51 protein-coding genes (1 of these 51 running past the window's edge) are annotated in these 57,671 nt (G+C 56.9%); 21 read left to right on the top strand and 30 right to left on the bottom strand.

Annotated elements, in window-relative coordinates; translation table 11 throughout:
* Positions 1-166: 166 nt before the first annotated feature.
* On the bottom strand, positions 167-1,642 hold the full coding sequence (locus B5F19_RS03195) for a carbon starvation CstA family protein (RefSeq protein ID WP_087287923.1): 1,476 nt from the start codon (positions 1,640-1,642) through the stop codon (positions 167-169).
* Positions 1,643-2,181: 539 nt separating this feature from the next.
* Here B5F19_RS03195 and B5F19_RS03200 point away from each other — a divergent pair.
* Complete coding sequence (locus B5F19_RS03200; protein WP_087287925.1) at positions 2,182-4,200, top strand: alkaline phosphatase family protein; 2,019 nt, start codon at positions 2,182-2,184, stop codon at positions 4,198-4,200.
* Positions 4,201-4,635: 435 nt separating this feature from the next.
* On the opposite strand, the gene B5F19_RS03205 is transcribed toward B5F19_RS03200, so the two are convergent.
* From B5F19_RS03205 to B5F19_RS03225, 5 genes are all read right to left on the bottom strand, one after another.
* Positions 4,636-5,757, bottom strand: coding sequence for an ABC transporter substrate-binding protein (locus B5F19_RS03205; protein WP_087287927.1), 1,122 nt, complete (start codon positions 5,755-5,757; stop codon positions 4,636-4,638).
* A gap of 85 nt (positions 5,758-5,842) precedes the next feature.
* Positions 5,843-6,703 (bottom strand): ABC transporter permease, encoded by an 861-nt coding sequence (locus B5F19_RS03210; RefSeq protein ID WP_087287930.1) that lies wholly within the window; start codon positions 6,701-6,703, stop codon positions 5,843-5,845.
* Positions 6,700-7,572 (bottom strand): ABC transporter permease, encoded by an 873-nt coding sequence (locus tag B5F19_RS03215; RefSeq protein WP_087287932.1) that lies wholly within the window; start codon positions 7,570-7,572, stop codon positions 6,700-6,702. Before B5F19_RS03215 ends, B5F19_RS03210 begins: the two co-directional genes overlap by 4 nt.
* Positions 7,562-8,737, bottom strand: coding sequence for an ABC transporter ATP-binding protein (locus B5F19_RS03220; protein ID WP_087287934.1), 1,176 nt, complete (start codon positions 8,735-8,737; stop codon positions 7,562-7,564). Before B5F19_RS03220 ends, B5F19_RS03215 begins: the two co-directional genes overlap by 11 nt.
* A 266-nt stretch (positions 8,738-9,003) precedes the next feature.
* Entirely contained in the window at positions 9,004-9,993 is a 990-nt protein-coding gene (locus B5F19_RS03225) for an RluA family pseudouridine synthase (RefSeq protein WP_087287936.1), read from the bottom strand.
* 166 nt (positions 9,994-10,159) lie between these two features.
* Here B5F19_RS03225 and B5F19_RS03230 point away from each other — a divergent pair, with 166 nt between their 5' ends.
* From B5F19_RS03230 to rplL, 4 genes are all read left to right on the top strand, one after another.
* Positions 10,160-10,663, top strand: a complete 504-nt coding sequence (locus B5F19_RS03230; RefSeq protein WP_087287937.1) for a DUF177 domain-containing protein — start codon at positions 10,160-10,162, stop codon at positions 10,661-10,663.
* Between the two features lie 57 nt (positions 10,664-10,720).
* Entirely contained in the window at positions 10,721-10,918 is a 198-nt protein-coding gene (rpmF, locus tag B5F19_RS03235; protein WP_087287942.1) for a 50S ribosomal protein L32, read from the top strand.
* 248 nt (positions 10,919-11,166) lie between these two features.
* The gene (rplJ, locus tag B5F19_RS03240; RefSeq protein WP_087287944.1) at positions 11,167-11,712 is read left to right on the top strand and encodes a 50S ribosomal protein L10; all 546 of its coding nucleotides are present in this window, start codon (positions 11,167-11,169) and stop codon (positions 11,710-11,712) included.
* Positions 11,713-11,767: 55 nt separating this feature from the next.
* Complete coding sequence (gene rplL, locus B5F19_RS03245; protein WP_087287946.1) at positions 11,768-12,145, top strand: 50S ribosomal protein L7/L12; 378 nt, start codon at positions 11,768-11,770, stop codon at positions 12,143-12,145.
* Positions 12,146-12,253: 108 nt separating this feature from the next.
* Here the strand turns inward: rplL and nrdR are convergent, their stop codons facing one another.
* A complete protein-coding gene (gene nrdR, locus B5F19_RS03250) occupies positions 12,254-12,709 on the bottom strand; it encodes a transcriptional regulator NrdR (RefSeq protein WP_087287948.1) in 456 nt (151 codons plus the stop codon).
* A 222-nt stretch (positions 12,710-12,931) separates the two neighbouring features.
* On the opposite strand from nrdR, the gene B5F19_RS03255 reads away from it, so the two are divergent.
* The gene (locus tag B5F19_RS03255) at positions 12,932-13,447 is read left to right on the top strand and encodes a nitroreductase family protein (RefSeq protein WP_087287950.1); all 516 of its coding nucleotides are present in this window, start codon (positions 12,932-12,934) and stop codon (positions 13,445-13,447) included.
* A 422-nt stretch (positions 13,448-13,869) separates the two neighbouring features.
* A complete protein-coding gene (locus B5F19_RS03260) occupies positions 13,870-14,853 on the top strand; it encodes an agmatinase family protein (RefSeq protein WP_087287952.1) in 984 nt (327 codons plus the stop codon).
* A gap of 75 nt (positions 14,854-14,928) precedes the next feature.
* Here the strand turns inward: B5F19_RS03260 and B5F19_RS03265 are convergent, their stop codons facing one another.
* A complete protein-coding gene (locus B5F19_RS03265; protein ID WP_087287954.1) occupies positions 14,929-15,699 on the bottom strand; it encodes an IclR family transcriptional regulator in 771 nt (256 codons plus the stop codon).
* 296 nt (positions 15,700-15,995) lie between these two features.
* Between B5F19_RS03265 and B5F19_RS03270 the strand changes: the two genes are divergently transcribed.
* Together B5F19_RS03270 and glsA are read left to right on the top strand one after the other, a co-directional pair.
* Positions 15,996-17,210, top strand: coding sequence for an Nramp family divalent metal transporter (locus tag B5F19_RS03270; protein ID WP_087287956.1), 1,215 nt, complete (start codon positions 15,996-15,998; stop codon positions 17,208-17,210).
* 84 nt (positions 17,211-17,294) lie between these two features.
* The gene (gene glsA / locus B5F19_RS03275) at positions 17,295-18,212 is read left to right on the top strand and encodes a glutaminase A (protein WP_087287958.1); all 918 of its coding nucleotides are present in this window, start codon (positions 17,295-17,297) and stop codon (positions 18,210-18,212) included.
* 849 nt (positions 18,213-19,061) lie between these two features.
* On the opposite strand, the gene B5F19_RS03285 is transcribed toward glsA, so the two are convergent.
* From B5F19_RS03285 to ylxM, 8 genes are all read right to left on the bottom strand, one after another.
* On the bottom strand, positions 19,062-20,267 hold the full coding sequence (locus B5F19_RS03285) for a sodium/glutamate symporter (protein WP_087287962.1): 1,206 nt from the start codon (positions 20,265-20,267) through the stop codon (positions 19,062-19,064).
* Positions 20,268-20,641: 374 nt separating this feature from the next.
* Positions 20,642-21,349, bottom strand: a complete 708-nt coding sequence (locus B5F19_RS03290; protein WP_087287964.1) for a response regulator — start codon at positions 21,347-21,349, stop codon at positions 20,642-20,644.
* Between the two features lie 2 nt (positions 21,350-21,351).
* Positions 21,352-22,962 carry an ATP-binding protein gene (locus B5F19_RS03295; protein ID WP_087287966.1) on the bottom strand — a complete coding sequence of 537 codons (1,611 nt, stop codon included), beginning with the start codon at positions 22,960-22,962 and terminating at the stop codon, positions 21,352-21,354.
* Between the two features lie 79 nt (positions 22,963-23,041).
* Positions 23,042-23,539 carry a ribosome maturation factor RimM gene (rimM, locus tag B5F19_RS03300; RefSeq protein WP_087287968.1) on the bottom strand — a complete coding sequence of 166 codons (498 nt, stop codon included), beginning with the start codon at positions 23,537-23,539 and terminating at the stop codon, positions 23,042-23,044.
* Between the two features lie 90 nt (positions 23,540-23,629).
* Complete coding sequence (locus tag B5F19_RS03305; protein ID WP_162612506.1) at positions 23,630-23,860, bottom strand: KH domain-containing protein; 231 nt, start codon at positions 23,858-23,860, stop codon at positions 23,630-23,632.
* A gap of 17 nt (positions 23,861-23,877) precedes the next feature.
* Entirely contained in the window at positions 23,878-24,117 is a 240-nt protein-coding gene (gene rpsP / locus B5F19_RS03310; protein ID WP_087287972.1) for a 30S ribosomal protein S16, read from the bottom strand.
* A gap of 66 nt (positions 24,118-24,183) precedes the next feature.
* Entirely contained in the window at positions 24,184-25,569 is a 1,386-nt protein-coding gene (gene ffh / locus B5F19_RS03315; RefSeq protein ID WP_087287974.1) for a signal recognition particle protein, read from the bottom strand.
* Between the two features lie 3 nt (positions 25,570-25,572).
* Positions 25,573-25,938 carry a YlxM family DNA-binding protein gene (ylxM, locus tag B5F19_RS03320; protein WP_087287976.1) on the bottom strand — a complete coding sequence of 122 codons (366 nt, stop codon included), beginning with the start codon at positions 25,936-25,938 and terminating at the stop codon, positions 25,573-25,575.
* 238 nt (positions 25,939-26,176) lie between these two features.
* On the opposite strand from ylxM, the gene B5F19_RS03325 reads away from it, so the two are divergent.
* From B5F19_RS03325 to folD, 4 genes are read left to right on the top strand one after another with little or no spacing between them, the layout of a single operon-like run.
* Positions 26,177-27,457 (top strand): insulinase family protein, encoded by a 1,281-nt coding sequence (locus B5F19_RS03325; protein ID WP_087287978.1) that lies wholly within the window; start codon positions 26,177-26,179, stop codon positions 27,455-27,457.
* Between the two features lie 6 nt (positions 27,458-27,463).
* On the top strand, positions 27,464-28,741 hold the full coding sequence (locus B5F19_RS03330) for a pitrilysin family protein (protein WP_087287980.1): 1,278 nt from the start codon (positions 27,464-27,466) through the stop codon (positions 28,739-28,741).
* 2 nt (positions 28,742-28,743) lie between these two features.
* Positions 28,744-29,706, top strand: a complete 963-nt coding sequence (gene lgt / locus B5F19_RS03335) for a prolipoprotein diacylglyceryl transferase (RefSeq protein ID WP_087287983.1) — start codon at positions 28,744-28,746, stop codon at positions 29,704-29,706.
* Positions 29,707-29,724: 18 nt separating this feature from the next.
* Complete coding sequence (gene folD / locus B5F19_RS03340) at positions 29,725-30,555, top strand: bifunctional methylenetetrahydrofolate dehydrogenase/methenyltetrahydrofolate cyclohydrolase FolD (RefSeq protein WP_087287985.1); 831 nt, start codon at positions 29,725-29,727, stop codon at positions 30,553-30,555.
* A 101-nt stretch (positions 30,556-30,656) separates the two neighbouring features.
* Here folD and B5F19_RS03345 read toward each other — a convergent pair whose 3' ends face one another.
* The 13 genes from B5F19_RS03345 to B5F19_RS03405 form a co-directional block, all read right to left on the bottom strand.
* Positions 30,657-31,370 carry a hypothetical protein gene (locus tag B5F19_RS03345; RefSeq protein ID WP_087287987.1) on the bottom strand — a complete coding sequence of 238 codons (714 nt, stop codon included), beginning with the start codon at positions 31,368-31,370 and terminating at the stop codon, positions 30,657-30,659.
* Entirely contained in the window at positions 31,363-33,552 is a 2,190-nt protein-coding gene (locus B5F19_RS03350) for a hypothetical protein (RefSeq protein ID WP_087287989.1), read from the bottom strand. The genes B5F19_RS03345 and B5F19_RS03350 overlap by 8 nt, the downstream gene beginning before the upstream one ends.
* The gene (locus tag B5F19_RS03355; RefSeq protein WP_087287991.1) at positions 33,549-34,409 is read right to left on the bottom strand and encodes an ATP-binding cassette domain-containing protein; all 861 of its coding nucleotides are present in this window, start codon (positions 34,407-34,409) and stop codon (positions 33,549-33,551) included. Before B5F19_RS03355 ends, B5F19_RS03350 begins: the two co-directional genes overlap by 4 nt.
* Before the next feature lie 175 nt (positions 34,410-34,584).
* Positions 34,585-35,214, bottom strand: a complete 630-nt coding sequence (locus B5F19_RS03360; protein ID WP_087287993.1) for an alpha/beta hydrolase — start codon at positions 35,212-35,214, stop codon at positions 34,585-34,587.
* Positions 35,215-35,254: 40 nt separating this feature from the next.
* Complete coding sequence (locus B5F19_RS03365) at positions 35,255-36,775, bottom strand: HAMP domain-containing sensor histidine kinase (RefSeq protein WP_087287995.1); 1,521 nt, start codon at positions 36,773-36,775, stop codon at positions 35,255-35,257.
* The gene (locus tag B5F19_RS03370; RefSeq protein WP_087287997.1) at positions 36,753-37,421 is read right to left on the bottom strand and encodes a response regulator transcription factor; all 669 of its coding nucleotides are present in this window, start codon (positions 37,419-37,421) and stop codon (positions 36,753-36,755) included. The genes B5F19_RS03365 and B5F19_RS03370 overlap by 23 nt, the downstream gene beginning before the upstream one ends.
* Positions 37,422-37,568: 147 nt before the next feature.
* Positions 37,569-39,251: a recombinase family protein gene (locus B5F19_RS03375; RefSeq protein WP_087287999.1), complete on the bottom strand. Its 1,683-nt coding sequence runs from the start codon at positions 39,249-39,251 to the stop codon at positions 37,569-37,571.
* A 48-nt stretch (positions 39,252-39,299) separates the two neighbouring features.
* Complete coding sequence (locus tag B5F19_RS03380) at positions 39,300-40,352, bottom strand: virulence RhuM family protein (RefSeq protein WP_087288001.1); 1,053 nt, start codon at positions 40,350-40,352, stop codon at positions 39,300-39,302.
* A 99-nt stretch (positions 40,353-40,451) separates the two neighbouring features.
* Positions 40,452-40,637, bottom strand: a complete 186-nt coding sequence (locus B5F19_RS03385; RefSeq protein ID WP_087288003.1) for a hypothetical protein — start codon at positions 40,635-40,637, stop codon at positions 40,452-40,454.
* A complete protein-coding gene (mobV, locus tag B5F19_RS03390) occupies positions 40,627-41,607 on the bottom strand; it encodes a MobV family relaxase (RefSeq protein WP_087288005.1) in 981 nt (326 codons plus the stop codon). Before mobV ends, B5F19_RS03385 begins: the two co-directional genes overlap by 11 nt.
* A 2-nt stretch (positions 41,608-41,609) precedes the next feature.
* Positions 41,610-41,828, bottom strand: a complete 219-nt coding sequence (locus B5F19_RS03395) for a phosphoribosylglycinamide formyltransferase (protein ID WP_087288008.1) — start codon at positions 41,826-41,828, stop codon at positions 41,610-41,612.
* 437 nt (positions 41,829-42,265) lie between these two features.
* A complete protein-coding gene (locus B5F19_RS03400; protein WP_242972683.1) occupies positions 42,266-43,639 on the bottom strand; it encodes a phage/plasmid primase, P4 family in 1,374 nt (457 codons plus the stop codon).
* Entirely contained in the window at positions 43,614-44,234 is a 621-nt protein-coding gene (locus tag B5F19_RS03405) for a CHC2 zinc finger domain-containing protein (protein ID WP_087288012.1), read from the bottom strand. Before B5F19_RS03405 ends, B5F19_RS03400 begins: the two co-directional genes overlap by 26 nt.
* Positions 44,235-44,466: 232 nt before the next feature.
* Between B5F19_RS03405 and B5F19_RS03410 the strand changes: the two genes are divergently transcribed.
* The 6 genes from B5F19_RS03410 (at position 44,467) to B5F19_RS03445 (ending at position 53,968) form a co-directional block, all read left to right on the top strand.
* A complete protein-coding gene (locus tag B5F19_RS03410) occupies positions 44,467-45,306 on the top strand; it encodes a helix-turn-helix transcriptional regulator (RefSeq protein WP_087288014.1) in 840 nt (279 codons plus the stop codon).
* Complete coding sequence (locus B5F19_RS03415) at positions 45,287-45,949, top strand: sigma-70 family RNA polymerase sigma factor (protein ID WP_087288015.1); 663 nt, start codon at positions 45,287-45,289, stop codon at positions 45,947-45,949. The genes B5F19_RS03410 and B5F19_RS03415 overlap by 20 nt, the downstream gene beginning before the upstream one ends.
* A gap of 744 nt (positions 45,950-46,693) precedes the next feature.
* Entirely contained in the window at positions 46,694-49,222 is a 2,529-nt protein-coding gene (locus B5F19_RS03425; protein WP_087288017.1) for a DEAD/DEAH box helicase family protein, read from the top strand.
* Between the two features lie 11 nt (positions 49,223-49,233).
* Positions 49,234-51,732, top strand: a complete 2,499-nt coding sequence (locus tag B5F19_RS03430; RefSeq protein WP_087288019.1) for an N-6 DNA methylase — start codon at positions 49,234-49,236, stop codon at positions 51,730-51,732.
* Between the two features lie 4 nt (positions 51,733-51,736).
* Positions 51,737-52,885 (top strand): hypothetical protein, encoded by a 1,149-nt coding sequence (locus B5F19_RS17020; protein ID WP_140394147.1) that lies wholly within the window; start codon positions 51,737-51,739, stop codon positions 52,883-52,885.
* Positions 52,886-52,921: 36 nt separating this feature from the next.
* The gene (locus tag B5F19_RS03445) at positions 52,922-53,968 is read left to right on the top strand and encodes a DUF2971 domain-containing protein (protein ID WP_140394148.1); all 1,047 of its coding nucleotides are present in this window, start codon (positions 52,922-52,924) and stop codon (positions 53,966-53,968) included.
* Positions 53,969-54,028: 60 nt separating this feature from the next.
* On the opposite strand, the gene rlmD is transcribed toward B5F19_RS03445, so the two are convergent.
* Positions 54,029-55,660: a 23S rRNA (uracil(1939)-C(5))-methyltransferase RlmD gene (gene rlmD, locus B5F19_RS03450; protein ID WP_087288026.1), complete on the bottom strand. Its 1,632-nt coding sequence runs from the start codon at positions 55,658-55,660 to the stop codon at positions 54,029-54,031.
* Between the two features lie 401 nt (positions 55,661-56,061).
* On the opposite strand from rlmD, the gene B5F19_RS03455 reads away from it, so the two are divergent.
* Together B5F19_RS03455 and B5F19_RS03460 are read left to right on the top strand one after the other, a co-directional pair.
* Entirely contained in the window at positions 56,062-56,739 is a 678-nt protein-coding gene (locus B5F19_RS03455) for a response regulator transcription factor (RefSeq protein WP_087288028.1), read from the top strand.
* A 29-nt stretch (positions 56,740-56,768) separates the two neighbouring features.
* A protein-coding gene (locus B5F19_RS03460) for an ATP-binding protein (protein ID WP_087288030.1) crosses the window boundary here: on the top strand, positions 56,769-57,671 show its 5' portion. It continues 363 nt past the right edge of the window; only the first 903 of its 1,266 coding nucleotides appear in the window; the start codon lies at positions 56,769-56,771; its stop codon lies off the right edge, out of view.

Raw genomic sequence — 57,671 nt, forward strand, 5'->3', positions numbered from 1 at the left:
AGGCGTTCAGCGAGCGCAGCGAGGACTTTTCCGCCGCGCAGCGGCGGGAAAGTAACGGCATTTTTTCAGGCTGTCGGAAAAGTCCTTAGACTTTTTCGACAGCCTGAAAAGCGGACCCGAGTGATTCGGGTCCGCTTTTGATAGCTGATGATAGCTGACTTTGCGCTTAGTTCTTCAGAGCGGCGCGGGCGGCGCGCTTCTTGCCGTAAGTTACGATGGCCACCACATAGACGACGGTCAGAACCGCGCCGATGGGGTAGGCGACAGCCCAGGGCAGGTTGAAGCCGATGGTGGCGTTGGCAATGAAGGTGGAGCAGATGAAGGTGTAGAAAGCGCCCGGAATCAGGGGCATCCACACGAACTTAGACTTGCCGCTCTCAAACAGCCACACAGAGATACAGATAAAGGCGAACAGAGACAGGGTCTGGTTGGACCAGGCGAAGTAGCGCCACAGGGTGTTGAAGCCGTTGCTGTCCATCTTGGCCCACACGATAATGGCGGCCACCAGCACGAACACCGGAGCGGCCAGGCCCAGGCGCTTGCCGTTGGTGGACTGGTCCAGGTGGAGAGACTCAGACAAAGTCAGGCGCAGAGCCCGCAGTGCGGTGTCGCCGGAGGTGATGGGCAGAACGATGACGCCCAACAGAGCGATCACGCCGCCCACGTTGCCCAGGATATCCCGGCAGACCACACCGATGGTATCGGTAGCCAGGGTGGCGTCAGCAGCCTGCAGGCCAAGGTTGTACACGCCCATGGCGCCGGCAGCCCATACCATGGCGATGAAGCCCTCCAGAACCATCATGTTGTAGAAGGTCATGCGGCCCTGCTTCTCACTCTTCACGGTGCGGCTGATGATGGCCGTCTGAGTGGAGTGGAAGCCGGACAGAATGCCGCAGGCCACGGTGACGAAAAACACGGGGATGAAGTGGCTGGCGTCGAAGTAAGCGCCGTAGTCAAAGAACTCGCTGGTCCAGGAATCCCACACGTTCAGCAGGGGATAGCCGTGGGCGAAGATGCCGATGAACACGCCGATGGCGGAGAACATCAGGATGGCGCCGAAGATGGGGTAAATGCGGCCGATGATGGCGTCAATGGGGAACACGGTGGCGATCAGGTAATACAGGAAGATCACGCCGTAGATGATCCAGGTCTTGGGATCGGTGGCAGCGCCGGAGAAGTCGAACACCTGCTTGGCGGCGATGTCGCCGGGGGTGTATACGAACACGGCGCCCACCAGCAGGAGCAGCACGCACACAAAGATGTTGTACACGGTGAAGATGCCCTTGTTGGTGTACTTACGGATCATTTCGGACATCTGGGTACCGCCGTCACGCAGGCAGATCATACCGCAGAAGTAGTCGTGCATCGCGCCACCGATGATGTTGCCGATGGGGATGGTGATGAACGCGATGGGGCCAAACAGGATGCCCTGAATGGGGCCCAGGATGGGGCCTGTACCTGCGATGTTCAGCAGGTTGATCAGGCTGTTCTTCCAGCAGCGCATGGGCACGTAGTCCACGCCGTCCTGCTTGGCATAGGCGGGGGTAGCCCGGTCGTCCGGCCCGAAGACCTTTTCGCACAGCGTGCCATAGAGGGCGGCGCCGCCGAAGAGGATGACAAGGCCGATGATGAAGGTTGCCATACACACACTCTCCTTTTACTCTCTTGAGCTCACCGGCCCGCTTGGACAGACGCCTGGCAAAACGCCCCCCTTCCGCGCCGGCTGGCTGGTTTGGGAGGCCATGTCGAAGGATATGTACAAAGGGGACGGCATAAGCCCTCCGCCCGCCCACACCGGCGGGCGCTCTCTTACCCGGGGACCGCCGGCACGCGTGACCTGCGGGCAGCCCCAAAGCGGTTTTTAGTATAGCACAGAATTTGTAAATGTAAAGGGGTATTTCTGACGAAATTTTCAAAAGGAGGAAGAAAAATTGAACAAGAACAGATTTAAGGTTCACTTAAATTTTAGAGAGGCTGCAAAAATGAGAGCAAGACATGGCTTACGATCCACAGACCAGCATGTAGGACGGGCGCTATCCCCGGAACCGGCATCCACAGTGAAATTAAGCGTGGAGAAAAGGAGCGCGCAGCCGACTGCCCGACAGCGATTGACAGAACAGGGGGTATCGGGTACAATGAGGCTTGCAAATTCCAAACGGACGGGAGAGGAGGTGCGGCGCGATGACCTTTCGACCGGTCCGAATCCATATCCCCAGCCGGGGAGAATTCTGGAACCGCTGGCGGCGTCTGGCCGGCCCATCCCTCTTTTTCCTGGCGGTGATCTACTACGAGGAGCTCTTCTTAAAGCTCTACTGTTTCCACGGGGCGTCGCTCCCCGGCCTCCTGCTCACCCTGCTGTTTTCCGCCCCTCCTGCTCTGGTGCTGGGGGCGCTGTGCGGTGGTGCGGGACGCCGGTGGGGACCGGGGCTCCTGGTAGGGCTTACCGCCCTGATCTCCCTGTGGATGGGGTCGCAGACCGTCTACTATCACCTGTTCAAAACCTTCCTGACGCTCTTTTCCCTGACCAAGATGGCCATGGTGGCCGGGGCCTTCGGCGACATGGCGGTGGGGGAGATCCTGCTCAACTGGTTCCCCATTCTGATGATGGCGGTTCCCGTGGTTCTGGCATTCCTGTTTCGGAACCGGATTTGTTCCGACCAGCTGCTGCAGCGGAGAATGCCGCTGAAATGGGTGGGGCTGGCCGCGGCGGTCCAGCTGATTGCCATGGGGATCGTGCTGTGCTGCGGCAGCGGGGTGCTCTCCCTTCGGTATATCTACTACCAGGCCGCCGCCCCCGTGCTGGAGGTGCAGAACTTCGGCATGCTCACCCAGACCCAGCTGGAAGTGCGGCGGGTCCTCTTCGGCATCCAGCCGGACGACCAGGTTCTCCCCAAGCAGGAGCTTCGGCGGACCGGGCGCATCCTGGAGAGCCAGACGGCCATGGAGGGGGCTGAGCCGGAGGTCCACGCCATGGACATCGACTTTGAGGCCCTGAAGGAGCGGGACGCGGACGTGCCGGAGCTGGTGGACATGCACGACTACTTCTCCAAGGTAAAGCCCACGGCGAAAAATGAGTGGACCGGCCGTTTCCAGGGAAAAAACCTCATCTGGATCGTGGCAGAGGCCTTTTCCGGCCAGATGCTGGACCCGGAGCGGACCCCCACCCTGTGGAAGCTGTCCCATGAGGGAATCATCTGCGACAACTTCTATACCCCGCTGTGGGGGGTGTCCACCTCCGACGGGGAGTATGTGACCACCACCGGCCTGATCCCCAAGCCCGGCGTGTGGAGCTACTCCGAGTCTTCGGACAACGATATGCCCTTCGGCTTCGGCAACCAGTTCCAGAAACTGGGGTACCGGACGCTGGCCTACCACGACTATCTCTACACCTACTACGACCGCAATCTCTCCCACCCCAACATGGGCTATGAGTATTACGGCATCGGGAACGGCCTGGAGCTGGAACAGGTCCAGCCCCCCTCCGACCGGGAGATGATGGAGAAGATCGTTCCCCAGTTTGTGAACGAGGACCAGTTCATGGTCTATATTCTCACCGTGAGCGGCCACCTCAATTATACCCGGGAGGAGAACGCCCAGGCGGACCGGCACTACGACGAGGTGGCCGACCTGCCATACAGCGAGCCGGTGAAGTGCTACCTGGCCAGCCAGCTGGAGCTGGAGCTGGCCATGGAGAGCCTGATGGATCAGCTGGCGGCGGCGGGCAAGCTGGACGACACGGTGATCGTCCTCTCCGCCGACCACTACCCCTACGGCCTCACGGACGAGGAGTACAGCGAACTCTTCGGACACCCGGTGGACCCGGTCTTTGAGATCTATGAAAATTCCCTGATTCTGTGGAGCGCTGATTTGGAGGAGCCCGTCCATGTGGACAAGTACTGCTCCAGCCTGGACGTGATGCCCACCCTGGCCAACCTGTTCGGCCTGGAGTACGACTCCCGGCTGATGGCGGGGCGGGATATCCTGTCCGACGAGCCGGGCCTGGTCATCTTCTCCAATTACAGCTTCCTCACCGACCAGGGGGCCTACGACTCCACCACCGACGCCTTCACCATGTTCGACGGCAGCGAGCCCGACCCGGACTATGTGGCCGAGCGGGTGGCCGAGGTGCAGAACCGGGTGGCCTACTCGGCGTCCATTCTGGACTGGGATTACTACCGGGTGGTGTTTGGATCGGAGTAGCTTCCGTCCCAAGCCCTCCGAAAGCAAAAAGCCCGCCTCCCTCAAGAGGGAGGCGGGTAATTTTTTATTGAAACCAGCCCAGGGGCCGGAGTATCTTTGGTCTGCCACCCGGAGCAGACCGTTGTCCGGGCCGGGTGGCAGTGAGGCGCTTTTGCGCCATAGGTTCAGGTGCCGGCCCGTCAAGGCGGGCGGGGAGCCTGGGGACCGCAGGCGTGCGGGACCTGTGGTCCAGGTGCGGCGCATTTGGAGGGATACGCCGCTGTCAAAGGGGGAAAACATGTGGATCCTTGATCCAAGAACAGGATACCACATCGGCCCAAAAAATTATCAAGAAATTGGGACAAAAGCGTGAATAAATTGTGAATCTTTCGGCACCTTTCACAAAGAGAAAAGGCCGCGCGGAGCGATGCTCCGCACGGCCTTGACTTTATGGAATCAGGTGCCCAGCTCGATCCACAGATCGTTGTACAGGGCCAGGGTGTCCGCCGGCAGGTTCTCGTACATGGAGCAGTTCTCCAGCACGGAGTCGGGGGCGGCCATGATCTCGTACAGATCCATGTCCAGGGGCTCGCCGTAGGTCTCCTCATAGTAGGCGGGGTACTGCTCCAGAGCCTCGGTGTTGGGGGAGGCATACCAGATGAAGTCCATGTTCTTCAGGTTGGACTCGGTGGAGGCGATGAAGTTGATCCACTCGTGGGCCTCGTCCACGTTCTTGGCGTCCTTCAGGATGCACATGGAGTCCACGAACCAGTTGGAGCCCTCCTCGGGAATGACGAAGGCCAGGTCGGGGTTGGCCTCGTACATGGTCAGGAAGTCGCCGGCGTAGTAGGTGGCGATGGCCAGGTTTCCGCCTTCCATGATCTGGAAGATCTCGTCCATGCCCTGGCCGGCGTACACGCCCCGGGCCTTGGCGTCGGCCACCAGCTCATAGGCCTCACGGATCTGGGCCTCATCGGTGGTGTTTACGTCGTAGCCCAGGTAGTACAGGGCCATGGCGAAAGCGTCCCGGGAGTTGTCGATGAGCAGGACGTTTCCGGCGTAGTCGTCGGAGAACATGGCCCCCCAGCTGGTGATGGGCTCATCCACCATGGTGGTGTTGTAGATAATGCCCAGGGTGCCCCAGGTGTAGGGGACGGAGTACTCGTTGTTGGGATCGAAGGACAGGTTCTTGTACTGCTCGCCGATCTTCTCATAGTTGGGGATCTTGCTGTAATCCAGCTTCTGGAGCCAGTCTTCCTCGATCAGCCGGGCGATCATATAGTCAGAGGGGACAATCACATCGTAGTTGACGCCGCCGGTCTGAAGCTGGGAGTAGAGCTCCTCATTGGAGGGAGCGGTATTGTAGTTTACCTTGATACCGGTTTCTTCCTCAAACTGTGTAATCAGGTCGGTGTCGATATACTCGCCCCAACTGCACACATTTACTTCCCGCTGGCCGGAGCTGGTATTGCTGCCGGTGCTGCCGGAAGTGCTGGAAGTTTCATTCATGGCACACCCGGACAGGAACAGGCCCGCCGCCACACTGGTGGCGAGGGTCAAAGCTACGATTTTTTTCAACTGATCATTCCTCCAATATGGTTGATTTGGTGTATCTCCAGGCCCGCGGGCCGTGAGAACAGGGGGGAAAGGGACGGGGATGGCGCTATTTCCGCGCCGTACTGCGGCGAAGGGCCTTTTCCTGACGGGCCTCCCGCACGTTGATGATCACAAGAAGGATCAGGACCACCACAAACAACAGGGTGGACACCGCGTTGAGCTCCGGGCTCACCCGGCGGCGCACCATGCCGTAGATCTCAATGGACAGGGTGGAGGCCGAACCGGCGGTGAAGTAGGAGATGACGAAGTCGTCGATGCTCATGGTGAAGGCGATGAGGGCGCCGGAGACGATGCCCGGCTTGATCTCCGGGACGATCACCTTCCAGAAAGCCCCCATCCAGGTGCAGCCCAGATCCTGGGCCGCGTCGATGAGGCTGCTGTCCATCTGCCGCAGCTTGGGCAGCACGTTCAGAATGACATAGGGGATGTCGAAGGACAGGTGGGCCAGCAGCAGGGTGCCGAAGCCCATCTCCAGCCGGGGGAGGGTGCGGCGGAAATTCTCCTCCAGGAAGGTGACGAAGTCGTTCCAGCCGCCGATGACCGCCACAAAGAAGATGCACAGGGCCACGCCGGTGACGATGTCCGCGTTCATGATGGGGATGTTGTTCACCGACAAAATGGGCTCCCGCCAGCGCTTTTTCATGCCGTACAGGCCCACCGAGGCGAAGGTGCCGGCCACGGTGGAAATAAGGGTGGCCAGAACCGACACCAACAGGGTAGTGTAGACCGCCTCCATCATCCGGCGGTCCTGAAAGAGCTCCTGATACCAGCGCAGGGAGAAGCCCTCCCACACCACGTTGCTCCCGCCGGCATTGAAGGAGAACACCACCAGCAGAAGAATAGGGGCGTACAGGAACAAAAAGACCAGGGCCATAAAAAGCCGGTTTCCAATGCGATGCTGTCTCATAGGATCACCGCCTGTTCCTCGCCCTCACCAAAGCGATTCATGATCCACATGCAGGCCACCACAATAATCATCATCACCAGGGCGATGGCGCTGCCCAGATGGGGGTTATAGGCTCCGCCCAGGAACTGCTGCTCGATGAGGTTGCCCAGCAGCATCTGGTTGTTGCCGCCCATCATCCGGGAGATGGCGAAGGTGGACACCGAGGGGACGAACACCATGGTCACCCCGGACAGCACCCCCGGCAGGGACAGGGGAAGGGTCACCCGGCGGAACACCCCCGCCGAGCTGGCGCCCAGATCCCGGGCGGCCTCCACCAGGGAGTGGTCCAGCTTGATGATGACCGAGTAGATGGGCAGCACCATGAAGGGCAGGTAGTTATACACCATGCCCAGCACCACCGCCCCCTGAGTGCGGATCATGGGGAAGAAGGAGATGTCGGTGCCGAACAGACCGTTGATGAGATCAAACAGGCCGATGGCCTCAAAGAAGTTGTTCAGGATTCCATTGTTTTCCAGAATAGCCATCCAGGCGTAGGTGCGCAGCAGGAAATTGACCCACATGGGCAGCATGATGATGACCATGGCCACCCGCTGAAAGCCGGGGCCCTCCTTGGCCATCACATAGGCCAGGGGGTAGCCGATGAGCAGGCACACCAGAGTGGCCACCAGGGCCAACTGGAAGGAGCGGGCAAAAATCACCGTGTAGGTGCCCATCCGGGAGAAGTTGTCCAGGGTAAAGCCGCCGATGTCCGCGGCGGTCTCCCCGGAGGCGGTGAAGGCGTAGACCACCACCAGCAGAATCGGGACGATGACCACCAGGGTCATCCAGAGCACATAGGGGCCCGCCAGCCAGGAGAGCTTATTCTTCATCCCGCTCCCCCTCTTCCTCCTCGGGCTCGAGGGTGGCGTCGCCGATCTCATCATACTCCTCGGAGTAGGAGGAATAATCGCCGAACATGCCGGAGTACTGGCTCTTTTTCATCACGTGGATGCCGTCGGGGTCGATCTTGATGCCGATGCGGCTGTCCACCGGGCAGAAGTCGGTGGTCTGAATCAGCCACTTGAAGCCGTAGAAGTCCACGATGGTGTCGTAGTGGACCCCCTTGAAGGTCACCGAGGTGACGGTGCCCTTCAACTGGCCCTGGTCCTCCGGGACGATGTCCACGTCCTCGGGCCGGATGACCACGTCCACCGGCTCGTCCGGGAGGAAACCTTTGTCCAGACACTGGAACTTCCGGTTGAAGATCTCCACCACCCCGTCGGCGCGCATGATGCCGTCCAGAATGTTGGACTCGCCGATGAAGTCGGCCACAAAGGCGTTTTTCGGCTCGTTGTAGATGTCCTCCGGGGTGCCGATCTGCTGGATCTTGCCCCCGTCCATCACCACCACTGTGTCGGACATGGCCAGGGCCTCCTCCTGGTCGTGGGTGACGTAGATAAAGGTGATGCCCAGGGACTGCTGGATGCGCTTCAATTCATTCTGCATGTCCTTGCGCAGCTTCAGGTCCAGGGCGCCCAAGGGCTCGTCCAGCAGCAGGACCTTGGGCCGGTTTACCAGGGCCCGGGCGATGGCCACCCGCTGCTGCTGCCCGCCGGAGAGCTGGGTGATCCGGCGCTTCTCAAAGCCCTTCAGGTTGACCACCTGAAGCATCTCCATGACCCGGTCGTGGATCTCCTGCTCGGGCAGCTTGACCTTCTGTTTGGTCTCCGGGTCCACCTTGGGGATGCGCAGGCCGAAGGCGATATTCTCAAACACGTTGAGGTGGGGGAACAGGGCGTACCGCTGAAACACGGTGTTTACCGCCCGTTTGTGGGGCGGAATAGAGTTAATCCTCACGCCGTCAAAAAAAACATCCCCGGAGGTGGGCTCTTGAAAACCGCCTATAATACGAAGCGTGGTGGTTTTGCCGCACCCACTGGGACCCAGCAGCGTGAGGAATTCCTTGTCGTTGATATATAGGTTGATGTTGTCCAGCACGACCTCGCCGTCAAACGCCATAGTGCAGTTGGCCAGGCGGATCAATTCTTTAGACATGTATCCTCCCCCATTTCCTCAATTACGAATCAAATGTCAGCTCCCTTGTTTTTGTCCCCGTCCGGCTGTCCTTCTGAGACGGACAAAAATGCGCCGGAGCGGGGCTTCACGGATAGCGAGATACACTATATCTGTTTGCTGCGGAATTGTCAATGGATTTTGTCGAAAATGTTGGTGAAATTTTGCACAGAAAAACTTGCGTTCAAGTCAAGCGTGCCAAGGGAAAGAACGGATTTTCCGAAATGGGGGGAGCGCGGAGCGGGGCGCTAGGTTTTCCGCGTCCCCGCCGCCTGAGAAAATTCCGGAAAATACTCCGTCACAAAGTCCACCGTGTCCACCTGCCAGGTGCGGCCATTGAGGCCGTTCAGGGGTCCGGCGTCGGTGGTGAAGCGGAATGCCAGTTTGTAGGAGTACAGGGCCTGGCCGTGGCGGCCGTAGGGCTTGTCCTGCTGCTGCCGGCCGTACTTGCCGTCCCCCAGAAGGGGGTGGCCGGCGGCGGCAAACTGGGCCCGGATCTGGTGGGTGCGGCCGGTGATCAGCTCGCACTCCACCAGGGAGAGCCCCTTCCCCACAGCCAGGGTCTTATATAAGGTGACCGCCGTCTTTCCACCGGGCACCGGCTTTTTGTGGACAGACACCTGCTTTTTCCCCTCGTCCTTCAAAAGAAAGCTCTCCAGCTTCCCCTCCCGGGGGGACATGGTCCCGTGGACCACGCACAGGTAGTATTTCTCCAGCTCCCGGTCCTTGATCTTCTGATTCATGATCCGCAGCCCCTCGGCGGTCTTGGCCGCAATGACGATCCCACCGGTGTTCCGGTCGATGCGGTTGCACAGGGCGGGGGCGAAGGAGTTCTCCCAGTAGGGGGACCACTCCTTTTTCTGGTACAGGTAGGCCTGGATGTGGGTGAGCAGGGTGTTCACCCGCTCGCTCTCGTCGGGGTGGACCACCATACCGGGGCGCTTGTCCACCAGCAGGATGTGCTCGTCCTCATATAAGATGTTCAGCTTGGGCTGATACAGGGAGAGAAAGGCGTTCTCCGGGGTGGGCTTTTCAAAAAACTCGTCGTTGATGTATAATTGCAGCACGTCCCCCACCGCCAGGCGCACATCCCGCTTGGAGCCCTTGCCGTTTACCTTCACCCGCTTGAGGCGGATGTACTTCTGGGCCAGGGGGGCCGGGAGGAGGGGGAGGGTTTTGGCCAGCCAGCGGTCCAGCCGCTGTCCGGCGTCGTTCTTGCCAATGGTAAATTCCTTCATCGTTCCCATCCTTTTGTGGATCATGTCGTATCTACTGCCATTCCAGCATAAAAAATTCCTTTTGTCAACACAAAAAAATGTTTGACAATTCCTCTCGGTATGGGTATAATATCCTCCGTACCATTACGCGAGTAAGGGGGCTGTATCCCCGAAGGAGGGGTCTCACATGCGGCTGGATCTGCGGAACATCATCCACGTACCGGACGCGGAGAAGACCTTCCAGTACCAGATGGACCTGTCCGATCTGGACTTTTGGGGGAGAAAGCCGATTACCCGGCCCGTCTCAGTCGAGGGCAGCGTGACCAACCACGCGGGCGCCTTAGTGCTGAGCGGCACGGCCCGCTCGGAGCTGGATCTGGTCTGTGACCGCTGTGGGAAGGAATTTTCCCGGGAGAAGGTCGTCCCGCTGGACAGTCTGCTGGCTGACAAGCTGGAGAATGAGGACAGCGAGGACGATATCATTCTGCTTGACGGAAACGAGCTGGATCTGGACGAGGTGGTCACCACGGCCTTCGTTCTCGCCATGGATACAAAGAACCTTTGCTCAGAAGACTGCAAAGGGCTGTGCGCCAAGTGCGGCGCCGATCTCAACCTCGGCCCGTGCGGGTGCAGACCTGACGTAGATCCACGATGGGCGGCGCTTGCGCAGCTCTTGGATGACGAAAGCTGAGTATTCCACTACAAAGAGCGTGCTCTCACGGCACACAGACTAAAGGAGGTGTCACCCATGGCGGTTCCTAAGAGAAAAGTATCCAAGGCCCGGCGCGATAAGCGGCGCAGCTCCCACTGGAAGCTGGAGACTCCCGGTATCGTGACCTGCCCCAAGTGCGGTGCCTACCGGCTGCCTCACCGGATGTGCAAAAATTGCCTGACCTACAATGGCCGTTCCTTCGGCCAGCAGCAGGCGGAGACCCAGCAGCAGTAAGCCTGGGTGAAAAGACCGCTTCAAGACGGGTGGTCTTTTCCTCCCCTGCCCGGCGGTGAGAAGCCGCCAAAAATGTGCTTGACTTTTGTCGAGCGCTCCTTTATAATGCTCTTTGCGTTCAAAGACAGCAGGCGGCGAAAGCGGAAGTCCTGCCGAGGATGCGGTGGAAACAGATATGGTTTGTTTACGCTGTTTTGTGTCTTTGCGCGCAGAACAGCGTTTTATTATTCTCTGGAGGTGAAACCCAAATGCCCAACGCAAAAGTTCTGGAAGCGAAGAAGGCCGTTGTGGCCGAGCTGACCGAGAAGCTGCAGAACGCCGCCTCCGGCGTCCTGGTCGACTATAAGGGCATCACTGTGGCGGAAGATACCGCTCTCCGCAACGAGCTGCGTAAGAACGAGGTTGAGTACGCCGTTGTGAAGAACACCCTGACCCGGTTTGCCGTGGAGGGCGCCGGCCTGAGCGAGCTGAGCGAGAGCCTGAACGGCACCACTTCTCTGGCCATCAGCCACAATGATCCCATCGCGCCCATGCGCGTCATCAACAAGTTTGCCAAGCAGTTCAACGGCGCTAAGTTTACCATCAAGGCCGGCTTTATGGACGGCAAGATCCTCCCCCTGGAGGAGATCATGGCCATCGCCGAGCTGCCTGCCAAGGAGGTCCTGCAGGCCCAGGTTCTGGGTACCATGCTGGCCCCCATCACCAGCCTGGCCATCGTGCTCAAGGCTATCGCCGAGGAGAAGGGCGGCTTCGTAGAGGCCGCTGCCGAGCCCGAGGCCGCTCCCGCCGAGTAATTGATCCGGCATATACTTTAATATTTGAATTTATCATTTTAGGAGGTATTTTACCATGGCTAGCGAGAAGATTACCGCTCTCATCGAGGAAGTGAAGGGCCTGACCGTTCTGGAGCTGTCCGAGCTGGTTCACGCTCTGGAGGAGGAGTTCGGCGTGTCCGCCGCCGCTATGGCCGCTCCCGCCGCTGGCGGCGCTGCCGCTGCTCCCGCTGAGGAGAAGACCGAGTTCGACGTGATCCTGGCCAGCTTCGACGCCGCCGCCAAGATCAAGGTCATCAAGGCCGTCCGCGAGATCACCGGCCAGGGCCTGGCCGAGGCCAAGGCTACCGTCGAGGGCGCTCCCAAGGCTCTGAAGGAGGGCGTGTCCAAGGACGAGGCCGAGGAGATGAAGAAGAAGCTGGAAGAGGCCGGCGCCAAGGTGGAGCTGAAGTAAGTTCTTCCCCTTCGAATTTGATTCAAAAGAGACGGGACCCGGAGAAATTCCTCCGGGTCCCGTTTTTATGTCAAGAGAAACGGCCTGGAAACCCAGGCCCTTTTCTTTTTACTTATCCGCCAGCAGCTTGTTCAGCTCCCGCATAAAGGTGTTGATGTCCTTGAACTGGCGGTACACCGAGGCGAAGCGCACATAGGCCACCTCATCCACCTTTTTCAGCCGCTCCATCACCAGCTCCCCGATCTCGGCGGAGCTCACCTCCCGCTCCATCTCGTTCTGGAGCACCTGCTCAATTTCGGTGACAATCTCCTCCAGGGTGTTGATGGACACCGGCCGCTTCTCACAGGCCCGGATCAGGCCGCTCATCACCTTGTTGCGGTCAAAGCTCTGGCGGCTGCCGTCCTTCTTTACCACCACCAGGGGCAGGCTCTCCATCATCTCATAGGTGGTAAACCTCTTGTGGCAGGACAGGCACTCCCGGCGGCGGCGGATGCTGGCCCCCTCGTCGGCGGGGCGGGAATCCACCACTTTACTCTCTAAATATCCGCAGTAGGGGCATTTCATAGCTGTATTCCTCCAAGATCTGATCACAATAGGTTTTATACTTGAGTGTATCATATTTTGTCCCAGGAGGGTAGCCCTAAATTGCAAATTCTTTCTTCCTGGAAACAGGAAACCGAAATCCGGCTGGGAGAGACAGGCGCATGTGTCTCTAACGCTTGCGCAGCCCGGCGATTCGCCTTATAATAGAGCCATCTTAAACAAATGGGAAAGGATGGTTTTGTTATGAATGAGACGTTAAAGACCCTGAGAGAGCGCCGGAGCGTTCGGCGCTACCGCCCGGAGCAGATCAAGACGGAGGAGCTGGAGGCGATTCTGGACGCCGGCACCTGGGCCCCCTCCGCCATGGGGAAGCAGTCAGCCGTCATGGTGGTGGTGCAGGACCGGGAGACCATCCAGGAGATGTCCAAACTCAACGCGGAGATCCAGGGTGCGCCGGGGACTGACCCCTTCTATGGAGCGCCCACCGTGGTGGTGGTGCTGGCCGAGGGGGCCAACGCCGTTCCGGACGGCTCTCTGGTGATGGGCAACCTGATGAACGCTGCCTGGTCCCTGGGGGTGGCCTCCTGCTGGATCAACCGGGCCCGGGAGCTCTTTGAACGGCCTGAGGGCAAGGCGCTGCTGCGCAAGTGGGGGCTGCCGGAGGACCTCCAGGGGATTGGAAACTGTATTCTGGGTTATGCGGACGGTGCGATTCCAGCGCCCAAGGCCAGAAAAGAGGGGTACATTGTCCGGGTATAAAAGACGGTTTGCTGTGTGGGAATAGGATGTCTCCACACCGAAAATGACAGAAGCAGAGAGAGGCGCGCCGCAGTTGCGGTGCGCCTCAGCTTTTGGAAAAGCCTGTGCAGGATAAAATCGCCTGCGTGCGTCCGGGCGGGGGAGCTCGAGGGGACAGGCGCCCGCCTCGAATGGAATCAAATGCCCCGGGAGCCTTGCTGTGTAAGGCTTCCGGTAATTGGAGCAGGAACTTTTGCACCGCTGTGCGCCTTTCCGCTTGTGGAGAATATCTGTGGGACAGAAAACGTTCTTATGGTCGGGAAAAGTCCGATGGACGAAAAGGTTCCCCTTGACAGCGCCGCCCCTCCGTGCCATAATAGGTATGTAATTATCGTTATTTAAACGATAATATCGTCATCCGATGAGAAAGGGTGTGCAAGAGCATGAAAACAGTACCAGTGATTTATCAACCCGGCGTTGTGCCCACCGAAATTTACAGCGGCGTGCCCTCCTTTATGGGAATGCCCGTGGCGAAAACGCCCGAGGATTTAAAGCAGTATGACTTCGCTGTGATGGGAGTGCCTTTTGAGGGAGGATGCACCTACGGTGGTTTCTCCTCCTGTGTGGTCTCCCCCAAGACCATCCGGTCCGTGTCCACTCGGTATGTAGGCTACCTGCCGGACTACGACTTTGACACCTTTGACTACATGACCTGCTGCGATTATGGCGATGTGCCCATCCAGAACGGTAGTTATGAGTTCAGCTTTGCCTCCATGCGCAAGGGAATTGGGGAGATACTGGACGCAGGCTGTGTGCCCATTACCTTCGGTGGAGACCACTCCATCTCCTATCCGCTTATCAGCGAACTGTGCAAGCGCCACAAGAAGCGGGTGGGTGTGCTTCATTTTGACGCGCATCTGGACACCATGCCCTCCTTCGGAGACGACTTATATTCCCGCTGCTCCCCCTTTAACCGTCTATATGGGGATGAGAATTTTGACTCCACCAAGATTGTCCACATTGGCATCCGCGGGCCGCGGAATCACCATCAGGAGCGCATCGAGGCCCGGAAGGCCGGGGCCACGGTGATTACCGCCCGGGAAATCAAACTCAATGGCTGGCAGGCGTCCATCCAGAAGGCCATTGATATTGCCAGTAAGGACACTGATGCGCTGTATGTCACCGTCTGTTCTGATGTGCTGGATGCCGCTGCCAATCCACAGGGGCCCTTCGACCCCTGCGGACCCACCTCTTTCGAGGTAGCTATGATGCTTCACGAGGCGGGCAAAGCGGGAGCTGCCGCCTTCGACTTCGTGGAGATCTACCCGGAGACCTGCGGCGCCCATCAGTCCGCACACACAGCCTGTTGGATGGCGCTCTATTTTATGAACGGCGTGGCCCAACATCGCTTCGGCGGACAGAAGTGAGGAGCCCGCTCGCTCGCATCATCAAATAAAACGCCCGCGGGGGCCTGCACAATGCAGTCCCCGCGGGTGTTTTTCTTATAAAAGCTCCTCCCGCACATAGTTGGCCAGAGCGCGCATGGGGACAAGAGCCTGCTCCCCCACGTCATGGACCACGGAGGAGGAGGCCACGATGCTTACGGTACCGTACAGTGTGCCGTTGCTGCGTAGTATAGGGACCGCAATGCAGCTGATGCCCACACCGAACTCATCAAACTCGGTGGAGTAGCCCTGCGCTCCAATCCGTTCCAGCTCCGCCTCAAGCTCATCCCGGGTGGTCAAGGTGTGCTTGGTATACTTGGTGGGAACGAAGGTGCGGTAAAAGGCCTCTCGCCGGGTCGCATCCATATAGTACAAAACCAGCTTTCCAGAAGCGGTGGCATTCAGGGTAAAGACTGCGTTCAGCCGCGTGAGGAAGATATAGTGAGATTCAATGGGATTGACGACTTCTACGGCAAAGATATTGTCGTTGCTGATGCGCTGCATGCGGGCGGATACCTGAAAGCGGTCGGCGATGAGTTCCAGTTTGGGCCGCACCCGGCTGCGCAGCCGGTCAATGTCGTTCATGGCGGCCAGATCCGCCTTAGGAAGAAACACCGGACCCAGCATATAAAAGTTCCCCTCCGGGATATGTTCCAAATACCCGTTGGCCAGCAGAGTATTTACCAGCCCCCGGGCCGTGTTGATATTCAGTCCCGTTCTTGCGCTGATCTGGGGCAGAGTCAGTTTCAGCTCATGTTCGCTGAAACAGTTGATGATATCAATGGCTCTCTGAACCGATTGGATGACCCGGATGTCTCGGTTTGGCATAGCTGCACGCTCCTTGCTCCGCCGGAGAATCCGGCGGATCGTTTCAGTCTATTTTACAATATTTTTATGGGTTTCTCAACCGCTATTTCCCAGCTGCCTGAAAGCAGGCGTTGCACAATCCGCACCCCACCCGTGAGGTTTTGCTTGACACGGGAGAGACTTTCCACTATAATGATATTATAGTTCTAAAAACGATATTATCGTTTTCAGACGCGTGAGTCAGAGAAGAGGGAAGGTGTGCAGGGCTGAGGGAGTGCCGCTCCCCGGTTAATCAAAACCAAAAGGTGGGGAAACGTATGGAACAAAAGTACACACTGAAAGACAAGATCAAAGCGATGGGACCCGGCATCCTCGTGGTTGGCTCCTTTATTGGACCGGGTACGGTGACCAGCGCCACCAGTGCCGGCGCGGGCTACGGATACGCCTTGCTGTGGACCGTGGTATTCTCGGTCATTGCCGTGGTGGTTATGCAGGAGATGGCCGCCCGCTTGGGGATCGTTACCCAGAACGGCCTGGCGGAGGAACTGGTGAAGGATCTGTCCGACCGGCCTCCTCTGAAGTGGTTTATGGTTGTCCTGGTGGCCGCGGCCATTACCCTGGGTGGTTTCGCGTATATGGGGGGTGACCTGACGGGAACTGCCATCGGCTTGTCCGCCATCACCGGAATTCCCTCCAACATCATCGCCCCCATTTGGGGCTGCTGTGTGCTGGTGCTGATCAATATCGGCGATGCGGTGAAATCTCTGGAAAAACTCCTGTCCATCTGTGTCACAATAATGGCTATCGTATTTGTGGTGACCATGATTGTGGTCAAGCCTGACCTGGGGGAGCTGCTCTCCGGCGCGATTCCCACGGTCCCGGAGGGCTCCATGCTCACCTGTGTCTCGCTGATCGGTACCACGGTGGTTCCCTACAATATGTTCATCCACGCCACTTCGGCCCGAAAGACCTGGCACGACCCCAAGGAGCTCCCTTTGGCCCGGTTTGACACGACCATCTCCATGATCATCGGCGGCATCATTACCGGGGCTGTTATGATTACGGCAGGTACGGTTATGCGGGGAATGGAGGTCAACTCTGCCATCGACATGGCGGTCCAGCTGGAGCCCACTCTGGGTGACTTCTCCGTTCCATTCCTGGGACTGGGCCTGATCGCCGCCGGCGTCTCCTCTGCGGTCATTACCCCGCTGGGCGTATCTTATGTGCTGGCCGGTCTGTTCGGCTGGGAGATGAGCAAGAAGGACAAGCGTTTCTTCTGGACCAATATCGCTGTGGTCGTGGCGGGCATTATCGTAGCGGCTACCGGTTTCAACCCCATTGCCATCATTATGACCGCTCAGGCCGTCAATGGTATTTTCCTTCCCATTATCGTATTCACCCTGGTCTATGTGACCAGCCGGGAGCGGGTTATGGGGAAGTATAAAAACAGTATGGTCCGCAATGTGCTGGGGATGGGCGTGTTCCTGATCTCCTTGGTCATTGGGATTAACAGCGTCATTTCTCTGTTCTAAGCCGACTGGGCGATATACCACAGCGGCCCGCCGGCATGTGCTGGCGGGCCGCTTTTCCGCTGTGGAAAGGAAAGGAAGAGGATTATGGAAGAATTGCTGGACAGCCTGCTGGCGGAGTGTCGCCCCTACACCCGGCAGGGCAAGGTGGCCACCTATATTCCGGAACTGGCCAAGGGAGATCCCTCCAATTTGGGCATCTATGTGCTCAACAGCGACGGTCGCCACTATCAGGCCGGGGACTGGCAGAAGCACTTCACCATTCAGAGTGTTGTAAAGCCCATCCTCCTGCTGCTGGCCCTGCTGGACAACGGGGAGGAGGTGGTGCGCTCCAAGGTGGGGGTGGAGGCCACAGGAAAGCCCTTCGATGCCATCAACGTCACCGATTCTCCCCTTCTCAGCGAACACCTGAACCCCATGGTCAACATGGGGGCCATTGCCATCTGCACGCTTCTCAAGGGAAAGGACTACACCGAGCGGTTTCAGCGGCTGCTGGAGTTCACCCGCCTGCTGGCGGGCAACCCGGAGATTGAGATGGATGAGGCGGTGTACCGCTCGGAGAAACGCACCGGCAGCAAAAACCGGGCGCTGGCATTTCTCTTAAAATCCTACGGCATGCTGGATGACGGGGTGGAGGAGGTGCTGGACTGCTACTTCCGGGCCTGCTCCATTCGGGTGAACAGCCGGGATCTGGCCCATATCAGCTTTGCCCTGGCCAACCACGGGAAGGCGCTCCAGTCGGACGAGCCTCTGTTCCCCGCCCGGTACGCCCGCTATGTGAACGCCATCATGCTCACCTGCGGCATGTACGATGGGTCGGGGGACTTCGCCATCCGGGTGGGCCTGCCCGCCAAGAGCGGGGTTGGAGGCGGTATTATGGCCGTGGTGCCCACCCGTATGGGCATTGGGATCTTCTCACCCGGCTTGGACGGAAAAGGGAACAGCCTGGCCGGCATTCAGATGCTGGAGCGCCTGTCCCGGCGGATGTATCTGAGTATTTTTTGACGGCGGAGTGCATAGAAGTGCTCTTGAAAGGCGGGAATGTGCGGTCTGAAGACGGCGCTTGCCCGGCATCTGATTCAATCAGCGCAAGGGAAAGCGGGAACGCGATGGGCGTTCCCGCTTAAATTCTGCCCGCCCTGTGCCGCGGAGGGGATTGGACTGGCACGCACAGCTCACAGCGATGGCGGTCCACCATACGCTTTTTATAGCGCTCCATCACAGGGCGGCTCTTATCCAGGGGGTATTCCAGGCGCTCCAGCTCAGAAAAACACAGGCTCCATGCGGTTTGTACAGCGCCTGCGGTGTGGGGAATTTGAAAAATCAGGAAACTGCCGCCTGGCGGTGTCCAGCATTGGATGGAGCCTCGTGCGGAGACCTGATATCCGGGAAGAGGAGTACAGACCTCGTAACGGCAACGGGCGGGCTCGGTTTTATCCGGGGCGCCCATGGGAATTCCATAGATTACCGTGTCCTGGTCAAAAAGACCGTTTTCGTTCAGCCACAGCTGAAACGCTTCCATCAAACGGTAGTTCTCGGCCCCGTATTTGCCGGTCCTTCCCATGGAGAGAACCGGAGCGGGGAAAATTGTTTCGGCTGTGGCGCAGATATAAAATTTCAAGATCATGACTCCAATTGGTAAAGTACATCGATGTCCATACAAATCGTAATCCCAATTAAAATGATTTTCAAGAAGTTTTTTAAATAGTTTCTTTAGTTTCTTTCTTTCTTTCTTTGGCGCGGCGACAAATCTTGAAGAAATGCCGGAGAAACGGGCTGCCGGGCCAGGATAAAAAACCCCCGCTCCTGGGGGAGCGAGGGAATGCGGGAGAGAAGATAGGAAATGGTCTCGGATTATGAGGGCATATACCCCAGGAATTTGGTGAGAGGCTCTGCAATCACCGAGCAGAAGATGGGGTTGAAAATGTCCAGCACCAGCAGGCCGAAGGGAGGGTATACGACCCAGCCGATGTGGGAGAAGCCGTGCTCGTCCATAACGGCCTTCTCATTGGCCATGGTGTTGGGACCGTTGCCCAGGCCCATGCCGATGTGGCCGGCCACAATGACGGCGGCATCGTAGTTGCGGCCGCAGCAGCGGAAGGTGACGATGTAGCAGTAGATACAGGTGGTGATGACCTGAGCGGCAAAGATGATTACGAAGGGACCGATGGCGTCCAGAATCTTGGTGATGTCAATGGTCATCATGGTCATGCCCAGGAAGATCTCCAGGCAGATGTCGCCGAAGGCGTCCAGCTCCTCGGCACGGACCTCCACATGGACCGCGTCCAGAATGTTGCGGAGGATGATGCCGCCGATCATACAGCCGATGAAGTAGGGGAACTCGATCATGGGGATCATTCCGGCCAGAATCGCAATATAGGAGCCCAGGCCGGCCGCCACGATGATCAGGCACACGCTGCTCAGCAGGTTCTTGTTATTCAGGGGGAAGATCTCTTCCTTGTTCTTCTCGCTGCGGTCCTCACCGTGCAGGTGATGGCGCTTGATCAGAGCGCGGGCCACAGGACCGCCGGTCAGACTGGCGAACACCATGCCGAAGGTGGCGCACATAATGGCCAGAACCGTGGCGTTCTCGGCGCCCAGCGCCTCATAGGTGGGGGCGATGGCGCCGGAGGTGCCCACGCCGCCCATCAGGGACAGGGAGCCCAGGCCCAGACCCTGGAGGGGATGCATGCCCAGGGCCATGGATAGGACCACGCCCAGAACATCCTGCCACAGAATCAAACCGATGGTGGCGATGGCGATGCCGATGCACACCTTACCGCCCGACTTGATGAGCTTCCAGGAGGCGGTCAGACCGACTCCGGTGAAGAAGATGTCCATGAACCACTCCTTCAGTACGGCCACGTCAAAGGTGACCTGCAGAACATTACTGGCCCGCAGGATGCCCAGCACAATGCTGACCACCAAGCCGGCGACCACGACGCCCGGGACGCAGTAGGTCTGGAAGAACTTGACCCGCTTGACTACCGCGCGTCCTACCAGAGCAACCAGGGCTGCGATGGCGGCGCTTTGCATGACGTCAAAGGAGATCTCCAACATACACACACACTTCCTTTCCGCCGGAATAGTTTTACATCTCTCATCCGGCGATTCAAAATTGGTTTGATACCGTCCGGAGCGGTGGGGAAAACCAGTCCGGCGGACTGCCTCCCAACGGTCCGCGCCCCATGCCGTCCGGTCCGTATCTCTAAGGAAAAGTGTAGTCCCCCTTGGGGACAAAGTCAATTTTTGTACCTATGGAATGACTTTTGTACGTAAAGTAACCAGAATGGCTTTGGATGATACATCCAAAGAAAAGAAAAAAATCTCCCCCGGACCGGCACATCTGCACAGTCGGGGGGAGGTTGGCCACTGGATTTGAAAGATTTGCACAAAATTTGCAAGAGACTTTTGTCGGTTTTGAATATAGAAAATTACGGCTCAGCGGTCTGCCCGGTGTAGCTGTAACGGATGGAGGGCCGGCCGCCGGTATGGTAGTCGATGGAGCTGGCCAGCTCCCCTGTCTCCACCATGTAGTTGACGTACCGCCGGATGGTGATGCGGGACAGGTGGACCTGTTCGGCGATCTCCTCGCTGGTGAGGGCCTGTCCGCGGCTGGCGGAGAGAAAGCTGCGCACCCGCTCCAGGGTGGCGGCGTTGAGCCCCTTGCTCATCTGATTTCCGCCCGGCTCCGGGCGCTCCTGCCGGCGGATCAGGCGGTCGATGGCCTGCTGGTCCAGCAGGCTGCTCTCCTGAGAACAGGAGAGCAGATTCTGTGTCTGAAGAAATTTGTCCATGGCCTGCCGGAACCGGGCGAAGGCGAAGGGCTTGACCAGATAGTCCAGCACCCCCCGGGACAACAGGCCGTGGACGATCTCACGGTCGTTGGCCGAGGTGACCATGATGATGGCGGGGTACTGCCCCATGGCGTGGAGACGGTCTACAAACTCCATGCCGTCCATGGAGGGGGTGTAGAAGTCCAGAATGATCAGATCCGGGCGGCAGTTCTCCAGCACGCCCAGGGCCTCTCCGCCGCTCTTGAGAACGTGGGCTACCTGAAAGCGGGAGTCCGTCTCCACATACTGCCGGTCGATGGCGGCCACCATGGGGTCGTCCTCAATGATGATCACTTGATATGCCATAGCTACGCCTCCTCAGGTACAGAGTCGGTAAAGGTCAGGGTAAAGCAGGTGCCCGCCCCGGCCTCGGTCATTACGTCAATGGTTCCGTGGTGCTGTTCCACCAGCTGGTGGATGAGGCACAGCCCCAATCCGCGGCCCTCCCCCTTGGAGGAGACTCCTTTTTCAAAGATATGGGGCTGGATCTCCGGGTCCACGCCGCCGCCGGTGTCCTCACAGACGATCACATTGCAGTCCGGGCGGCAGTAGAGGGCCAGCCGGATCTCCTTGAGGTCATGTTCGCCCCGGGAGAGCTCCTCCACCGCGTTCTCCAGCAGATTGCCCACGATGGTCACATAGTCCTCCTCAGGCAGCAGCAAATCCTCCTGGCGGCAGTAGCTGTCCGGGGCCACCGCCAGGCGGATGCCCAGCTCGGCGGCGTGCATCATCTTGCCGATGACCAGGGCGCAGATGCGGGAGACCCGGATGCAGTCGGCGGTCTCCCGGATGGCCTGGCTGGACACCAGGCTGCTGTTGATAATAAAGGAGGCCGCCTTCTCCGTCTCCCCGGTCTGGAGGTAGCCCAGGATCACGTGGAGCTTGTTCATAAACTCGTGGTTGAAGAAGCGCAGGGTGTCCAGCATGTAGTGGGCGCCGGAGAGCTCGTCGGACAGCTTCTGGAGCTCGGTCTTGTCGTGAAAGACGTTCAGCACCCCGCTGGAGCCGGACTTTCCCGGGATGGGAATTTCACTGGAGAGCACCGGATGGCCGCTGATGACGCAGGAGCGGTTGTGGACCGCCTCCCCGGTGCGGGCCGCCTGGACACAGGAGCTCTCGGGAAAGACCTGGTTCAGCTTGCGGCCTTTCAGGGCCTTTTCACTCTTCTGGAGCAGCCGGCAGGCGGTCTGATTGGCAAAGACCACCTTGCCTTTGGGGTCGGTGGCCACCAGGCCGTCCTCCACCGCGTTGAGCACCTCCCCCTGCTGCAGATAGAGCTCCAGCAGTTCGGTGGGGTGGTAGCCCAGCAGGGAGCGGCGCAGCAGGGCCACCAGCCCCCTGGAGAGCCCCAGGGCCACCACAAGGGCGGTGCAGAACAGCAGAATGCAGTAGAGAATCAGGCTTTGAATATGGGCATAGATATCGGAGATAAACACCGAGGTCATCACAAAGCCCAGGATGGTCCCGTCCGTGTCCTCCACCGCGTGGAATGCCCTGCGCTGAGTGCCATGTGTTCCGTATCCGGTGGTGATGTAGGGCTCGCTGCCCTGGAGAATGGCCTCCTGGTCCCCGTTCACAAAGGAATCCCCCGCGTCCTGCCGGTTGGTATGGTAGAAGCGCAGGCTGTTGGCGTCACAGATGACAATCACATGCAGGTCTTCCAGGCTCTCGTTGAAGGAGTCCAGCTCCTTGGTGACTTCCGGGTCTGGGTACCCCTGCTTCAGCATGTTTTTTACCGAGTCCAGAGAGGCGATGTAGGAGGCGGAGGAGCGGATCAGGCTGTCGGTGGACTGCATCTGCCGGTTGATGTCCAGGATCAGGCTCACCCCCATGGTCAGGAGGAGCAGGACGGCGGCAAAGCCCACAAAGCTGGCAAAGAGCTGCTTTTCCAGGGAAAAGCGCTGGAAGGTATGAAACATAGCGCACCTCCGTCTCGTTGGGAAATAGAAACCGGGCGCAGAGGCGAAGCCCGCCCCCGCGCCCAGAGAAATCAGGCGGTCAGAGTCCCTCCATCAGGTTGACCCGCATATAGTCCTCGTCGATATTGACCTCGGCGACAAACTCCGGCACGGCGGGGATCATCCACTCCCGCTCGCCCCCCCGGACCACGTACACATTGTTGGCGGGGAGGGTGAGCACGTCGGCGATCTTTCCCAGCACGGCGCCGTTTTTGGCGTCCCGCACCTCCATCCCCATCAGGTCGGCCAGGAAGAAGCTGCCCTCGGGCAGGTCGGCGTCCTTCCGGTCGATGTACAAAATGGCGTTGCGCAGGGCCAGCGCGCCGTTTACATCGGTGATGTCCTTCAGCTTCAGAATCACCATGTTTTTATGGACCCGGGCCCGCTCCACCTGGATGGGCCAGTGGGTCTCATCCACATAGAGGGTCTTGAACCGGCACAGAAAGTCGGGGGAGTCCGCCCAGGGCTGGACCCGCACCTCGCCCATGAGGCCGTGGACGTTGGTGATCTTCCCCACTTCCAGATACTGCTGCTTCATGGTTGAAAACCTCCTTTTGAGGGGTTATGGTATAACAAAAAATCTCCTGCGGCGCGACCGGCGCGGGCAGGAGACTCCTTGTGAGGGGGATCAGTCGACGATCTCCACCGAGACGCGCTTGCCGGACCGCTGGGCCACGGAGCGGATCAGGGTGCGGATCTCTTTGGCGATGCGGCCCTGGCGGCCGATCACCTTGCCGGTGTCCTCCGGGGCGACGCGCAGCTCCAGAATGGTCTCGCCGTCGGACTGGATCTCATTGACAGAGACCTGCTCCGGGTGATCCACCAGATTCCGGGCCACATAGGTCAGAAGCTCTTTCATTGTGCAGACCTCCAGCCTTAGATTGCGCCGGCCTTTTTCAGCAGATCACGGACGGTCTCCGTGGGCTGAGCGCCGGTCTTGATCCAAGCCTGGGCGCGGTCCACGTCCACCTTCAGCTCAGCGGGGTTGACGACGGGGTTGTAAGTGCCGATCTCCTCGATGAAACGGCCATCCCGGGGATAGCGGGAGTCGGCCACGACGATGCGGTAGAAGGGAGCCTTCTTGGCGCCCATGCGGCGCAGTCTGATTTTGACCATTTATATTCACCTCCAAATGAATTTCGTTTTATATGGAACGCGTGTGCCACGCGCTTCCAGCGTCAGTTAAAAGGGAAACCCTCCCGGCATCCCGCCGCCCATTCCGGGCATCATGCCGCCCTTCTTGCCCATGCGCTTGCGCAGGCCCCGGGGCAGCTTGCCGCCGGAGAACTGCTTGGTCAGGGACTGGAGCAGCTCAAACTGCTTCAGAAGGCGGTTCACGTCCACCACCTGGGTGCCGGAGCCGGCGGCAATGCGCTTTTTCCGGCTGGAGTTGAGCACAGAGGGGTTCTCCCGCTCATAGGGGGTCATGGACTGGATGATGGCGGACATCTGCTTGAACATATTGGTGTTCAGATCGGCCCCCTCCAAATCGGAGGCCTTCACGCCGGGGAGCATCCCCGCCAGCTCGGTGAGGGAGCCCATATTTTGAAGCTGAGCCATCTGCTCATAGAAATCGGTGAGGGTAAATTTGTTTTTCCGCAGCTTCTCCTGAAGCTCCAGGGCCTTCTTCTGGTCGAAGTTCTGCTCCGCCTTCTCAATGAGGGAGAGCACGTCGCCCATGCCCAGGATGCGGCTGGCCATGCGGTCGGGGTGGAAGACCTCGATCTGGTCCAGCTTTTCGCCCACGCCCACAAACTTGATGGGTTTGCCGGTGACCGCCTTGATGGACAGTGCCGCGCCCCCTCGGGCGTCGCCGTCCAGCTTGGTAAGCACCACCCCGTCGATGTCCAGGGCGTCGTCAAAGGCCTTGGCCGCGTTTACCGCGTCCTGGCCGATCATGGCGTCCACCACCAGCAGGATCTCAGTGGGCTCCACCGCCGCCTTGATGCGCCTGAGCTCATCCATCAGCTCCTCGTCCACGTGGAGCCGTCCGGCGGTGTCCAGGAACACCAGATCGTTGCCGTGCTCCCTGGCGTGGGCGATGGCCGCCTTGGCGATCTCCACCGGGTCGGTCTGGCCCATCTGGAACACGGGGATGTCCAGCTGTTTGCCCACCACCTCCAGCTGCTGAATAGCGGCGGGGCGGTAGATATCGCAGGCGGCCAGCAGGGGGCGCTTGCCCTCCTTGCGCTTCATGAGGCCAGCCAGCTTGGCGCAGTTGGTGGTCTTGCCCGCGCCCTGAAGGCCCACCATCATCACCACGGTGGGGGGCTTGGAGGCGATGGTCAGCTTGGTGCTCTCGCCGCCCATCAGGCCGGTGAGCTCCTGGTTGACGATCTTAACGATCTGCTGGGCGGGGGAGAGGGCCTCCAGCACGTCGGCGCCCACCGCCTTCTCGGTGACCTGGGCAATGAACTGCTTGACCACCTTATAGCTCACGTCGGCCTCCAGCAGAGCCAGGCGGATCTCCCGCATGGCCTCCTTCACATCGGCCTCGGTCAGCCGCCCTTTGCCGCGCAGCTTTTTAAAGGCGGCGGAGAGCTTTTCGGTCAGTCCTTCAAATGCCATGGGTCACTCCTTCTCCATCTGCTGGGCCAGGTTCAGGATCTTGCGGGCCTGGGCCTCCAGCTCCGGGTCGTCATACCGGGCACTGCGGGCCAGAATGGCCTGGGCGGCGCCCTCCACCTCCTGAAGCTGCTTCTGCATGGCGTGGAAGCGCTTGATGAGGCCGGTCTTGTCCTCCAGGTCGGTGAGGATTGCCTCCGCCCGGACGATCACGTCCCGGACGCCCTGGCGGGTGATGCCGTTGTTCTCGGCGATCTCGGCCAGGGACAGGTCCTCATTATAGTAGAGGTCGTAGAACTCCTTCTGCCGGGGAGTGAGAACGTCCCCGTAAAAATCATACAGAAGGGCCATCCGGTATGCCTGGCTTTTCATGTTCTGCGGCCTCCTCTCGGCTTCATGTAAAGCCTAAAAACTTTACAAACGGAACTATACCACATTCTCCCTCGTTTGTCAATCCGAAATTGCGCCCAAAGAGCCGGGGCTGCTTTGGTATATTCCACCATAGGGCGGGGACACTGGGATGGGAGGGAAAAATTGATTAAATCAATCTGACATGGTATAATATATCCTGATTTAAATTTGGGAGGTTCTCCCAAGGAAAGGAATCCCCATGGAAGTATTGCGACGGGAGCTGTTTCCCGGGGTGTGGCTTCGGACGGTCCACACCAACAAGTTTAAAAGTTCATACCTGTCCCTGACCCTGATGGTCCCCCTGTCGGCGGAGACCGCCTCGGCCAACGCTCTGATTCCGGCGGTGCTCCGCAGGGGGACGGAGGCCCACCCGGATCTGGAGTCCCTGTCCGCCGCCCTGGACGAGCTGTACGGCGGGGCCATCGAGCCCATCGTCCGCAAGAAGGGGGAGACTCAGTGCGTGGGGTTTGCGGCCAGCTTCCTGGACGACGCCTACGCCCTGGAGGGGGAGCCGGTCCTGGAGGGGGCCGCCGCCCTGCTGGGGGAGCTGCTCCTGCGCCCCCGCACCGAGAAGGGGATGTTTTATCCCGACTATGTGGCGGGGGAGCGGTCCAACCTGGTGGACCGCATCCGGGCCCAGGTGAACGACAAGCGGTATTACGCCCTGTCCCGCCTCACCCAGCTCATGTGCCAGGGGGAGGCCTTCGGGGTGGACAAGCTGGGGGACGAGCGGCGCGCCGCCGCCCTCACCCCGCGAAAGCTGTGGCAGCGCTATCAGGAACTGCTGTCCACGGCGGAAATCCAGCTCTATTACTGCGGCTCCGCCGCCCCGGACCGGGTAGCCGCCGCCCTGTCCGCCGCCCTGTCCGGCCTGCCCCGGTCCGAGGAGCGGCTGGAGGCGGACTGTGAGGTGCGCCTCCACGCCGGGGCGGAGCCCCGCCTGGAGGAGGAGCGGATGGACGTGACCCAGGGCAAGCTGGCCCTGGGCTTCCGCACCGGCGGGATCACCTGCTGGGAGGAGGACTACCCCGCCCTGGTGATGTGCAACGCCGTCTTCGGGGCCACCCCTCTGTCCAAGCTGTTTTTGAACGTGCGGGAGAAGCGCTCTTTGTGCTACTACGCCAGCTCCAACCTGGAGAAGATGAAGGGGCTGCTGCTGGTGTCCTCCGGCATTGAGTTTGGCCAGTACCAGCAGGCCAGGGACGAGATCCTGGCCCAGCTGGAGGCCGTCCGCCGGGGGGAGATTGAGGAGTGGGAGCTGGAGGGCGCCCGGCGCACCCTGATCGGAGGCCATCTATCCACCCTGGACGACCAGAGCCGCCTGGAGGAGTTCTGGCTGGGCCAGACGGCGGCCGGCCTGGACACCGGCATTGAGGAGCTGGTGGAGAGGCTGAAGACCGTCACCCGGGAGCAGGTGGCCGCCGCCGCCCAAAAGCTGGAGCTGGACACCGTCTATTTCCTCAACGGAAAGGAGGGGTGAGGACCCATGAATCACTTGGATTTTCCACGGGTGGGGGAGCGGATGTACCGGGAGGTGCTGGAGAACGGCCTTCACGTGTTTGTATTTCCCAAGCCCGAGTTTCAAAAGAGCTACGCCTTTTTCGCCACAAACTACGGCGGTATGGACCTGCGGTTCTGCCTGGACGGGACCTGGCACGACACCCCCGCCGGGGTGGCCCACTACCTGGAGCACAAGATGTTCGACACCAGGGAGGGCAACGCCCTCCAGAAGCTGACGGCCAACGGGGCCTCCCCCAACGCCTTTACCAGCAACGCCATCACCGGGTACTACTTCGAGTGCACCGAGCAGTTTGAGGAGAACCTGAAGACCCTCCTCTCCTTCGTCTCCGTCCCCTACTTCACCCAGGAGAGCGTGGACAAGGAGCAGGGGATCATCGGCCAGGAGATCGGCATGATCGAGGACGACCCGGACTGGAAGGTGTTCACCAACCTGATGAAGGGGCTGTATGAGCACCACCCCATCCGCCTGAGCGTGGCCGGGTCGGTGGAGTCCATTGCCCGCATCACCCCCCAGACCTTGTACGACTGCCACAAGGCCTTCTACGACCCGGCCAACATGGTGCTGTGCGTGGCGGGGAATCAGGACCCGGAGCGGGTGTGCCAGATCGCCCGGGAGATCCTGCCGAAAACGGCGGGGCCCATCGCCCAGAAGGACTACGGCCCCCAGGAGCCGGAGGGGGCCTTCCAGAGCCTGGTGGAGGAGCGCCTGGCGGTGTCCGGCCCCATCTTCCAGCTGGGCTGCAAGGGGGACGCCCCGGAGCGGGGGGAGGCGGGCCTGCGCCAGCAGCTGCTGGGCGAGCTGGCCTGTGAGGTGCTGCTGGGCAACTCCACCCCCCTGTACGCCCGCCTCTATCAGGAGGGGCTCATCAACCGGAATTTCAGCTACGGATATGACAGCGTCCCCGGCTGCGCCTTTCTGGCGGCAGGGGGCGAGTCCCGGGACCCGGAGGCCGTCCGGGCTGCCGTGGAGGCGGAGGCCAGAAGGATTGAAGCAGAGGGCGTGGACCCGGGGCTGTGGGACCGGGTGAAGAAGGGGGTCTACGGATGGAGGGTGCGAAGCCTCAACTCCTTTGAGACCCTGTGCGTGAATCAGGCCCAGAACTTCTTTGCCGGACGGGAGTACCTGCGCTTTGCCGACCTGTTCGCGGATATCCGGAAGGAGGACGTGGAGGCCCTCATCGCCCGGTGGGTGACTCCGGCGCGCACCTCCCTGTCTGTCATCCGGCCCAAGGAGGTGGGGTGACCATGGTGCATGTGGTATCGTTTCCCGGCCTTGGACTGGAGTTCACCCTGAACCGGGTGGCCTTTGAGATCCTCGGCCGGCCGGTGTACTGGTATGGCATCATCATCGCCTGCGGCCTGCTGCTGGCGGTGTACCTGTGCTCCAAATGGGCACCCCGGTTCGGCGTGGTGCCCGACCACATCCTGGACCTGATGATCTTCGCGGTGCCCGCGGCTCTGGTGGCCATCCGGGCCTACTATGTGATTTTCAACCTGGACCTGTACAAAAATACGGACGGCTCTCTGAACTGGGCGGCCATCCTCCGGTACAGCGACGGGGGATTGGCCATCTACGGGGCCATCATCTCGTCGGCCATCGTGCTGCTCATCTTCTGCCATGTGCGGAAGGTGAGCTTCCTGGCCTTCGCCGACCTGGGGGTCCACGGGCTGTTTATCGGCCAGCTCATCGGCCGGTGGGGCAACTTTATGAACGTGGAGGCCTACGGCGGGGTGACCGACCTGCCCTGGCGCATGTGCAGCGAGTCCATCGCCCAGGACATGCTCGCCCAGGGGTATGTGGACCAGGCGGGCTTTCAGGCCATCCTGGACGGGACCCTGGGGGTACATCCCACCTTCTTCTATGAGTCGGCCTGGAACTTTATCGGCCTGATTCTGGTCTACCTCATTGGAAAGCGGTGGCGGAAGTACGACGGGGAGTGCTTCCTGTTCTATCTGTGCTGGTACGGTCTGGGCCGGGCCTGGATCGAGGGCATGCGCACCGACAGCCTGTACTTTTTCGGCCTGGAGCTGTTCGGGGCGCCCATCCGGGTGTCCCAGATGGTGGCGGCGGTGTGTTTTGTGGCGGCGGGAGCCATCCTGCTCTACAACCGCTTCCGCCCCCACGACCCAGCCAAACTGTATGTGAACCGCCTCAAGGCCCAGGCGGAGCAGAAATCCGACGACAAGAGCGATAACAAGGAGGAGTAATCCGTGGCAGCGGTAGTAATGGACGGAAAGGCCCTGGCGGCCAAGGTGAAGGAGGAGGTCCGCGCCCAGGTGGAGCGGATGGAGCGCAAGCCCGGCTTGGCCGTGGTGCTGGTGGGGGACGACCCCGCCTCCCGGGTGTACGTAAACGGAAAGAAAAAGGACTGCGGGGAGTGCGGCATTTACAGCGAGGAGTACGCCATCCCGGCGGAAACCACCCAGCAGGAGCTGCTGGAGCTGGTGGACACCCTGAACGGCCGGGAGGACATCGACGGCATTCTGGTGCAGCTCCCCCTGCCCAGACACCTGAACGAGAAGGAGGTTCTGCTGGCCATCCGGCCGGACAAAGACGTGGATTGCTTCCACCCCTTCAATGTGGGGCAGCTGATGATCGGGGAGAACGGCTTCCAGCCCTGCACCCCCGCCGGGGTGATGCGGATGCTCCAGGAGTACGGCATCGACCCCGCCGGCAAGCACTGCGTCATTGTGGGCCGGTCCAATATTGTGGGAAAACCCCAGGCCATGCTCATGCTCCGGGAGAACGCCACCGTGACCATCTGCCACACCAAGACCCCCGATCTGAAGGCAGAGTGCCTCCGGGCGGACATCCTGGTGGCCGCCGCCGGCCGGGCGGGCCTCATCACCGGCGACATGGTGAAGGAGGGCGCCGTAGTGGTGGACGTGGCCATGAACCGGAACGAGGCCGGCAAGCTGTGCGGGGACGTGGACTACGCCGCCGCGGTGGAGCGGGCCTCCTATATCACCCCGGTTCCCGGGGGAGTGGGCCCCATGACCCGGGCCATGCTCATGGAGAACACCCTATACGCCGCCCGGAGCCACGGGAAAAATTGACGGCCGCTTCCGATTGGGTTGGGAACGGCAAAAATAGAATAGCGCGCGCCCCCTGGAGACTGGTATGGTCCCAGGGGGCGCGTTTTTTTCTATGAACGATATTATTCCACGTGCCGCCTGCGGCGAGGGAGGGCCAGCAGGACGATCCCGGCTGTCAGCAGGGCGCACTGGACCAGCAGGACAGCCACCGGCAGGGAAAAGGCCGGGTCCAGGGTCCCCAGGGTCAGGGGGTACTGGGTGAAAAAGCTCCCGTTCCACAGTTCCAGCGCCTCTGGCAGGGGCAGGAGGGCCAGAGCAAAGGGGAGGGGCATCCACACATAGACCAGCCAGGGCCGCACCCGCCCCAGCAGCCACCCGCTGCCCAGGGCAAACGCCAGGGGCGGGACCAGGGTGACTAGGGCGGGGAGCAGCAGCTCCCCCCACCCGTGCCAGCCGAAGTACCAACCGTAGAACACGGCGGCCTCCGCCAGAACGGCCAGCGCCAGCAGGACCGTCCCCGTCAGGGCGGCCCCGCACCGGGCCAGGGTGTACCGCCGGGGCTCCATAGGGGCGGCGTCGGTGAGTACCGCCGCACGCCGGGCTTTCCCCGAGGTGAAAAAGGTCAGCAAGAACAGGTTTCCGATCCACAGGAGCGGGACCATCCGGCACAAAAAGTCCCCGAAGCTCCAGGGGGAGAAGGGGGCGGTGTGGGATACCCCCAGGATGGTCACACGGCTCAGCACCTGCCATCCGTAGAACAGGAGCACCAGCAGAAGTCCCCCCAAAAATTTGTTCCACAGCAGGCGTCTGCACTCATATCGAAAAATCTTACCCAAGGTCCAGCTCCTCCTCCGTCAGCCCGCAGGCGGTCAAAAAGTCTTGATAGGTCAGATAGGGATAGGTATAGTCGATCTCCCGGTTGAACAGGTCGTGGAGAATCTGGTCCATGGCCTCCTCGCCGCCCACCAGCTGTTCCGCCTTCAAAATTTTCAGCGGCATCTCGCTGTAATGGCGCACGCCGGACAGACTGCCCGCGATGTTCAGCCGCTCCTCCTCAGGCAGCTTCTCCAGATATTCCGGATGGCGGACATAGAAGTTCAAAAAGTAGTCGTCCACCTCCTGCTGCCACTGTTCCACATAGTGTTTCTGCGCGTAATCCTCGCCGTACAGATCCTTGACGATGCGGTAGGTGGTGTATACCGTCAGGCCCTCGGAGGACCAGGGGCTGGTTTCATCCGTCACGTCGAACATATTGCCCAGGCCCCACCATTGGTGAACCAGCTCGTGGATGAACGTCTCACCCGGGACGGCCCCCTTGCTGGTGTTCCCCAGGTTGGCGGTGGTAAAGTCCGCCTCGTCCAGCAGGCTGGCTCCTTCTCCGGCATAGCCTCCGCCAGCCACCCGGCTCTGGATCAGCTTCAGGGTGCCCGTCGCGCCAAAGGCCGACGGAAAGCCGTAGTGCTGGGTACAGTAGCTTATCACCGCCTTCACCGCGTCCGCCGCCCCGGCGGCCTCCATGACCGCCTGGTGCTTGCGGCCGTAGTAGAACGCCACGGTGATGCCGCCGGCCTGGATGTCCTCCCGGATGTAGTCTCCGGCGTAGAGAATACCGCCGGTGCGGTTGTGGGTATAGCGCCAGGTTTTGGTGCTGTCCCCGTGCTCCGCGATCACCTCTGCCTCGCTGGTCCCAAAGGGAATGGCGGTCATGGAGGCGGGCAGGGTGATCTCCACGGTGGTGGGATAGCCCTCGTCCCCGGGTAACACGTTCAGCAGGTAGGGAAACAGCCGCTGGTTCTCCAGGCACAAGTAGGTCTCGCTGATCTCCGGCTTCCCCTGACTGGTGGAGGAGAGGTTCCAGTCCTTGGGAAAGCCTCCGTACTCCAGCGCCAGCTCCACCTGCTCGCCCGCCGGGAGGGTGATCTCCCACAGGGCCATGTTGCTCTCCTCATAGCCAGTGCGGACGGCGGGGACCGCCTCCCCGTCCACGGTGGCCGTCAGGTCATAGCCCGGGTCCACGCCAAAATAGACCGTCCACCCCTGGCCGGAGGCGTTCTGGAACCGGTAGACCGCCCGGCCCTCCACCGTGCCGGCCTGGGTGTCCGGGAATACCTGCACGGTGCGGTCCAGAAAGGTGACTCCTTCCGCGTAGTCCAGATTGTAGAGCTCCATGGCGTTCAGGTCCGGGTTGCTGTTGTCGTAGAAGGGCTGGGCGGCATAGGCCGTTCCGGAGCAGGCCAGGAGCACCAGGGCGATGGCCGGGCGGTAGAGCCGCCGGAGCCCCCGGGCCAGGGAGCCCAGAAGCCCCTTTCCGTACCGGCGGATGCACAGGTAGGACACGGCCCACACCCCCGACAGCAGCCCCAGCCAGGTCAGCCGCACATAGGCCACCGACCGGAACAGCCGGAAGTTGGTGAAGTCGTCGGACATGGCCCACACGCTGGGGTTGAGCCAGCACAGCTGCCACTGGTCCGCCCACACGGTGAGGCTCAGCCCGGCAAAGGCGGCAAAGAGCACCAGGGACAGGTCCGCCCGCCGGGTGATCTGATAGGCGGAGGCGGCGGCCAGAATGGACAGGGGCAGGGCCAGCCCCAGAAACAGGAGGTAGGAGAGTACATAGTCCGTCCCGGTAAAGACGGAGCCGATGAGCCCTAAACTGATGGGAAACCACACCGCTATGGTGAGGACGGTGGCCAGCACCGCTCCGGCCAGCAAGGCCAGCAGGCGCACCCACGCCATGGTGTGGGGAGAGACCGCCGCGTCCATGAGCATGTCCACCCGGCTGCGGCCGGTGCGGTCCAGCTCGAAGATGGTGAGCAGGGCGAACAGAATGCCGCCCCCCACGCCGCCCGCCAGGGCCGGGTTGGCCAGATACAGGGAGAGCATGGTGTCGGAGTAGGCGGGCTGGTAGAGAATGAGACCCGCCGCGGGAGAGACCGCCGTCAGCAGGATCACCAGCCAGGTCAGGCGGCTGCGCAGCAGCCGCCCCAGCTCCAGGGAAAACAGCCGGATCGTTTTCATTGGACCGCCTCCCGGGAGATGAGATAGAGGTAGGCGTCCTCCAGGGTGGGCTCCGCCGGCTGGGCATAGGTGGGGAGGGCGTCCGCCACCGCCCGGCACCGGACGCCCCGGCTGGTGTTCACCCGGGCGGTGATGTGGAGCCCAGCATCCTGGGCGGCCTCCTGCTCCCAGAAAAACCCCACGTGGCCGGCGGCCCTCTGGATCAGCTGCTCCGGTGTACCGGTAAACAGAATCTTTCCGTGGTGGATCACAACCAGCTGATCGCACACCGACTGCACGTCCTCAATGATGTGGGTGGACAGCAGGACCAGCCGCTCCCGGGCGGTCTGGGAGAACAGGTTGCGGAAGTGGATGCGCTCCTCCGGATCCAGTCCCACCGTGGGCTCGTCAAAGATCAGAAAGGCGGGGGCCCCCAGCAGGGCCTGGGCGATGCCCACCCGCTGGCGCTGGCCGCCGGACAGGGTACGGATCTTGGCCCGTGCCTTCTCCTCCAGGTTGACGGCCTGAATGGCACGCTGGATGGCGGCTTTCGCCTCCCGCAGCCCCTTCAGGGCCGCCATGTAGTCCAGAAACTGGGTGACCGTGAGCTCGTCGAACAGCCCGAAGTCCTGGGGCAGATAGCCCAGCCGGGCTTTCAGCTGCCGCTCCCCCTTGGCCAGGGGTTGCCCATCCACCAGAATGGAGCCGGAGGTGGGCAGCAGGGCGGCCACCAGCAGCTTCATCAGGGTGGACTTGCCCGCCCCGTTAGGGCCCAGCAGGCCGATAAGGCTGGGACTACGCAGGTCCAGGTTCAGGTCCTTCAGCGCCTGTTTCCCGTTGGGATAGGTCATGCTGACATTTTGAATGCTGATTTCCATACGATCTGGTTCCTTTCTCCTTGGGATGGGGAAAGGATACCAGGGCTGTGTGGAGGAAGTTTGGAGAGCGTGTGTGTTTTGTGTGGAATTCCCGGCGCCGGGTGCGCCCCGGTCAAAAAAAGTCCGCCGCAGAACCAAACAGTTCTGCGGCGGACCCTTCCATGAACTGGAACCGTCAAGGGTGCAGGGAATAAAATCGATTCAACTGCCCGGCCAAAGCAATCGGATTTTCTTCATTTACGACATGGCCGGTGTTCGCCAGGATCTGAAGTTCCGCCCCCCGGATGTGTTGGGCCAGAAAGCGGGCCGATTTGAGATTCGTACTGTCCTTTTCTCCGCAGAGGATCAGAGCCGGACACCGGACCTCCTTTACTCTGCCGCTGAAATCCAGATCCTTCATGGAATTTCCCAGGGCAAAGGTGTCCTTTTTATCAAAGGCCATAGACGCAAACGTGGACTGGGGAAGAAGGCGAAACACCACGTTCTGGAGGGCGAAGGCCGCCTTGGGAACCTTGTGGGGCGTGCCGATCAGCACCAGTGTTTTGACGGCCTCCGGGTGCTCCAGCGTGTAGTCCAGGGCCAGGATGCCGCCCAGAGAGAGGCCGCATAGGTGGACCGGGCCGCCGGCTTGAGCGCAGTACGCCCCAAAGGCGGCGCGGAGATTGGGGTAGCTGGCCTCTTTCCCCATCAGCAGGGAGGAGAGCTCGGGGCACAGGACGTCTCCGCGGCAATCCAGGCGGGAAACCGTCTCGTTCCAGCTGGCCGCCTTGTGCCCGGAGCCGTGGATCAGAATGACTTTCTCCATAGGTATCCCTTCCCAATTCGGCGTTTCAAGTTTGTTTTATTCATCGTACCATATCTTCCGTGGGAAGTCCAGGACTGTGACAGGGTAAAAACTGTGCCGTGACCTTCACCCCGTCCTCCGTATTTTCCACGGCACACGTGGCCTCGTGCCGGTCCAGAATCATCTTCACCAGGTAGAGTCCCAGCCCGCTGCCGCCGGTGCTCCGGTTCCGGGAGGTTTCAGCCCGGTAGAAGGCCTCAAACAGGTGGGGCAGGGCCTCCTCCGGGATGCGGGCCCCGGTGTTCTCCACCGTCAAAGCGGGGCGGCTGTCCCGGAATCCGCACCACACCCGAATCCGGGCCCTCTGGGGGGAGTAGAGGGCAGCGTTGGAGAGCAGGTTCCCAACTGCCCTGCCCAGCAGAGAGGGGTCTCCGGTGACCAAGACCCCCGGGGTCAGAGCGGAAACAAGTTCCTGTTCCCGCTGGCGGAACAGCTCCGCGTCCTGCTGGAGCCGCCCCGCCGTCAGGGCGGACAAGTCCACCGTCTCCTGCCGGAGGGCGGCTGCGCCGGACTCCATCCGGGAGATGGCCAGCATCTCCCCAATGAGATTTTCCATCCGCCCGGTGGTCTGGAGGGAGCGCAGCAGGTACTTGTCCCGGTCCTGGTATACCCCCACCCCCTCCAGCATGCCGGAGAGCTGTCCCTTCAAAATGGTGACCGGGGTTTTCAGCTCGTGGGAGGCGGCGTTGAAGAAGGCCATCCGCTGCCGGTCCAGCTCCCGCTCCCGCTCCACCTCCCCCCGCAGGGCCCGGTTGGCCCCCTCCAGGTCGGTGAGGGCGGCGGACAGTTTCCGGGCCATCTGGTCCAGGCTGCGGCCCAGCCGGCCGATCTCATCCCTGCGCTTCTCGCCGCTCTCCCATTGAAAGTCCAGCTGTGCCATTTTTCCGGCGATTCCGCTCAGGCGTACAATGGGCCGGGTGATGTACCGGGAGTACACCAGGGCGCACAGCAGGGAAAAGATCAACAGCACCAGCAGAATCCACGGGGCCATCTGGGCCAGGGCGCGGACCGCCAGGTTTTCCGCCTCCATCCGGGGGGTGACGTAGAGGGTATAGGAGTCCTCCTGGCCGGCAAAGCGCACCTCCGCAGTGATGGCGGCCTGCTCGGACATAGTGACGGCCACCGTGTCGTCTGTATGGGAGGTTCCCGCGTCATAGGTGACGGTGGAATCCCCCTGGACGGATGTGATGACCAGGGAGCTGTCCTCATATACCGGCTGGACGGCCAGCTGGGAGCCGGTGTCGGCAATCCGGCCGTCCGGCCCCACCAGCATGGCCTCCGCCCCGGAGGTGCGGATAAACTGGTCCAGCAGAGGGCCGCAGCTTTGCTCCTCCGTCCCGGCCAGTTGGTCCACCAGCTGGTCCACCTGGGCCGTCAGGTCGCCGGTGACCACCGCGGTGTAGGTGCTGGGGGTGGCCCAGGCGATGAGCCCGAAGGTGACCGCCCCGGCGGAGAGCAGGATCAGCAGGGTGATGAGAAACACCCGGGCGGTGAGGCTCTCACTCAGTTTCTTTCGCCGCACGGTAGCCCACCCCCCTCACCGTCTCGATGTAGTCCCGCCCCAGCTTTCGGCGCAGGTTTTTGATGTGGCTGTCCACCACCCGCTCGTCGCCGAAGAAGTCATAGCCCCACAGCTTGGAGAGCAGCATCTCCCGGGTGAACACCCGGCCCGGCGCGGACAGAAAAGTGTGGAGCAGCTCAAATTCCCGGGCGGTCAGCTCCAGGGGGCGGCCCTCCAGGCGGACCTCCCGGGCGTCCAGATCCAGAGAGAGCTCCCGGTAGCGCAGAGGGCCGTCCTCCACAGTTTCGCCGCTGCGGCGGAGGATGACCCGGATCTTCTCCAGCAGAACGGGCATGGAGAAGGGCTTTGTGACATAGTCGTCAATGTTCAGCCGGAATCCCCGGAGCTGCTCCTCCTCCCCGTCCAGGGCGGTGAGCATCAAAATGGGCACCTGGGACTGGCGGCGGATGAGCTCGCAGACCCCGAAGCCGTCGATCTTGGGCAGCATCAGGTCCAGCAGCACCAGGTCGAAGGGATGGGACTGGAACAGCTCCAGGGCTGCCACCCCGTCTCCGGCCGCTGTGGTTCCATACCCCGCGTCCCGGAGGTAGGCGCACAGCAGCTCCTGGATATCCGGCTCGTCCTCCACAATTAAAATGTGTTTCATAAGCCATCACCTGGAGGGAGTATACCATGGAATTGTGAATTTATCATGGAGAGGGGAAATTTTCTTCCCGAGGCTAGCTTCCGCTTCTGAGAAGAAAATCCGCCCTGCCTCCACAGAATGCGGAGACAGGGCGGAGGGGTGGAACGGTTATGGGGCCGCTTTCCGCAGCAGCACGACGGTCTCGATTTGTTCTTCGTTGTCCAAACTGATACTCATGTCTTCCTCGATGATCGGCAGCTTAAATTTGATGGATTTTAACCACTGTCCATTGGCTTGGCGTTCCGGGTAAATCTGAATCTCAGAGATCAACGCCTCGATCAGCTGCCGCCGCTCCGCTTCATTCATCACGCCGTACAGTTTCTCAAAATAAATCAGGACTTTATAGATATTGTCGCCGGTCAGCTTTTCTGCTTCAATAGCCTGCTTTTTAGCTCTAGCGGCAATCAACAGGGACTCTGCATCCTCGATTTTATCATACATTTTGTAGAGTCGGTCATCAAGATCTGCCTTGCGCCGGACATAGTGCCGGTCATCAGGATCAAGAGAATCAATTTCCTCCGCCAGCTTTGATTTGACGGAATAGTGCTGGCGAAGCTGCTTCTCGTAATTGGCAATCTCCTGGTCAATGGCGGCGGTATCCACTTTCATGTTGATCTTTTCCTGCATCATAGCCGCAAACTTTGGATTGCTCACCAGCTTTACAATGACTTCTGCCACGGCATCGTCCAGCAGTTCTTCCCGAAGCTGCTTTTTGTAATCGCACTTATGCCCACGAATCATGGAGCGATGCTTACAGCCGTAATAATAAAAGTCCTTGTACTTGCTGCCGTCCGCCTTGTGCTTGATGCTTTTGTTCCCGTACATTCCGGCTCCGCAGACAGGACACTTTACAATGCCGGAGAGTAGATGTACGTGTTCATCCTTCCCACGGTTGACGTGTTCGTATTTCTTGGCCTGTGCCAGCAGCTTCACCTGCGCCGCTTGCCAGACTTCTTCCGAAACAATAGGCTCATGCAATCCTTCTGCCAGCAGGTAGTTGTTCTGCTCCACCAGCTTATACTCGTTCCTTGTGCCACGCACTTTTTCCATCTTGCGGCGGCCATAGGCAATCTTGCCGCAGTACACCGGATTTTTCAAAATCAAGCGAATCAAATGTGCGTCAAACAGGGGATTCTTCCCATTTTGCCGGGGAATCTTGCGGATACCGTGGTTTTCCAGATACTTTGCAATGCCGTTTGCGCCAATGTCCGTGTGAACATACTGGTCATAGATGACACGAATCGCCTCTGCTTCTTCCTCGTTGATCATCAGTTTTCCATCTACCAGCTGATACCCATAGGGGGCAAAGCCACCGTTCCAGCGGCCCTCCCTTGCTTTTTGGATACGGCCCTCCATGGTTTGGACACGGATATTTTCGCGCTCAATCTCCGCCACAGCAGACAGGACGGAGATCATCAATTTGCCCGCGTCTTTGGAAGAATCAATGCCATCCTCCACACATACCAGATTGACGCCAAAATCCTGCATGACCTGAAGGGAAGAAAGCACGTCCGCCGCATTTCTGCCGAAGCGGGACAATTTGAATACCAGAACATAGGACACGCCATCTTTTCCGGATTTGATGTCCTCCATCATCTGGCTGAATTGCGCCCGCCCTTCAATGGATTTGCCGGACTTTCCCGCATCCTCATATTCACCGACGATTTCATAATCATTGTAGTCGGCGTAGGCCTTCATTTTGGCCTTCTGCGCATCCAGTGAGTAGCCGTCCACCTGCATAGCGGTGGAAACTCTGGTATAGGTGTAAACTCTAATCTTTTCTTTCTGCATCGTAATCTTCCTCATGTGGTTCCAATTCAAAAAGCGGATTGGTCATTCTTAACTTGGATCAGAAGAATCATCCTGCTTTTCCGCCTCTGTCTTGGCCGCTTTTCCCAGCTGCTTAATGGTCTTCAGATATTCTTCCTCCACGGGGGAAAGAGTTTGTGCCTGATAGCGTTTATATTCCGCTTTTGCTTTTTCCATCGCCTGTGCATGACTGATTTTTCCTGCATGGGTCAGCACTTCTTCACCGGTCGCCCGAAGAATATTGTCCAGCTGCTCCACATAATCGCTCATATACATGGGCCGGTGACGGATGGCCTGCACCTCGGCAAAGTCAAAATAACCGGATACCATTTGATTCAGAACCCGAAGTTCTTCCTCTGTCAGATAATTCTTGGCAATCCCAATATCTTTTGCCGTGGGGAAGTCGCCCGAAAAAGTGGTAAGCCCCATAAACGGCTTATCTGCATCGGCCCGCTCATAGATCACTTCCGCCGCCGTATGTCCATGCGCCGCATAATGAAGCTTGTTCTGCACCATTTTGAAAAACGCAACAGATTCCGCACTTCTGGGGTTATAGTCCACACTGGTGGCGTACAAGTCCAACACCTGACGATACATCACTTTTTCCGAAGAACGAATGTCCCGAATCCGTTCCAGCAGTTCGCGCCAATAGTTGCCACCGCCCAAATTTTTCAAGCGTTCATCGTCCATCGTGAAGCCCTTGATCATATATTCTTTCAGGCGCTCCGTGGCCCACCGGCGAAACTGGGTGGCAATCAGGGATTTTACCCTGTACCCCAAAGAAATGATCATGTCCAGATTATAGAAAGGCAGCTCTCTGGTTACTTGCCGGTTGCCCTCCATTCGAACCTGTCGGAATTTCCGACAGGTTGAAACCTCATCCAGTTCGCCTTCTTCATAGATGTGGCCGATATGCTCCACAATGTTGCTTCTGGACGTGTGGAACAATTCCGCCATCTGCTGCTGCGTCAGCCAAACAGTCTCGTCTACAAACCGGCACTCTACTTTTGTGAGCCCATCTTCAGCCTGATAAATTACAATCTCGCCCTGGCTCTGGTCCGGTCTATTCTTGTCTTCCGCCATTTGTTCACGCTCCTATCCGATTACATTTTCTATGTTTCAAGAGAGCGAAGAAAATGGCCGTCGCCCTCTTGTTTGGACTCTTGTATCACGTCTATTATATCATGCAGCAATTTTGCCTGCAACTGCTTCCGGCTTGAAAACAGATTCTTTTTTATCTGCTGCCGCGCCGTCCTGGTCCTCAAGCGGAACCGCCGGAGCGGGCAGATTCTCGACATCCAACTCCGAAGCGTACTTCTCAATCAGGTTGGCCAGCAGGTCTGCAAAACCGCTCCACTCATCTATCATAGGCAGTTTCCCTTTCTTTTTTATGCGGGTGTTTATAAAGTTCCAATACTTCTGGCGGTATCTGCTCCAATATCGCCACGGCACTGTCATAGTCGCGCCGCAGCTTGAAATCTTCGATTTGCTTCAACGCACTGACTTTCTGCGCCGATGCAAGAGATTCTTCCAGCTCGGCATTTTTCGTTTTCAGCTTTTTGTTTTCGGATGCTGTTTTCGTAAAAGCCACACCATATTTCCGCAGCAGTGTGTCCATCTTCTCCACGCTGGGAATATAGGTATCCAGAATCTTGCAGATTTCCTCCGCCCGGCTTTTGACGTTAAAGGGATTGATTCCAGTGAGCAGATCCTCCAGTTTGCTTTTCTGTTTGGTCAGTCTGGTCATCTCCTTAAATACGCGGGGCGGGATATGGTCACGCCCGGTCAGGCTGGCGCTTTCGCCTCGTTCCAAATCTGGGAACTTCTTGACCATGTGTTTCCAAAACTCATCCTGCCACCAGGTCAGCTTCTTTTTATTGCCCATAATATCTTTGGCGCTGAGTCTGCCGTCCTCCGTCAGCGGGACAAAACAAAGGTGCATATGGGGCGTTTTCTCGTCCATATGCACCACGGCGGATATAATTGTCTCTTTGGATTGATGCTGTTCCAGAAAATGCAGAGCTTCCTCAAAAAATACCCGAATTTCCGCCCGTTTCTTTCCCTTAAAGAACTCCGGGCTGGCTGTGAACAGCGTCTCGATCATACGGATACTGTCTTTCCGGGTACGGCATCCGGCAGCGGCAATTTGCCTCTCTGACTCCGCCCGGTACTTGCCGGGCGGTTTGACCAGATGGAAGTTGTACTTGCTTCGGCTGGCGTCCACATCAGGATTGCTGGCGTACTTTTCCTTTGTGCGCTCATTATGGGCCTCTATATTGCCGATTTCAGGCCCCTTATATTTTGCAAATCGCATAATCGCGTACTGTGCTTTTTCCATGCTCAATCCCTCCGTTTCTGCCAGACAATGTCATATCCCAGCACATCAGCCAACTCCATGGCCTCCCGATACCGCAGCGATTCCCGCTGCAATTTCCCGGAAAGATTGGATACGCTGTCGCTCCACCCATACTCATCGTGCAGCTGGTCAACGACTTCCTGCATGGTGTAACCGGCGCGGATGATCTGCGCCTTGATTTCGTTTCGGATGCTTGACTTCATAATAATCCTCCAAATTTCTTTGCCCATAAAAAGAACCGGTTGCGCTGGACAGCGTACCGGCTTCATGGGATGATAAAATTGTTATAGTTTCTGTTTTACGATAGAAATGTTTCCCCGCGTATCGTTGACTGGCGGCGGAATATTCGACTTCGCGGAAATGCGGGACTCTTTACCATTCGGACGGTATCTGCGCGAGCCAGCGCAACGTGTGTGCAGTTCCGCGAGCCGCTATTCGGCGAACAGTGTGTGGATAAGGGAGAAACATTTCGCCGTTTTGTGACTGCTTCAAAATCTGCCTCAAAATCACGGTGTTTTCTGGCTGTTTTGGTTGTTCTCAAAATGAGAACGACTACTATAACCTCGTGAAGTGTTTCTGCAATATATGAGGTAACAGGGTCAATCGCTGCGTACATACGTACCGGCGACCAAAGCGGAAATCAATCCCGCCAGTCTTCCGGTACGTACGTACACTGTGAAGCGTCCGTAAACTCGTTTATATGCGGCCTTGCCACTGCCTCGATTCCCATAAAGCCCCACACCCGGCGTCCTGCCGAATTGGTAATCGTGTTGCAGTGTTCCAGATTGTACTTGCCGCAGGCTGCCACCAGCGCATCGCTGAAGCTGCGGCGTTTGAGTGCAGTCAGACTGTTTTCCTCGCACCACATCCGGTAAATGTCGTAGCAATCCTTTGAACTGATGGACGCATCCGCTTTCAGCCGGATATAGCCCTCGGATTCCAGAAAATCGAACACATTGTTGTTATCCCGCTTGACAGCCTCACGGTTCTCTCTGGTGCGCTGGCTCTCGGTGAATCTGAAGTTGTTCGCTATCAGCCGCTGCAATCCCTCAAAAGCCCACAGCAGAATGCCCTCCACCTCGGCCTTCACCTTCTCGGCCAGGTCGGGATCATCCACGCGGTCAACAGGTTTCTCTTTTGTGGTCAGCACCAACTGCCGCCGGTAAAAGCCGTCGCTGCGGTCAAAGAGAGCCTGCAAGTCGCCGTTGCTGAACGCCAGCAGCCGGGCGCACATCCATCCCTGATAGCTCTGCTTACCCTTGCGCTCCAAATCCATCTTGCCCTGGGCGGTGACGATGGATTTTACATAGTTGGTCTGCCGCAGCGCCTCCATCCGCATATCATCATCAATACACAGCAGAATGTGTTCCAGATCAGCGCGGGCGAACCGGTTCTCGGAAATTTTGCCGATGCTGCCATCTTTCATGTTGCTGCCAAACAGAGCGGATAACACCGCGCCGATCTGGCTTTTGCCTTCGCCGCCGTTGCCCTTAATGACCATCATCCGCTGGCCCTTGTTGCTGGGGATCAGGCAGTAGCCGATATATTCTTGCAAAGTGGGAATGTCCTCCTGGTAAAGCAGCCCGTCCAGAAAAGCCAGCCAGTGAGTCGGTGTGGGAGCATCGGGATTGTAGGCCACCGGCAGGCGACAGCGAACGATTTCCGGCTTGCCCTCCGTAAAGGTGCCATCCAGCATTAGCGTCCCATTTGCCAGATGAATCCGGTCCGCCTCCGGCGGGAAGTCCTCCAGTAGTGCAGCCAGCTTCATCAGCTCTACAATGTTGCTGATCTTGCGTGGAATGTTGCTGACCGCACAGCAGCGCAGCTCGTCAAAGATCTCGCTTCGCAGCGGCAGGTCGTTGGTCACGCGGCCATCGGGTGTGAAAAAAGCCCCGTTTGTGTAGATGATTTTGTGTCTGCTCAGAAAATCATCACAAAACAGGGCTTCGTTGATACTTTTGCCGTCAAACCAGATGGGTTGGTTGACCTCACGCGATTGCTCGTTCTTCGCCACGGTGCTGCACCTCCTTTTCCAGACGTTTGAGCCTCCGCTCCAGTGCGGCGATGGTTCCGTCATTCAGCAACATATCTACCGCTTTCACACGCTGTTCCAGTTCCGCAAACATGAGAATGTCCAGCAGGTATTCCACATAGTCGATCATCTGACTCGCCTCCACAAAGCGGTCGTCCAATTCGTCCTCCGGCGATTGCGGGGCGTACTCGATTTTCCAGTGTTCCAGCAAGTGCAGATAATCACACAGCACCCGTTGGCAGTATATCTCATCGTTGCGGAAGGCCCGCGCCAGCGGATACGGCTTTTTCAGCGCCATCGCTGCCGGGGGCTTGTCCGGGTCGATGCCGAAGTCATAGGCCAGCTTCTTTGCGGCCTCGTAACTGCTCAGGCCGAATAACCGCGCCACGAAGTCAATCACGTCCCCGGTGGCCCCACAGCCAAAGCAGTAGAAATAATCCCTGTTCAGCTTCATGCTGGGATGCTGGTCATCGTGGAAGGGGCAGCAGACCATGTCGCCCCGGTTGACCTTGCAGCCGTAGTACTCGGCGGCCTGCTTCACAGTAACAGCAGATTTTACAGTTTCAAACAGATTCATAGGCTATGCCCTCCATCACTTATTGACGGTATTTGCCCGTCTGCCTGAATATACGTGGAAAAAGCCTATAGACCAAAAAATCCCACATAAGTGCAAGAAAAGAAAAAAGCCGCCCTCAAATCTTGCAAAAATGCAAGACCTCAGAGCGGCGAACCCAGCGGAAAGCATTTGCCCACGCTGGGTTTATAAGGTATAATGGATGCAACGAGTTTACAGGAAAGAGGTGCGGCATATGGAGGGAGCCTATCTGCCCGGAAATATCCGGCAACGGATGCAGGAGCTTATGAAGGAACATAAAATTACCCAGGCACAGCTGGCGACCCGCATCGGCAGCACCGAAAGCGCCATCAGCCGGTTTGTCAACGGCAAGACCGATAAAATCAGCACAGAACATTTGCTCCGTATTGCGAAAGTGTTTGAAGTCTCCACAGATTTCCTGCTAGGGGAAGTCAATACACCCGACCGGACAAATTTTGATATTGAAGAACTGGGCCTGTCGGTGCAGGCGGCACGGAATCTGTACACCGGGAAAGCCAATGCCGAAATTGTCAACCGCCTGTTGGAAAGCCCGCGCTTTGCAGAAGTCACTTACATGATCGAGCAATATTTTGATGATACGCTGGCCGCTGGTTTCGCCGGACAAAACCAGATGCTTACTACCCTTAGCGCAATGCTGCGCCGGAATGTGAAGACGGATGCCGCTGTGCAGGCGGCAAGAACTGTCAACAGGCAGAAAGTCCCTGTATATCAGGCCGACCTGACGATGATACAGAACACGTTTATGGCAGCGCTGCGGGAAGTGAAGAAAGAGATTGGTAATGATTTCACGGCAGCACAGTCTTTGACCAAGGGCATCACCCAGCAGATGTTCTCCGAGTTGACAAAAGGCCAGGATGTCCAGGCACCAACCATCACGCCGGAAATGATTTCCGCCGCCGTTACCCAGAGCGCGGCAGGAATGGACGGCGTGCAAAAGGAAGCGTTGGACAAGTTTGGTCAGGCGCTGACGGAATTTCTCCAATCCACCTTAGACCACGCGCAGGAGAAGCAAAATGCCGACCCGGAGCAATGAACGGCTGTGCAGGCTGGCACAGGAAGGGGATACAGCTGCCCGTGACATTCTGCTGGAAAACAATCTGGGATTCATCCGAAAAATAGCGTTGGAGCAATACCGGAGCATGGGGCTGGATGAAAATGATATTGGAATTGATTTAGATGATTTAGTGCAGGAGGGAAGCATCGGCCTGCTGAACGCAATCCCTTTGTTTGATGCCGGACGTGGCATGAAATTTCTGACTTATGCAGCACCGGCGATCCGCAACGCCATGACAGACTGTATCCGCGCTGTCCTCGCTCAGTTTGAACAACGGATGGTGGATAAGAGAGATGGCCCCGGCTTCCAGAGAGTATATCTGGATGACGTTCTCTCAGATGATGAACGGATGCTGCGAATCGAGGCCATTGCTGACCCAACATCCCAAACTCCGGAGCAAATTTATATCAAAAAAGAACAGCTAATGGAATTGTATGCGGCGATGGACAAGCTGACTGCCAGAGAGCAGACCTATCTGCTGTACCGCTATGGCTTTACCGATGGAATCGAGCACCCTCTGATCGGTGCAGCGCTCCATTTCCATCTCAGCGAGAGCCGGACAAAGAAGGTGGAGGGAGAGGCGATGGACAGCCTGCGCGGGAAACTGCCGTGGTGGTTCTGATACGATAGTAAGCAGCGGCTGACGGGGCTTTGATATACCTTTGTTCCACAGATGACACGGCTGGCAGACAGTGCATACTCGCACCACCTGCCAGCCTTTTTCTGTCGCTTATGCTGCCCCGCAAGAGGCAACCTTTCCCGCCAGAACGCCGCAACTGTAGCCACACTTTCCGGGGCGTGCTACAATTCCGGCTGCCATCTGCTCCACAAAGGTATAACACACTAGACTTTCCGGGGAAAGTCGTGTGCCACGAAACCGCCGGTTTCTTTGGATTCTTCCGGTCAAAGGGGAACACTATCCCCTCTGAACATCCCAGGCAAAGGAGAACACTGTTCCCCTTTGAAATCCCCTTGCCAACCGGGATGCCGCTCGCCCCTATTGGATAACCCAGAGTTATAAAAAATGAAATTCCTTTCTCTTTGTAGGGTAAAACCTCAAACTTAGCATTGAACGAGTTCGTTCAAACGAATATAATATAAATGGTAATTGTCTGCTTTGGCTGGAGGTGGATTTAATGCTGAACGGCTATATTACAACGCAGGAAGCCGCACAGAAATGGAACATAAGTGCCCGACAAGTCCAAATTCTTTGTAAGAATAATCGTATAGAAGGCGCTGTACAGATCAATAGAATATGGCTGATACCTGCTAATGTGAGCAAACCAACAAACACTTATAAATATCAATCACAGCATGGTTTATAAATTGCAATATCGCAGTCGTAAAAAGAGGGAGGGCTGCTGCTTTGAAAAAGAAAGAAGCGAGTGCAAGGATTAAAATTAACCGTCTGTTAGAAGAAGCTGGCTGGCGCTTCTTTGACGATGAAAACGAATCTGCAAATATACAGTTGGAACCCAATGTCAAAATGTCTAAAGCTGATTTGACAGGCTTAGGTGAGAATTTTGATAAGGTGAAGAATGGCTTTGTGGATTTTCTGCTCCTCGATGATAAAGGTAAGCCTTTTATTGTGCTGGAAGCTAAAGCGGAGGATAAAGATCCCCTGGTCGGCAAGGAGCAGGCCAGAGAATATGCTAAGTCACTTTATCTGAAGTATGTCATTCTCTCCAACGGAAATCAGCATTACTTTTGGAATATTTACAAGGGAAACCCGCAGCTTATCACGGCTTTCCCCAGTTATGAAAGCATTCGGGAAAGCAAAGCCATGAACGCTGACCCAGCAAAACTATATTCTGAGGAAGTTGGTGCGGATTATATTGCCGTAATCAAAAATCCTCGATATATGGAGGCACCCGAGTACATAAATCCGGAAACTCGTCAGCAATTCTTATATGATAATGGGCTGCGATTTCTCCGTCAGTATCAGATCAATGCGCTGAAAGCCTTGCAGGAATCTGTGCGACATGGAAATCAGAGGTTTCTGTTTGAGATGGCAACCGGTACAGGAAAAACTCTCACTTCTGCTGCCGTAATTCGTCTTTTTTTGCGTAGCGGAAATGCGAATCGAGTGCTTTTCCTTGTAGATAGAATTGAGCTTGAAAATCAGGCTAAGAAAAACTTCCAGAACTATCTTGCTCCTGACTATCACACAGTTATCTTCAAGGAAAACGTAGATGATTGGCGGAAAGCGGAGGTTGTCGTTTCCACCGTACAAACGCTTATGTTCAATAATAAGTACAAGCGTTTCTTTAAGCCTACCGATTTTTCACTTATCATTGCCGATGAGTGCCATCGCTCCATCAACGGAAACAGCCGTGCTGTATTCGAGTATTTTCTCGGCTATAAGTTGGGTTTGACGGCTACTCCTAAAGACTATATCAAAAATATTGACGCGGAAAAGCTGAAAGCAACTGATCCACGGGCATGGGAAAAACGGCAGCTGCTGGACAGCTATAAAACCTTTGGATGTGAAAGTGGCGACCCAACATACCGCTATTCACTGCTGGACGGTGTTCGGGATGGCTATTTGATCAATCCTACAGTAGTGGACGCCAGAACCGATATTACAACAAAACTATTGGCAGATGAAGGTTATGCCGTGATTTCGCAAGGGGATGAAGCGGACGAAGAACAGGAAGAAACCTACTTTGCCCGTGACTTTGAAAAGAAGTTTTTCTCCGAAGAAACCAACAAGATGTTTGTCAAAACCTTTATGGACAATGCACTGCGTGACCCGATTACCGGAGAAATTGGCAAAGGCATCATCTTCTGCGTAAGCCGCAAACATGCAGCAAAAATCACACAGCTGTTGAACGTATATGCGGATATGATGTTCCCCGGTAAATACTGTTCGGATTTTGCCATGCAGATCACATCGGACGTCATGAACGCCCAGACCTACACCATCAACTTTCAGAACAATAATCTTAGCGGAACAACCAATTTTCTGGAAGGGTATAAATCATCCAAGACCAGAATCTGTGTCACCGTGGGCATGATGACAACCGGGTATGACTGCGAAGATTTGCTGAACATCGGATTACTGCGCCCAATCTTCTCTCCCACAGACTTTATTCAGATTAAGGGCCGTGGTACACGAAAGCATGATTTTATCTTTAAAGAGCGAAACGGTGGTCAGGAAATCGTCCATAAGTACCCTAAAGAAACATTCAAGCTGTTTGACTTCTTTGGGAACTGCGAATATTTTGAAGAAAAGTTTGATTATGATGAGGTCTTAAAGCTGCCCCGATTCCAAGGTGGTAGTGTGTCGCAAGGTACTCCTCCTGTTGATCCGGACGGGTATGAAAACTTTGCTCCTGACCCACTGAAAACACTGGTGGAGACTAAAATCGGTGCAGAGGGCATGAAGATTGACCGGATGTACTTCGATAAATTCGAGGAGACTGTCAAAGAAGATCCGGTTGCGAGAGAACAATATGAGCAAGGCAACTATCCTGCTGTCATTCGCTATATTGATGAGCACATCATGAATCAGCCCAACGAGTATTATACCTGGGACAAACTGCGGCGCTCCATCGGCAGTGACCGCCGCATCACAGCCCGAGAAATTCTGGACAAAATCTTTGGTGTCCTGCCCTTCTTTAAAAGCAAAAAGGAATTGGTAGAGGATGAATTTGAGGGATATGCCCTGACGCACAGTATTCCGTCAGAAAAGTATGCTGATGTAAAAGAGTTCTTTGCCACTTATGTAACAGATAAAGATGTGCGCAGAGCCATCGAAGACCGAAAATTTCAACTGCTTGGAACGGACATCAGCACATACACTATGGCTGATCTGAAGCATTTGGGGCTGGATAATATGCAAAGCGTGGTAGATTACGTTGCCGATAACGTCAATGTATCCCGCTTTATGTAGGAGGAAATGCAATGTTGACATTTGACGTAAAGCGCAAGATCAATACGCTGCGTGATATTCTGGTGGGCAAGGTGCCCGATCCTAAAGCGCAGGTTGAACAGATCACAATTGCGCTCATTTATAAATTCATGGATGACATGGATATAGAAGGTTTGGAATTTGGCGGCACCCGGCAGTTTTTTACAGGTGAATATGAGAAATATGCTTGGACGGAAATCATGAAGCCGGAAAACAGCGGCCAACAAAGGGCTTTACTCTATGCGGAAGGCATTGAGAAAATGGTTACGAACCCCAACCTTCCCCAACTGTTCCGAGATATTTTCCGTGGAGCATATATCCCTTATCGGGATCCGGATACCTTGAATATGTTCCTGAAAGAAGTCAGCGACTTCTCTTATGACAACAGCGAGGATTTGGGCAATGCCTTTGAATATCTGCTGTCTATTATGGGCAGCCAGGGAGATGCCGGTCAGTTCCGTACACCCCGCCATATCATTGACATGATGGTGGAAATCGTAGATCCGAAGAAAAACGAGACCATTCTGGACCCTGCCTGCGGTACAGCCGGTTTCTTAATCAGCGCCTATCGTCACATTTTGGCACAGAACAAAGATGAGGACGGTAAAAGCACGCTGACCGCTGATGACCGTAAGCGTTTGACGGAAAACTTTGCAGGGTACGATATTTCTCCCGATATGGTGCGTCTGTCTCGGGTAAATATGTACCTTCACCATTTTACAAAGCCCAAAATCAGCGAATATGACACCCTAACCAGTGAAGAAAAGTGGGATGACTGTTATGATGTTATCCTTGCGAATCCGCCTTTCATGACACCAAAGGGCGGAATTATGCCCCACAACCGTTATCGGGTAAAAGCCAAGCGCTCCGAAGTGCTGTTTGTGGACTATATTGCTGAGCACCTTAATCCTAATGGACGAGCAGCCATCATTGTCCCCGAGGGCATTGTGTTCCAGTCCGCTAATGCTTATAAGGAGCTCCGGAAATATCTGGTAGATGACGGCTTTCTGTATGCGGTAATCTCTCTACCTGCTGGTGTTTTTAACCCGTACAGTGGTGTCAAAACCAGTATTTTGCTCATTGACAAGTCTTTCGCCAGATTAAAAGATGAGCTTCTTTTTGTAAAACTGAATAACGACGGATTTGATCTGGGAGCACAGCGTCGTGAGATAAAAGGCAGCGAGATTCCAGATATTATTCGTATTGTCAAGAAGTATCATGCTGATATGGATCCGCAAACAGCGGACGATGAAATTCTCCATCACCCGCTTGTAACCATTGCCTCAAAAGAACAGATTTCAAAGCAAGACTATATTTTAGTTGGAGAACGCTATTCATCCAACAGTATTCCTAAAGGAAAATATAAAATGGTTTCTTTGGGAGATAAGTCATTGTTTCAAGTAGAGTCTGGCGGCACACCTTCTTCTGATATTCCAGAATATTGGGATGGAAACATTCGTTGGGCTACTTTAGTTGATTTACCAGCTGCAAACCTGATTACTGAGCTGAAAGACACCGAACGCACAATCAGTCCGTTGGGACTGGAAAAATCCAGTGCCAAGTTACTCCCCGCCGGTACAGTGTTGGTATCGACCAGGGCAACAATTGGCCGAGTGGCTATTGCAGAATACGAAACAGCAACAAATCAAGGGTTCAAAAACATTATAGTTCTTGACGACACCAAAGTTTCAAATAGATTTGTAGCCTATATGATGACTGCTCTCACTGATAGAATGGTGTCTTTGGCATCTGGCGGAACATTTAAGGAGATTTCAAAAAGCAATTTCCTTACTTTAAGTATTCCATTGCCGCCTTTGACTATCCAAGAACAAATTGTTGCTGAACTTGACATCTACCAAAAGGTTATCGATGGCGCTCGGCAGGTTGTAGACAACTACAAACCCAATATTAGGGTAGATTCCAGTTGGGATTTAAAACCTTTGGGCCAAATTTGTGATGTAAGAGATGGCACACATGATAGCCCTAAGTTTGTTCAGGATGGGTTCCCGTTAGTAACTTCTAAAAATATTAAAAATGGAACAATCATTTTAGATGATGTAAATTTCATTTCAAAAGAAGACTATGATAAAATTAATCAACGGTCTAAAGTGGATAAGGGGGATATCCTTATGCCTATGATTGGGACAATAGGAAACCCTGCTATTGTTGATGTTGAACCAACCTTTGCAATAAAAAATGTTGCACTAATAAAATTTTCTGGCCAAGAGGTAAAAGCAAAGTATGTATTATTTGTGCTGAATAGTTCTTTGTTTGCCAAATATATTGAGGCTACCAAACGTGGCGGTACTCAAAATTTTATCTCACTAAAAGATATCCGGTCTTTTAATATTCCTTGCCCTACAGTGGAGATTCAAGAAAAAATTATAAGAGAGATTGAAGAAGAAAAAACAATTGTAGAACAAAACAAACGGCTCATAGATATCTTTAAACAAAAAATAGCCGATAAAATTAGCGAGGTCTGGGGGGAATAGCATTATGTATAGCGAGACATTCAAAGACGTACTATATGGAGCTTTTCAACCAGCCGATGAGGAATGTGATCCCTCGTTCTTGGTTCGGCTTTTGGAGTATTTTCCGACTGATAAAGTGGATGTAGGAAGTGGCACTTATGACCAATACCTTTATGATTTGGAGAAGACAGTCGTAGATAATTATGAGAAAGGTAACTATCAGGTTTCTTTTTTCTATGCGCATCTGATTTTTATGAGCTATACCTATTATTGCGTTGATCGTGCCTTTCAGACAAGTCCAGAACGGATAAAAGATATCTTCTATCCGATCAATGCTTATAATGGAAGAACAGATAAGCCAGACATCGAAAATCATGCAAGTGTTTATGATTTCAGCAAAATTCCGGAGAAAGAAATATTCAAAATTTTCCATGCATTGGAGATGGAAGATGAAAAAATAAAAGCCCTCTCAAAGTACATAAGCGATAGAGACGACTATGCTCATGCCACAGGACAAGGGAATATTTCGGTCGATGCTTTGGTTCAAAATATACGGACAATAACCAAGCACATGGAGGCGTTGCACGAAATTTTTAAAGGCCCTGACAAAGATCTTTATGTTCAGTATTTACTTAGCCACTGTGAGACGGAATATTCTGATGTCGTAGACGGTGTCTATGATTTTATCGTAGATAATATGTTATCACTTCACGATTTAGAATACTTATGTCATTTAGGAATCAGCGGTATTAGAAATGAGAACGAAGAATTCAAAAGTAAATACAGATTTATTAAAAAAGTACACTGTACGTTTATCGAGTACTGCATGGAGAACATGGGAATAGATCCTCCTGGCAGTTATACAGATTTGAGAGATGAAGCCTATCTGTATTATAAATATCAGAACAATGCCACTGAGTATGTAGAAAATGAACTTGGTATTAGTTCTTACGAATGCGGAAAAGAAGGTGTGGAGTTTCCGGTTTATGAGTGCTTGGAATGCGGTGCAGAGCAGTTAGCTCACGATGCGAAAGCCCCAAAATACCATTGCTTTTCATGCGGAGAAGATTTTGACGAAAGCACCATTGCATTTTGCAGCCGATGTGGTTCCATTATGAGAGATAATGAAATTGACATCTGTCCCAACTGTATTGAGAGTATAACGGCTGATTAAGTCGCAAAAAGAACAATCACATAAGGAGGAGTTGCGTTGGATGCAGAAGAACGAAAACCGGCTATGAGCCACGATGAAATGCAGGATTATTGGCAAACATTGTGTTCATTTTCAGGAGAAGATATACCGAATGAAGTCAATCAATTGATGGCGAAAATTCATTATCCAAGATTTTTATATAAGTATCGTGCTGTGAATAACAATAATCTTGATGCTTTACGCTCTAATAAGCTATTCTTTTCAAAAGCAAGCAGCTATGATGACCCATTTGATACCTTCTTACATATCGATGTAGAGAAGATCCGTCAAGAATTTGTCAGTAACTATAGCTCCCCTGAGGCATTAGCAGCGTTGGCAAACGGGATGAAAGAAACCTTTCAAAATCAACCCGACATCCCACAAGAATTTATTCAACAAGTTACAAATGTCGAAGGGCTAAAACAGCTGTTTTCAAGTGGCATAACAAACCAGTTTTTATCCTATTTACTAACTTTACGGTCAAAAATACAAGATGAGATTTTGTCCATCTGTTTTTCCGAAAATGGGTTCAATGAAACTCTTTGGCTAAAATATGCTGATATGCATAGGGGTTTTTGCCTTATGTACGACCTAAGTGATGAGGAAAGTTCCCATTGCGGCAAAATGGATAAGTGCGTAAATTGTGGCGTCTATAAATACGGAACGCGGGTTTATCCAGTATATTATTCCGACACTCCACATGATGCAACCAATTTTGCAAAGTTTGTTATGGGACAAGATATGGTACAGCGATTAGGGGTTCACTTGCCGGATTTTATGCAAGAGGAATTAAAACCCCTTCCGTGGGAAGTTGAGAGAAATAGTTTGATAAAAAAAGAATGCCACAAATATGATGAAGAATGGCGGATGATCGCTAATTGCAAAATGAACCTTCCCGCTATGATAGAGTGCGTTCCGGCAGGAGTCATTATTGGATTGAGAACATCTCCAGTAGATAAGAATCTGATTATTTCCATGGCCAAAGAAGCTGGAATCAGAAATATCTATCAATCCTACATTGATGAAAAAAATAGGTTGAACGCATATCCGCTCCAGGATGTATAAGAGCTTGGATAATGCAAAGCACGGATGATCGCCAAGTGGCAAATCATCCGTGTTTTGTTATCAGATCATTTGAAAATGTTTCAGCGCGTCCATAATCGCCGCTTCCTTTTCCGGCGGACACTGTGGCACCTTTGCATCTTCCTTCTTCGACAAATTATAGTTCTGTCCTACCTCCAGACCACATTTCCGCTTGACCTGGGAGATATACAGGCTGGACACTTTCAGATCGTACTTTTCCAGCACATAGGCTTTAATCTCATCATAGGTGGCTTTGCTCTCCGCAGCAGTCAAATCCAGCTCGTCTAGATTCAACTCTACCTCGATATGCTGCTTGGTATTGAGTTTGGACAAAAGCACTACCGTCTCCACATGGGCGGTCCGGGGGAACAAGTCCACCGCCCGGGCCTTGACCGCCGGGTAGCCCAGCTCCCCGAAGCGCTTCACGTCCCGGGCCAGGGTGGCCGGGTCGCAGGAGACGTAGACGATGCGCTCCGGCGCCATGGAGGCCAGAATCTCCGGCACCTCCGGGGCCAGCCCCTTCCGGGGCGGGTCCACGCAGATGACCTGGGGGCGGACCCCCTCGGCGGCCAGCTGAAAGGCGGCCTCGCCCGCGTCGCCGCACAGGAACCGGGCGTTTGGCACCTGGTTGCGGACGGCATTGGCCTGGGCGTCCTGCACGGCCTCAGGGACGATCTCCGCCCCGATCACCTGACCGGCCCGCTGGGCCAGGGCCAGAGAGATGGTCCCGATGCCGCAGTACAGGTCCAACACCGTCTCCCGGCCGGTGAGGCCGGCAAATTCCAGGGCCTGGGCGTACAGCCGCTCGGTCTGAGCCCGGTTGATCTGGAAGAAGGAGGGGACGGACAGGCGGAAGGTCATGCCGCACAGCCGCTCCTCCAGGAAATCCCGCCCCCAGATGGTCCGGTAGTTTGGACCCAGGATCACGTTGGTGTCCTTGGTGTTGGTGTTCAGTACCAGCCCCGCCAGGGAGGGTACCGCCTGCCGGAGGGCCTGCACCAGCTCGGGGGCGTGGGGCAGGCGGGTCCCGTTGGCCACCACACAGCACAGGGCCTCGCCCGCCTGGTTGGTACGCACGTAAAGGTGGCGGATCAGGCCTTGGCAAGTTCCCTCGTCATAGGCGGGGACCCGGTACCGCTCCATCCAGCCCTTAAAGGCGCGGCGCAGGGTGGTGACAGCCTCAGGCTGGAGCAGGCAGTCGTCCACGTCCAACACGTCGTGGCTCCTGGCACGGTAGTAGCCCACCGCCAGCCCCCGCTTCTCCTGGGCCACCGGAAACTGCACCTTGTTTCGGTAGCGCAGGGGGGTCTCCGCGCCCAGCACCTGGGGCAGCTCCAGGGACACCCCGCCCACCCGGGACAGCGCGTCCTGGACCCGCTGCCTCTTGGCGCGCAGCTCCTCCTCATAGGTCATGTGCCGGTACTGACAGCCGCCGCACCGCCCCGCCAGGGGGCAGTCCAACGCCACGCGCTCCGGCGACGGGGCCAGCAGGCGGACAGCCCGCCCCCAGGCCACGTTAGTCTTTATCTTTAAAAGCTGGACCTCCCAGCGCTCCCCCAGGATCGTCCCGGGGACAAAGACGACCCGCCCGTCCCACCGGGCGACTCCCATCCCCTCCGCGGTGTAGCCGGTGATCTCCAGCGTAAGCGATGCGTTTTTCTTCCACACTTCCATGGAAAACCGTCCTTTTAACTTAAAAATCAATCTATCATACCATATCGGCCGGCGGGAGTAAAGGGCGATGGAATGATTCCACGGCCGGCTCTTGCAGACGATGCAATGGCGTGTGACAAAAGTGGGAAGAAAACAGGAGCGGCCTGGGCCAAAGTCAGGCTGCCAGGACAAAACCGGCAGGCGTTGCGCGATCCGCCCTGGATGAGATGAGGTGAAAGATGCGCCTTCATCTGCTGTACCATATCCTTGGTGAACCGATCACTCATACGTTGACCGGACCCGATCCAGCTGATACAATAGCACTGTCATGGGAAATTCCCGCCTTCTATTGACATTCAGACAGATTTCAGGTTGAACCCGTATAATGCCCATACACCAACCAAAGAACAGGAGGCGCAGTGATGCGGATCTTAATTGTAGAGGACGAGATGCGTCTGGCAGAGACCCTGCGGCAGCTGCTGGAGGACCAGCGCTATCAGGTGGACACCGTATACGACGGGGCGGACGGAGTGGACTACGGTCTGGCAGGGCAGTACGACCTGATCATTCTGGATGTGATGCTCCCCAAGGTGGACGGCTTTCAGGTGGCTCAGCGGCTGCGGGCGGCCCACGTGTCCACCCCCATTCTGATGCTCACCGCCCGGGACGATGTGAGCGACAAAATCAGCGGCCTGGACTGCGGGGCGGACGACTACATGACCAAGCCCTTTGATACCGGCGAGCTCATGGCCCGGGTGCGGGCCCTCACCCGCCGTCAGGGGGAGGTTTTGAGCGACGTGCTCACTGTGAACGACCTGAGCCTGGACTGCACCTCCCGCCTGCTGTCGGCGGGAGAGCGCTCGGTACGGCTGGGCTTCAAAGAATTTGAGGTGCTCCGCCTGCTCATGGTGAACAACGGGAACGTGGTCACCAAGGAGACCCTGATCTCCAAGATCTGGGGGCTGGACTCCGAGGCGGAGGACAACAATGTGGAGGTCTACATCTCCTTCCTGCGGAAGAAGCTGGTCTTTCTCAACAGCCAGGTGTCCATCTCCACCGTGCGGAAGGTGGGGTACTTCCTGGACACGCCTCAGAAGTAATCGTTCCAACGAAAAAGGGGGAGAGCGGCATGCTGCGCAGGCTGCGGCTGAAATTTATCCTCACCAATATGCTGCTGGTGACGGTGGTGCTGCTGGCGGTGTTCGGGGCGCTGATGATTTCCACGGCTCAGCAGCTGGAGCGGGAGAGTGCCGCCGCCATGAAGCTGGCCCTGCGCCAGGACGGCATCCCGCCCCAGCTGGAACTGCATCTGCCCGACCAGGGCGGGGCGCGGGAGTGGCGTTGGGCCATCCCTGTATTCTGTATCACCATTCAGAAAGACGGAACCATCACCCTGGAGGAGGGCAGCCAGGTCAAGGTCACAGAGGAGACCCTGGCCCAGGCGGTCCAGGCGGTCCGGGACGCCCAGACCCCCTCCGGCACCTTGCAGAATCTTGGTCTGCGGTTCCAGCAGGAGCAGCTCTCCGACGGCCGGGTGCGCATCGCCTTCTCCGACCTCAGCTGGGAGCGGGCCTCTCTGGGACGGCTGATGCTCAACTCTCTGCTCATCGGCGGGGCGGCTCTGGCGGTGTTCTTCGCCATCAGCCTGTTTTTGGCCCGGCTGTCCCTGAAGCCGGTGGAGAGGGCCTGGACCCAGCAGAGGCAGTTTGTGGCCGACGCCTCCCACGAGCTGAAGACCCCCCTCACGGTGATTCTGGCCAACACCGGGATCATGGCCGCCCACCCGGACGCCACGGTGTCCTCCCAGCGCAAGTGGCTGGGCTACATCCAGGAGGAGGCCCAGCGGATGAAGGAGCTGGTGGAGGACATGCTCTTTCTGGCCAAGCACGACGGGGCGGAGCGGCCCAAGGACTCCCGCACAGTCAATTTCAGCGACCTGGTCACCGGGTGCGTGCTGCGCTTCGAGTCGGTGGCCTTTGAGCGGCAGGTGGAGCTGAACAGCCACATCCAGCCCGATCTCTCCCTCTCTGGG

Origin of the sequence: Pseudoflavonifractor sp. An184 (assembly GCF_002160305.1) — a bacterium.
GTDB lineage: Bacteria > Bacillota > Clostridia > Oscillospirales > Oscillospiraceae > Lawsonibacter > Lawsonibacter pullicola.

What these genes read in the sequence shown, in the direction of transcription:
- B5F19_RS03195 (WP_087287923.1), bottom strand. Translation starts at nt 1,642, where the DNA reads ATGGCAACCTTCATCATCGGCCTTGTCATCCTCTTCGGCGGCGCCGCC.
- B5F19_RS03200 (WP_087287925.1), top strand. Translation starts at nt 2,182, where the DNA reads ATGACCTTTCGACCGGTCCGAATCCATATCCCCAGCCGGGGAGAATTC.
- B5F19_RS03210 (WP_087287930.1), bottom strand. Translation starts at nt 6,703, where the DNA reads ATGAGACAGCATCGCATTGGAAACCGGCTTTTTATGGCCCTGGTCTTT.
- B5F19_RS03215 (WP_087287932.1), bottom strand. Translation starts at nt 7,572, where the DNA reads ATGAAGAATAAGCTCTCCTGGCTGGCGGGCCCCTATGTGCTCTGGATG.
- B5F19_RS03220 (WP_087287934.1), bottom strand. Translation starts at nt 8,737, where the DNA reads ATGTCTAAAGAATTGATCCGCCTGGCCAACTGCACTATGGCGTTTGAC.
- B5F19_RS03225 (WP_087287936.1), bottom strand. Translation starts at nt 9,993, where the DNA reads ATGAAGGAATTTACCATTGGCAAGAACGACGCCGGACAGCGGCTGGAC.
- B5F19_RS03230 (WP_087287937.1), top strand. Translation starts at nt 10,160, where the DNA reads ATGCGGCTGGATCTGCGGAACATCATCCACGTACCGGACGCGGAGAAG.
- rpmF (WP_087287942.1), top strand. Translation starts at nt 10,721, where the DNA reads ATGGCGGTTCCTAAGAGAAAAGTATCCAAGGCCCGGCGCGATAAGCGG.
- rplJ (WP_087287944.1), top strand. Translation starts at nt 11,167, where the DNA reads ATGCCCAACGCAAAAGTTCTGGAAGCGAAGAAGGCCGTTGTGGCCGAG.
- rplL (WP_087287946.1), top strand. Translation starts at nt 11,768, where the DNA reads ATGGCTAGCGAGAAGATTACCGCTCTCATCGAGGAAGTGAAGGGCCTG.
- nrdR (WP_087287948.1), bottom strand. Translation starts at nt 12,709, where the DNA reads ATGAAATGCCCCTACTGCGGATATTTAGAGAGTAAAGTGGTGGATTCC.
- B5F19_RS03255 (WP_087287950.1), top strand. Translation starts at nt 12,932, where the DNA reads ATGAATGAGACGTTAAAGACCCTGAGAGAGCGCCGGAGCGTTCGGCGC.
- B5F19_RS03260 (WP_087287952.1), top strand. Translation starts at nt 13,870, where the DNA reads ATGAAAACAGTACCAGTGATTTATCAACCCGGCGTTGTGCCCACCGAA.
- B5F19_RS03265 (WP_087287954.1), bottom strand. Translation starts at nt 15,699, where the DNA reads ATGCCAAACCGAGACATCCGGGTCATCCAATCGGTTCAGAGAGCCATT.
- B5F19_RS03270 (WP_087287956.1), top strand. Translation starts at nt 15,996, where the DNA reads ATGGAACAAAAGTACACACTGAAAGACAAGATCAAAGCGATGGGACCC.
- glsA (WP_087287958.1), top strand. Translation starts at nt 17,295, where the DNA reads ATGGAAGAATTGCTGGACAGCCTGCTGGCGGAGTGTCGCCCCTACACC.
- B5F19_RS03285 (WP_087287962.1), bottom strand. Translation starts at nt 20,267, where the DNA reads ATGTTGGAGATCTCCTTTGACGTCATGCAAAGCGCCGCCATCGCAGCC.
- B5F19_RS03290 (WP_087287964.1), bottom strand. Translation starts at nt 21,349, where the DNA reads ATGGCATATCAAGTGATCATCATTGAGGACGACCCCATGGTGGCCGCC.
- B5F19_RS03295 (WP_087287966.1), bottom strand. Translation starts at nt 22,962, where the DNA reads ATGTTTCATACCTTCCAGCGCTTTTCCCTGGAAAAGCAGCTCTTTGCC.
- rimM (WP_087287968.1), bottom strand. Translation starts at nt 23,539, where the DNA reads ATGAAGCAGCAGTATCTGGAAGTGGGGAAGATCACCAACGTCCACGGC.
- B5F19_RS03305 (WP_162612506.1), bottom strand. Translation starts at nt 23,860, where the DNA reads ATGAAAGAGCTTCTGACCTATGTGGCCCGGAATCTGGTGGATCACCCG.
- rpsP (WP_087287972.1), bottom strand. Translation starts at nt 24,117, where the DNA reads ATGGTCAAAATCAGACTGCGCCGCATGGGCGCCAAGAAGGCTCCCTTC.
- ffh (WP_087287974.1), bottom strand. Translation starts at nt 25,569, where the DNA reads ATGGCATTTGAAGGACTGACCGAAAAGCTCTCCGCCGCCTTTAAAAAG.
- ylxM (WP_087287976.1), bottom strand. Translation starts at nt 25,938, where the DNA reads ATGAAAAGCCAGGCATACCGGATGGCCCTTCTGTATGATTTTTACGGG.
- B5F19_RS03325 (WP_087287978.1), top strand. Translation starts at nt 26,177, where the DNA reads ATGGAAGTATTGCGACGGGAGCTGTTTCCCGGGGTGTGGCTTCGGACG.
- B5F19_RS03330 (WP_087287980.1), top strand. Translation starts at nt 27,464, where the DNA reads ATGAATCACTTGGATTTTCCACGGGTGGGGGAGCGGATGTACCGGGAG.
- lgt (WP_087287983.1), top strand. Translation starts at nt 28,744, where the DNA reads ATGGTGCATGTGGTATCGTTTCCCGGCCTTGGACTGGAGTTCACCCTG.
- folD (WP_087287985.1), top strand. Translation starts at nt 29,725, where the DNA reads ATGGACGGAAAGGCCCTGGCGGCCAAGGTGAAGGAGGAGGTCCGCGCC.
- B5F19_RS03350 (WP_087287989.1), bottom strand. Translation starts at nt 33,552, where the DNA reads ATGAAAACGATCCGGCTGTTTTCCCTGGAGCTGGGGCGGCTGCTGCGC.
- B5F19_RS03355 (WP_087287991.1), bottom strand. Translation starts at nt 34,409, where the DNA reads ATGGAAATCAGCATTCAAAATGTCAGCATGACCTATCCCAACGGGAAA.
- B5F19_RS03360 (WP_087287993.1), bottom strand. Translation starts at nt 35,214, where the DNA reads ATGGAGAAAGTCATTCTGATCCACGGCTCCGGGCACAAGGCGGCCAGC.
- B5F19_RS03370 (WP_087287997.1), bottom strand. Translation starts at nt 37,421, where the DNA reads ATGAAACACATTTTAATTGTGGAGGACGAGCCGGATATCCAGGAGCTG.
- B5F19_RS03375 (WP_087287999.1), bottom strand. Translation starts at nt 39,251, where the DNA reads ATGCAGAAAGAAAAGATTAGAGTTTACACCTATACCAGAGTTTCCACC.
- B5F19_RS03380 (WP_087288001.1), bottom strand. Translation starts at nt 40,352, where the DNA reads ATGGCGGAAGACAAGAATAGACCGGACCAGAGCCAGGGCGAGATTGTA.
- B5F19_RS03385 (WP_087288003.1), bottom strand. Translation starts at nt 40,637, where the DNA reads ATGATAGATGAGTGGAGCGGTTTTGCAGACCTGCTGGCCAACCTGATT.
- mobV (WP_087288005.1), bottom strand. Translation starts at nt 41,607, where the DNA reads ATGGAAAAAGCACAGTACGCGATTATGCGATTTGCAAAATATAAGGGG.
- B5F19_RS03395 (WP_087288008.1), bottom strand. Translation starts at nt 41,828, where the DNA reads ATGAAGTCAAGCATCCGAAACGAAATCAAGGCGCAGATCATCCGCGCC.
- B5F19_RS03405 (WP_087288012.1), bottom strand. Translation starts at nt 44,234, where the DNA reads ATGAATCTGTTTGAAACTGTAAAATCTGCTGTTACTGTGAAGCAGGCC.
- B5F19_RS03410 (WP_087288014.1), top strand. Translation starts at nt 44,467, where the DNA reads ATGGAGGGAGCCTATCTGCCCGGAAATATCCGGCAACGGATGCAGGAG.
- B5F19_RS03415 (WP_087288015.1), top strand. Translation starts at nt 45,287, where the DNA reads ATGCCGACCCGGAGCAATGAACGGCTGTGCAGGCTGGCACAGGAAGGG.
- B5F19_RS03430 (WP_087288019.1), top strand. Translation starts at nt 49,234, where the DNA reads ATGTTGACATTTGACGTAAAGCGCAAGATCAATACGCTGCGTGATATT.
- B5F19_RS17020 (WP_140394147.1), top strand. Translation starts at nt 51,737, where the DNA reads ATGTATAGCGAGACATTCAAAGACGTACTATATGGAGCTTTTCAACCA.
- rlmD (WP_087288026.1), bottom strand. Translation starts at nt 55,660, where the DNA reads ATGGAAGTGTGGAAGAAAAACGCATCGCTTACGCTGGAGATCACCGGC.
- B5F19_RS03455 (WP_087288028.1), top strand. Translation starts at nt 56,062, where the DNA reads ATGCGGATCTTAATTGTAGAGGACGAGATGCGTCTGGCAGAGACCCTG.